Origin of the sequence: Lewinella sp. JB7 (genome assembly GCF_024297185.1) — a bacterium.
Classification (GTDB): domain Bacteria; phylum Bacteroidota; class Bacteroidia; order Chitinophagales; family Saprospiraceae; genus Neolewinella.
Genome location: NZ_JANCTD010000013.1, coordinates 1 through 57671, shown reverse-complemented (window position 1 = coordinate 57671; position 57671 = coordinate 1). Strand labels below are relative to the sequence as shown.

Sequence of the window (57671 nt, the reverse complement as noted above, 5' to 3'; positions counted from 1 at the left end):
AGCCTGGGATTTGGCCGTGAGTCAAGCGATTTAAGGTGGGGAAGTCAGCATACGGGGACGGGAACCTTCGAACCGGATTCTGCCCTCCCCCAAAGATTACGGGCCAGCTACAACTCTTGGTTCGTAGATGTGCCGATCATCGGTCGCCGTGAATTCGGATCAGGCCGGTGGACGCACTTCGTAGAGATCGGGCTACTGCCCTCCGTATATATTGCGACCCAAACCGGGCCCCACCGCTTTCACTTGGCGGGATTGGTATCCGTCGGTGCGCAGTATACCGTCTCCGAAACCTACCACCTATTCGGTCAGCCGGTTTTCCGGTACCACCTCACGCCAACGGCGGAAGGTCCTATTCGGGAACACTTGTACGGTGTGGGAATGGAAGTGGGGGTGCGGCGTAGCTTGCGGTAGCTTATCTACCGGCCAGCTTTTCCTAATTTTCACGGCACCCGCGACCCCGCATGATCCCGTCCTGTGGAAGACCTGGCTCCCCAGAGCGGCTGCTCGTCCCGTGGGGTATATATCTTCAGCCCCTCCCTCGTAAGCTCCCCGCTACTCGCCCAACATAATTCATCGGCCCCATGCCCCTACAAAATCTGATCGCACCTACTCTGCTCTGCTTTTTGGCCTTCAGTTGCACCCCCGTAGAGCAAGCCTCGACCACCGTCGACACGGCGGAACTAGGAAATTACTACGGTACCCCGGACGCCGCTCCCGCGGACTCCGCCCAATTAATTGTGGAAACCATCGCGGGGCCTGACCTCGTACCCAGTCCCGCCTGCCTGGCGGTGCTGCCCACCGGAGAGGTTTTCGTGGGCGTGGACAAGATGGGATCCCTCGGCAAGGAACCCGGCAAGGGCAGTATCGTGCGGCTGGTAGACCGCGACCACGACGGCAGCTACGAAACGCACACGGAATACGCGCTGGTCGATAATCCCCGCGGATTGATGCCGGTCGGGAATAAACTTTTCGTGCTGCACACGGCCTTCGGGGAGGGAGAAGCAGTGGCGGCCGGTATGGACCTGGTCGTATTTGAAGACCGGGACGGCGATGGAGTAGCCGACGGTCCTTCACAGCCGCTCATCACCAACATCAGCTCCCCCACCCCGCTGCGGGACCGCGGCACGGACCACGCCACCAACGGCATCCGCATGGGCATCGACGGCTGGATCTACATCGCGGTGGGCGACTTCGGCTTCCACAACGCCGAGGACCGGTCGGGCAAGAAAATGACCATGCTCGGCGGAGGGATCGTGCGCGTGCGACCCGACGGCACGGAAATGGAGGTCTACACTCACGGCACCCGCAACATTTACGACGTGGCCATCGACCCCTTCATGAACGTCTACACCCGCGGCAACACCAACGACGGCGGCGGCTGGAACGTCCGCTTCCTCCACCACCTGCAGAGCGGCGAGTACGGCTACCCTACCCTCTTCAAGCACTTTACGGAGGAAACCCTTCCCGCCCTGATCGACGTGGGCGGCGGCTCGGGCACCGGCAGCTACTTCATGGACGACGACCGCTGGCCGGCCCGCTACAACCACGTGCCCATGATGGCCGACTGGGGCAGAAATCAACTGTACATCCACCGGGTGGAGATGGACGGCCCGAGCTTCACCCAGCGGGACGAGGAATTCATCGAACTCCCCCAGATCACCGACATCGACCTCGACGGCTCCGGACGAATGCTCCTCGCTGCCTGGGACGGAGCCGGCTACCGGGGCAGTCCGGATAAGGGCTACGTGGTGCGGGTGGTGCCGGAAGGATGGACCTACGAAGCCTTTCCGGACCTGACGGCCGCCTCGGTGGAAGAGCTGGGCGAACTGCTTAAGGCCGGCAGTTCGGTGGCGCGTTTTCACGCCCAGCAGGAATTGCTCACCCGTCCCTCCGGGGAAGCGGCAGCGGTTGCATGGCGGGTAGCGCGGGAGCAAGGTGCGTCACTGGAAGCAAGGGTGGCCGGTATCTACACTTACGCTCAGCTCACCTGCAGCGAGGGGGTTGAGGAACTGGTGGAGCTGAGTAAGGAAGATAAGCTGCGCGAATTTGCCCTGCGGGCGCTGACGGACCGCAAGAGTTGTCTGGAAGCAGTTCCCCTGGATCCTTTCCTCACCGCGGTCGACGACGCCAATCCCCGCGTGCGGGCCGCCGCGATCGTCGGTCTGGGACGCCTGGGTAAGCCCGAAGCCGCGGAAACTCTCCTGACGGTCGCCGTCCCGGCATCCGCCCGGGCTCCGGAACCCGGCACCGAGGGACCGCACGCAACGCCGAATGCCGACATCGTGCTTCCCCACCTGGCGGTCCGTTCGCTCGTGGAGCTGGAAGCCGTGGAGGCGGCCGTCGGCGCGATTCAGGATAATCCAAAGCTTGCCCTGTGGACACTGCGGTACCTGCACGATCCCAGGACCGTGGACGGCCTGATCGCGGCCTACGGCTCTAGCAAAAAGACCGAAGTGAAGGAAGAAATACTGGCAACCCTCGCCCGTCTCTACACCCGCGAGGCCCCCTACGCCGGCGACTGGTGGTGGAGCACGCGCCCGGATACCCACGGACCGTACTATAAGGGTGAGACCTGGGAGTTTTCGGACAAGATCAAATACTTCCTTACCGAGGAAGCCCGGGCGGCCGGTCCCGAAAAACAGCGCTTCTTCGCCCTCCTGAATGAGCGCAACCGGATGGAAATAGCCGAACTTGGAGTAGTGACCGAGGAGGCCGTAGCCGCCGAAAACACGGTGGACCTGAACGCCATTTCCGGTAAGAAGGGCGAAGTGGGTAATGCGTCGATCGAGGACATTATCCTGGCCATGGCCGAAACGGAGGGCAACCCGGCCCGCGGCAAGGAATTGTTCGTCAGCCAGGGCTGCGTGGCGTGCCATGCCGTAAACAAAAGCGAGCCGATGAAGGGTCCGTTCATGGGACAAATCGGTTCCATCATGAACCGCGACCAGATCACCGAAAGCATCATTAAACCCGACGCGTCCATCTCCCAGGGGTTTTCGTCTTACCTCATCGAGACGAAGGACGGGGAAGCCTACGTGGGCTTCGTCACGGCCGAGTCCGCCGATGCCCTCACCCTGCGCGATATGGGCGGAAAGCAAACCGAGTTACGGAAGGCCGTCATCACGAACCGGGAAGAACTGGAAAACTCCATGATGCCTACCGGACTGGCCAACGCACTCTCCTTCGAGGAGCTGGCGTCGCTGGTCACTTATCTGGAGCAGCAGAAGTAGGCGGGCGTGAACAAATGGTAGTGAGTTGACCTGCTAAGGTGCACCGATCCTTCATCCAAACTGCCGCCGGCCATGACAGACTGCGCCTTCATCATCACCTTTCATCAGTCCACCGCCGAACTGATCGAGCGTACCCGCAAGGCCGTCTCCGCCAAGGGGGGAAACTTTGAGGGCGACGTAACGTCCGGTAAATTTTCCATTCCCGCGGCATCCGGCACCGTAGCCGGCACCTACCGGGTGGAGGACCATGTTTTCCACTTTTCCATCACGGAGATGCCGGAAGATACCACCTGCCATAAGGTGGAGAACACCTTTCGTAGCCTCATCGGATCGCCGCCAGATACATCGCTGGACTTCAGCTGAATTCAGGCTATAGGCTGTCCAGCGCCTCCCGCACGGCGAGTTGGAACGCGGTGGCATTGCCTATCCAGGCGCCATGGCCCGCGGAGGGGATAATCGTCAACTTTCCGTTCCGTAGTCGATTGGCGAGCCGTCGCCACACGGCCGCATCCGGGTCGACGTAATCGCAGGTACCCATCAGAATCCGCACCGGTCCTCCAAAAGTCTGGAGTGCCGGCCAGGCCGCGGCCAGCCGTTCGGTATAGAGGGAATCCGCAAGTATGGCGTTGGCCACCGACTGCTCGTAAAAGGCCATGCCCCCCTCCATTTCGCGCCAGCTCGAGGCATTGCAGGAGTTGATGGCGGTAAAGAAGATGCGCCAGGCACGAGTGTACTCCCGGTCGGTCAGATCCTGTAATAGTCGGTTGATGACCTGCCGTGCGGGGCGTTCGGTGAGGGAGTCCGGTACGAACCCCTCCTCGCGGAGCTCGGTTATGGCGCGCTCGTGCATACTGGTGAAGAAATCGTTCACGGCATCGGCCCGCTGCTGGCGTTCCATCCCCGGCCATACCTCGGCCAGAAAGGCGGAATCGGGAATACTGCCGGATATACCGGGCAACACGGCTCCCACCAGGACCAGTCCCTTCACCCGCTCGGGATAGCGTGCCAGGTAAGCGTAGGCCAGTTGCGTACCCATGGAGTGAGCCAGCAGCGTGAGGCGATCCACTCCGAGTGCCTGCCGTAAATCATCCAGATCCTCCACGAGGCGATCAATGGTGATGGTAGAGTCCGGAGCCGGGGATCGCAGGGAACCCCGCTGATCGTAAAAGACAAAGTACCGTTCGGCGAAGAGTGGCTCCAGGGGACTTACCAGGTAGCTATGCTCCGCCCCCCAGCCGCCGTGTAACACTACTACGGTGTCCCGGTCCTCCGTTCCGACCGCGTACACGAACTGCCGGTGGCCGTCGTCGGTAAAGTTGTACCACACCTCGCCGGTCCGGTCGGTAGACTGCGCGAACAGTCCCGCAGAAGAAATGAGAAACAGCAGGCAGTGAACCAGTAGGACCGGCGGTCTGTAGGAAAGGGGCAAATAAATGGTACTGGGGGCGTTCTGACTAACTAACATGCCCGAACGACGAACTCAGTTGCCAATCGTTGCAGTCATAAAGAAAAAAGGTCCGAAACACCTTCAGAGTAAACTTTGATTTTCAAAGTTCTTTTATACAGCTAAATTTACCGTTACCACTGCTCCGGTTACCCCCCCCCTCGCTATGAACACCTTTGTCTCCCCCTCCTCCATTGTACGCCGGATCTGGGGCAACGGCGATACCATTCTTTTCATCTTCGCGGGGGCGGCCGCGGAATTCGCTCTCAACAAGGCCGTGGACTGGCTGTACTTCACCGGCCGGCTGCCCGCCGATCCGCTGGGCCGCCTGTTTTCTACCGTTGACTATGCCCGGCGCATCGTCTTCTCCGACCGTGACGGGGCTTACCGGGCCATCGACGCCATGGCCGCCATTCACGCCGCGGTGGAGGATAAACGGGGTGCACGCATCCCCGACTGGGCCTATCGCGACGTGCTGTTCATGCTCATAGACTATTCCGTCCGCGCCTTCGAAGTCCTGGAACGCCGCCTGACCACTACGGAACGGGAGGAGGTATTCACCGTCTTCTACCGCGTCGGCCACCGGATGGGGGTACGGGATTTGCCCACCGATCTAGCATCCTGGGAAGCGATGCGTTCGGAACATTTGAAAGATAACTTGCGGTACAGCACCTACACCGCCGATCTGTTTCGCCAGTACCGTCGCCATCTCGGGCTGTTTCGGTATTTACTGTTGCGGGAAGCCCAGTTGCTGGTGGTCCCGGAGCGGGTGAACCGACTCCTGGGGTACCGCCGTGCTTCCCTACTCGGTCCGCTGCTGTTTTTGTACAAGGTGAGCCGGCGGTTGCGCCTCGATGAACTACTCAAGTCGCTCATTCTTCCCCCGGCCTACCGGGAAGAAATTCGTTCGCTGGATCGGGCGGGGACGCAGGAGCAATGAGTACCACCGAACTGCTCCACAACGGACGAGGTTGATGGAGTAAATACGCACCCATGCCCAACGAACAGATCACCGTACAAACGACCGTCGACGCCCCCTTGTCCGAGACCTGGCATTATTACACTGAATCCGAGCACGTCATCAACTGGAACTTCGCTTCCGCGGACTGGCACTGCCCGGCCGCCGTCAACGACCTGCGGGTCGGGGGCGAGTTCAAGATTACCATGGCCGCCAAGGACGGCAGCATGAGCTTTGACCTCGAAGGCACCTACGACGAGGTGGACCCCGAAACCCACATCGCCTATACCCTGGAGAACGGCCGTGAGGTCAGTGTTGATTTTAAGGAAGTAAAGGATGGCACCAAAGTCATCATTAAGTTCGACCCCGAGCAGGAGAACTCCGCGGAGCATCAGCGCGAGGGCTGGCAGTCAATCCTCGATAATTTCCGGAAGTACGCCGAAGACCAGGCGGCGAACAACGCCTAAGCAATGAGCAGCCACCGCACCACCGCCGACGTACTGGAAGATCACCGGGCCGCCGGTAAATTTGTCGATGTCGGAGGATTGAACACCTTCGTGCTCGATAAGGGCACGGGGGAAGCCGTACTGTGCCTCCACGGTGTACCGACCTCCTCCTTTCTGTACCGGAAGGTGATCGACGAGCTTGTCATGCGGGATCTCCGGGGCATTTCCTTCGACTTTCCGGGACTGGGATTATCGGACCGGCCGAAGGACTTTGACTACGGGTTCGCCAGCCTGGCCCGCTTCGCGGCGCGGGTGGCCGATACGCTGAAACTCGACCGCTACCATTTAGTGGTACACGATGTAGGCGGTCCGGTTGGTTTTGCCCTGGCGGCCGACCAGCGCGACCGGATCCGGTCGCTCACCATCCTGAACACCTGGATCGACGTCGTCAACTTCAAAAAGCCCTTGCCCATGCGGCCCTTCGAGCTACCCCTCGCGGGGGAAGCCGAGCTGGCCACGATCAATCACCTGACCTGGCAGCTCATGTGGAAGGGACTGGGCGTAGCCGATGCGGATCAGATACCTAAGGAAGAAAGTAATGCCTATGTGGATTTACTTAAGCGGGACGACGGAGGTAAAGCCTTCCTCAGGATCATGCGCAACTTCGCGGACACCGACGCATTCCGCGACCGTTGCTACCGGGCCGTGCGCAATGTCCCCTACCCCGTGCAGGCGATCTGGGGCAGCGAGGACCCCGCCCTGACCTACGAGCGCTACGGAGAGGAGATCAAGCGGATCGCCGGACTTTCCCACATCCACCAGGTTCCGGGAAAACACTTCCTGCAGGAAGACAACGCTCCGGCCATCGCCGCCCAGATTGCCGCCTTTACTAAACCCTAAAATCTCCCCATGCCTACTTCTCCCTCCGTCATTTTCTTTGATGTCAACGAAACCCTCCTCGACCTCCAGCCGGTAAAAAAGAGCGTGGCCCGGGCCCTCGGCGGGCGGGAGGAACTCGTCAGCGTGTGGTTCACGACCCTCCTGCAGTACTCGCTTGTCGCTACGGTGGGCGACCACTACACCGACTTCGGTTCCATCGGCGCCGCCACCCTACGCATGGTGGCCCGGCAGAACGGTATGGACCTGTCGGAAGCGGAGGCTAAGGAAGTACTAAAGCCGATCCGATCCCTACCCCCGCACGCTGACGTTTCGGATGGCCTGCACCGCCTGAAGGAGTCCGGCTTTCGCCTGTTCACGCTCACTAATTCAGCCACGGGAGCCCTGAACGACCAGATGACCAACTCGGGGCTAAAACCCTTTTTCGAAGACCTGTACAGCGTAGAATCGGTGGGCCGGTTCAAGCCCCACCGCGACGTGTACGCGTGGGCCAGTGAGCAGGTCGGCGAAGCTCCGGAAAATTGCATGCTGGTTGCGGCTCACGGCTGGGACATCGCCGGTGCCGGTTGGGCGGGTATGCGGACGGCCTTCATCGAGCGGCCCGGTCAGACGCTGTATCCCCTGGCGGAACGGCCGGACTACTCCGTCCCCACGCTGATTGAACTGGCGAAGCGCTTGGTGGCGGGAACTAACGATTGACCCACAGCTCAACGAAAGTGGCCTCGTGATCGGGGTAACGGAAAATATCGATGTCACCGTCGTAGTCGAAATCCGCGGCCTGACCGTTATAGATCCCGTCCGTGCCCAGTACCCGTGCCGTCCAGTTTTCCCGTCCGTCGTTCAGGTACAGGGTTACGTGGTAGTTGTCTACCCCCTCCGCGATATTGACCGCGCGCGCCCGGTTGATGCCCGATAGTACGTCCTGGTCGCCATCGCCGTCGAAGTCAAAGACCTGCAGGGTGTGGGCGGCGGGGATGTTTTCGGCGATGACGTGCTCTTCCCATTTTCCATCATCGGTGAGCCGGTAGAACACCAGGGGATAGCCGGCTCGTTCGCTGTGACTGACGAAGATCTCTACGGTACCGTCACCGTCCAGATCACGGGCGAAATGCTTGGTGCCATTGCGGCTCCAATTATCGTCGCGGCCTTCCTCCGTGGGTTGGTTGTTCCATTTTTCGGCAATGTTCGTGACCGTCCACGCTCCGTCGAGTCCACCGGCGGGCGGGGAGAATACGTAGCCGTTGGCGATCACGTCCGGGCGCCCGTCGCCGGTGACGTCCCCCGTAGCCATACCCTCGTGCAGGTTGCCGTAGTGGTCGTAAAAGGCAACGCGGGCAAACTGGCCATCCGCCTCCTGACGGAACACGCTCAGGGTGTTCTCCTCGAAGGTCAGTACGGCCAGGTCCGTGCGGCCGTCTTGGTCGAAGTCGGCAAAGTTGACGTCCTTAACCGCGTTGGGCACCCGACCGATGGCGTGGACCGCCCAGCCGGGGTTCTCGTACCAGAACAGCTCGGCGGGAGCGGCGGCGTCCATCCACTCCCCGGGATGTTTGACGGCGAAAATATCGGTATCACCGTCTCCGTCCATATCGGCGGCCTCCAGATCGCCGGCGGCAAACTCTCCGCCCCCCGGGGGGGCCGTAGCGACGGTAACCAACTCCCAGGCGCCGGTGTCGAGCTGGCCGCGTAAATACTGCAGGGGACCGCCGTTATTGTTGCCGTTGATGAGCACGAGATCCATAATGTCGTCGCCCGATACCTCAGCGGGCACGAAGGCCCACATGTATTCGATTTCGGTAGAGATGACCCGGGGCGTGAAGGACACTTCCGTGACGGGTGGCTGAGTAAAATCCTGCTCGCGGGGCGTGGTATCGGCACAGGTCAGCAGGAGTAGAAGGAGCAATAGAAGTGGGGCGTGGTTCATTTTCGGTGATTTCTGGCGGAAGCTATTTTCCGGTGCTTGGTCGGTGGGGTTGAAAGTCGATGTGGAAGGACTGGGGGCCGCGCAGGACGGCGGACGTACCCTCCGTGCGCCCGAAGCCGAAGACGACCATACCGTCAGGACTGCCGACACCGGTTTCGGTATTGCCGAGCAGACCGATCACGCTCTCGCTCGGCGTCTCCGTAAGGTGGGTGATGCGGAGCATATAGGGAAGCTCACGGTCACCGATACGTATCTGGCGCATGGGCGTAAAGCGGCTTTCTCCGCGATAAAAATCCGGGGTTTCGCCGACCGGATCGCGGTCGTCGATGGCGTATAAAAAATTCTCGGGATCATAGCTCCCGCCCGGGGTGCCTTCGTAGAGAAACCAGTACGTAGCGTCCGGCGGAACGGTGGTGACGTCGAGACGGGCACCCGTAGGGGTAAAGGACCACGTCCATTCCCACTGTCCGTCCGGCGTCGTGGAGATAATGCGGTCCGGTGCCGCAATCCGACTGGTCATCCGGTCGTGACCGGGGTGCCCCGCCCCCCCGTGCGGCCCGCCAAAGACGAGATTAGGCATTCCACGGTAGGCACCGGCCGCACTGGCGGGATACTGGTCCCAGGGCTCCGTCCGGTAGGCAATCCAATCGCTGCCACGGGGATCGATGAGCCGCGACAATCCGCCGCCGGCCCGGTCGTAGTAGTAGGTTGCCGCCGGGGTCGTAACGACGAAGTGGGGCCGATCTTCGTAGGTGGCCGTCGTGATGCGCACGGAATCGACGGGCTGCCGCCGGACGAGTAGGGCAAAGCCCGGATACTGGACCTCCATCCCGTGTACCATTTCTCCGTCGTGCAGGGGCGTCTGTAGGGTGGTGAGGGTGTTTTCGCCGGCCCGAAGGTGCGCCGGGGATACGCGCAGTTCTCGCCGGTCGGCCCGGTAGCATGGTCCGGGTGCTTCCGCGGAAACGTCCACCTGGTTGAGGGTGATTCCCGCACTGTAACAGGGGCTCCACGCATTCCAGGTGAGCCGGGCGTCGGTAACGGACGTAGGATCGAGAGGCAGGTGAAAGTTTTGTGAGTAGGCCCGGTTACGCGTTACCCAGAACGCCGGAACCCCGGCCGGGCGGGCAAAGTACACGGAGGCGTCGCGGTCGGCGTGGACCACCGAGCGGGGCTCAAGCAGCCGGATGGACCCATCACGGTAGTGTACTCGGGCGGATATCTCCACCGGCAACTCCTGATCCGGAAGCCATTCCGTGTTCCACCGAACCGAGAAGGGGGGGGTGGTCGCCGTACCGAGATGACCATCCACTCCCGGGCCGTGCAGGCGGTAGTGGAACCGGCGCGCCCTCCCGTGTCCGGCCGGATCCACGCCGGTGTACCGGCCCACGTACTCCACGCGACGGACGTCTTCCGTACCACCCTCCAGGCTCAAGTCGTAGGCCTCCGTTCCGGCCCGCTCTACGGTAAGGGCGGGGGCATCTACTGGCGGAACATTCCGCATATACGTACGTAGGGTCACGCCGTAAATGAGGTTCTGGGGCCAGCCCCAGCTTTGGACGTCGGCTACGCGCAGTTTGAAACGGTTGGCCCCGCCCAGCAGAGTGGACGGGGGGACCGGCACGCTCACGTTCGCGTGGAACATATAGTCCGTGGCCGGGTGAGGGATGGTGGCCGGTTCCGGGATATCGATCCAGGGTCCGTCGTTAAAACTGATCTGCAGTGATTTGGTGTCCTCATGACTCTGCACCCGTTGTACCACCACTTCGGCCTCCTTTACGGCCGACAGGGGTATATGGTCCGCGAGAAGTATGCTACCGTCGGGAAAGCGAGATGGGGTGTCACCCGTGGCGTTCCGATAATCCAGCTTACCGCCTACCCGCAGGAATTCCTCGGACAGTCCGGCCACCTCCGGAGACCAGGTGTATTCCCGGAAGACCGCTCCGGTACGCAGGTCGTTGTGCCGTTCGTCGTTCCGCCAGACGTGGACGAACTCGTAGCTGTCCCAGGCTCCGCCGAAGATGTCGAGGTCGCCGTCGTTGTCGAGATCGACCAGCTGGGTGCCCAGGTGATTTTCCTTTCCGGTGTCGACAACCCGCTTGGTAAAATTCCCCCGCCCGTCGTTCAGCCAGAACTGTAGCTCTAAGCGTGGGCCCTTGTGTTCGTTCGTGAGGATATCTACGTCGCCGTCGCCGTCGATGTCCGCGACGTCCAGATTATTCATGGAGTACTGGGTGACCACCCGGTGACGCTCCCAACTTTTTTCTCCTGCCGGCTGCTCGTACCACCAGAGGTTACCGTCGGGTTCCTCACCGGGATAGCGCTCTTCGGTGACGATGATGTCGGCGCGACCGTCGCCGTTCAGGTCGCTGACCGAGACGCGGTCGATGGGATGCTCGCTGGTGCCGACCTCGCGCGACGGCCAGGGCGTCGTACCGTCGCCGGGATTGAGGTAGCGGACCAGAATGGTGGGCTCGTCGGCGCCCTCCGGGCGGCGCCCGACGGCGAGATCGAGGTCGCCGTCCCCGTCCAGGTCTCCGACCCCGATTCCTTCATCGCTGGTGTTCGGGGCGATGAGTTCGGTGGGCCAGGGAGTGGTGGGGTCGTCCGGGATCCTGATCAGGTACACGTCACCGTTGCCGGCTAACAGCAACTCTTCCCGACCACCCGCGACGATCTGTGCCCGCTCGAAACCCTGGGAGTTGACGTGAGACGTGGCCGGCACCTGCGTAACCCTGGTACGCCTCCAGGCGGTGGCATCGGCATCCGTCGCTTCGTACCAGTATACGTCGGGAAGCGCCATGGCGATGAGGTCGGAGAAAGCATCGCCGTCGACATCGATCAGGAAGATGCCGTCGACGTTGTCGTCCAACACCTGGCGACGCCACTTCCCCTCCAGATTACCGCCCGGATTGAAGTAAAGGTAGCGGCCACTGAGGATGTCAAGATCTCCGTCGTGGTCAATGTCCGCCTCGTCCTGGCCAAAGTAGCGCAGCCACTCCGGTTCGGCCCAGTCTCCCCACTTTTGCTTAGTGGAATCAATCAGGATGTGGGTGAAGGAGGGGACCTCGCGGGGCGCGGCGGAGTCAGTCGGTTGGGAGACCCGCGTTGCGCACCCCAGCAGGAGACAGGCCAGTCCGCATACGCTAAGCAATCGTACCATACGGGAAAACTACGGTATTCCTGAATATTAGATCGACGACCGGTCGTGGAAGCTGGTACTGTTGGAATCCAGCTGATTATGGGGTGCCAGCTGGTCCGCACGGTGACGGAATCCCCGGTTAGCGAATAAATATGCGCACCATCATCGGTAACTTGAACTGTCCAAACGTTACGTCGGTCATGCGAACCATCCTCCTCCTCGCGCTGCTTTTATCCGGCACTTCGCTGGTGGCCCAAATGGACCTGCCGCCCCACTTTACCCGATTGCTCGACAGCCTGGACATTCGGTTCACCGCCCCGCTCGACAGTGATTACCGGGAGACGTTGCGCCACGACAACGACTACCTGATCGACGACTACGCCATGGCTTCCCGCCGGGAAAAGCTGGAACTTCGCTTCCACATCCGGCCGGAGACGGAGGGCGACCGCTACTACCAACTACCCCACTTGGCCGCCACAACGCTCGCCATGAATCTGAGCAGCAACGATGAGGACGCGGTCACGGCCGTGCACAGCTTCGGGGAGGAGGACCTCGAACTCTTCAATGCCGACTGGGCGCGGATGTACACTTTCCGCCCCAAACGCAGTTTCAGCGATAGGGAACAGGCTCAGATGGTGGCCCTGTACCGCGAGGGGAGGGGCATAGCGTATACCATACTGCTGTTCGACAAGGCGCCGGATACGCTGGAGGGGCGGCAACTTTCGCTGCGCTTCCGCTAGGCGACCGCCAGTACAGTCTGTTCGGCCAGCACGAATACCCGGTCGCCGGGGCGCACCTTGACCTCGGCGCAGCCCGTAAATTCGCCGAAGGCCGGCAGAATTCCTTCGGTCGCACCAAAATAAAAGCTGGGAAGCTTCATGCCGCCACCGGTGCGATCTACCAGTCGTACGCAGGGGTGAACGTGCCCGCAGAGGTTATACTTGCCGGCCACGCGCTGCTGCGGTTCGAGGGGGTGATGGCTAAGGGAAAAGGGGCCGATCGTGATAATCTCCTCGTGCATCCGCAACCTGGCTTCCGCGTAACACTGTGGCGGCAGGATATCGTGATTGCCGGGCACGAGCTCGAATGACAGTTCGGGGTAGGCGGCCGTGAAGGCGCAGAATCCCCCCCACACGTAGTTGTGATCGCTGTGGAAAAGATCACCGAGCAGGAGGACGCGCGCCGGACTCAGTTCCTCGATCAGCCCGCGAAGGCGGGCGAAGTTGACGTCGCTGACCAGGGGGGGGACGGCGATCCCCGCTCTGCGGAAATGAGCCCCCTTGCCCAGGTGAAGATCGGCCAGCAGCAGGATGCGGCGTGCCCGCCAGTACACGGCGCGGTCGGGATGCAGCTCCAGCAATTCGCCGGCAATAGTGATGGTCTCCATGCGGCCGCAAAGGTAACACCGCTCCCCGGGCTGGTAAACGGTCGGCCGGTAAACCAACGGACGGTCTGGCTATTTGGTAGGTATGCATTACTCGATTACGTGGCTGCTGATGTTGTACCTGCTCGCCGGGCCACTGCCTTACCCGTTAGGTGGCTCCCGCGTCCGCGCCCAAACGGAAGCTTCCCTACCCTACCGCCTGAATGAGCCCGAATTGCTGGTGACATTACCGGACGAACTCGAGGAAATTTCCGGTCTGGCCGTACGGGGCGAGGAAATACTGGCCATTGCCGACGAAAGGGGAATCATCTACCGCTTACGCCGCGCGGACGGGGCCATTCTGGAACGGATCAAGTTCTGGAAGAAGGGTGACTACGAAGGTATCGCGGTTGCTGGTGACGACATCTGGGTAACCAAGAGCAACGGACGTCTCTACCGGGTAAGACATGCCGGCACCGACAAACAGCAAGTAAAGGAATACAACACCTGGCTGAAGGGCGGAAACGACGTGGAAGGGTTGGTGTACGATGCCGCCAACGATCGCCTGCTGCTGGCCTGTAAGGCCGACGTGCGCGACGACGGACGGGATAAGGACAATCGCTACATCTTCGCCTTCGACCCGCAGAGCGGAAAGGCGAGTAAAAAGGCGGCGGTCGTCATACCACGCGACGATAAGTTTTCGCCCTCCGCCCTGGCGATCCACCCGATAAGCGGCGAACTATACCTCACCAGCAGCGTAGGCAAGCGACTGACGGTCACCACGGTCGGGGGCGACATCATATCCGTGCAGCGGCTGGATGAGGAGCTGTTTCCCCAGCCCGAGGGACTCGCCTTCGCGGCCGACGGGACGCTCTACCTCAGTACCGAAGCCAAGAACGGGGCGCCGGCGCGGATTTATAGGCTACCTTTGACGCCCTAAACAGCCGCCCCCTGATGGCCCAAGGCCTCGACGAGATAAAGCGCCCCATCGCGACCGAACTGGAGACCTTCGAACGGCGGTTTCGCGAGACCCTGCGTTCTCCCGTTCCGCTGATGGATCGCATCACCTACTACATCGTCCGGCGCAAGGGCAAGCAGATGCGCCCCATGTTCACCTTCTTCAGCGCGCTGGCCTGCGGGGGCATCAACGACGACACCTATACCGCCGCCAGTCTCATCGAGCTGGTGCATACCGCCAGCCTGGTCCACGACGACGTCGTAGACGAAAGCTACGAGCGGCGGGGCTTTTTCAGCATCAATGCCCTGTGGAAGAACAAGATCGCCGTACTGGTAGGCGACTACTTTCTGGCGCGGGGACTGTCCATCGCCCTGAAGTCCAAACAGTACCGTACGCTCGAGATCAGTTCGGACGCCGTGCAGGCCCTGGCGGAGGGGGAGCTGCTCCAGATCGAGAAGGCCCGCCGGCTCGACATCGACGAGGCCGTCTACTTCGAAGTGATCCGCCAGAAGACGGCCAGCCTGATCGCCGCATCCTGTGCCGCGGGGGCCGCCTCCTCTACCGGAGCGGACGAGACGGTGCGGCTCATGCATGCCTTCGGGGAGAAGATCGGCATCGCTTTTCAGATACGTGACGACCTGTTCGACTTCGGACTCGACGACGTGGGCAAGCCCCGCGGTATCGACATTAAGGAAAAGAAGATGACCCTGCCGCTGATCCACGCCCTGAATCAGGCATCCCGCGGTGAGCGACGACGCGTGATCCGGAACATCAAAAAGTACAGCGACGATCCGGAACGGGTCAGGGAAGTACTGGAATTCGTGCGGCGGAGCGCGGGAATCGCCTACGCCCAGGAAGCCATGTACCGCTACCGCGATGAAGCCTTCGCCCTCTTACGCCAACTGCCCGCAAGTGAGGCGCGCACCGGGTTGGAGCAACTGGTGAACTACGTGGTCGATCGTTCTTACTAAGTTTTACCCTCGCCGAACATCCGCGGGGCAATCGTACTTTTGTGGGGCGGACGCATCCCGCACAAGTTGTTATAACCCATATGAGCGATATAAGCTTACTCACGATCGTGCGGGGGCGGCGGGATCATCTGCACAACCTGCTGCGCGGCGTGGCCCAGCAAACCGCCCCGCCCCGGGAGATGATCATCGTGTTCATGAACGAGGCCATCCCCCGCGACCTGCCCGATCCGGGTTGTAAACTCTATCTCCACCGTCTCAACGACGAAGACCATCCACTCCCCCTGGCCGCCGCGCGCAACCGGGCGGCATCCGAAGCCGGGGGTACGATGCTTGCCTTTCTTGACGTAGACTGTATCCCCCACCCGGATTATCTACGCCAACTCGGGTCCGCCGTGGAACTCACCCGCTCCCTCGTCATGGGTGACGTACGTTACCTGCCGGCCGGTTCCACAGCCGGCGACTGGAACTTTGCCACGCTCGACCGCGTCGCTCAGCAGCACCCCCGCCGGCCCGCCCTTCCGGAGGAGCCCGACTCCCTGATCCCCCTTCCCTACCACCTGTTCTGGTCGCTTTCCTTCGGACTCCGGGCTACGGATTTCGCGCGTCTGGGTGGTTTTGACGAAGCATACTCCGGTTACGGGGGGGAAGACACGGACTTCGCCTTTACCGCCCGCCACGGTCGACTACCCCTTTACGCCTGCGGCGCCCGGGTATACCACCAGCATCACGATACCTACTCTCCACCCTACAATCATTTACGGGAAATCGTGACCAACGCGGTCCGCTTTCACCAGAAATGGCAGATCTGGCCGATGGACGGCTGGCTAAAACAGTTTGAGCGGGCAGGGTACATCCACTGGAATGCGGACGGCATCGAAATTATCCGGGACGTAGAACCCCAGATTGTCGAGGAGGCCCGCTCGGAATCCCCCTTTGCCTGATCAATCAGTAGATTCCTCCGGTATGCAAAACCACAATGGTTGCGCCCGGGGAGTATACGCCGGCACGGATACGATCGAGCACCCCGTGAAATAGCTTAGCGGTATACACCGGCTCCAGTTCGGGTAGCCCCTCCTCTCCGATGTCGGCGCGCTTAGCTACCGCACCCGGGGGAGTATACAACCGCCAGTCCGGCGAAAAGCGACCGTAGCCGCCAAAGTGGTACGCCGTGATCACCCGGTACCGCTCGTTGTAGGGGTAGCCCGCTAACCGTCGTGAAATCTCGTCGCCCATCCAGTCTCCCCGCAGGGCGGGAAAAACCTCTACCGTGCACGGGGTACCAGCGGCGGCGACAATCACTCCGGCGGCCGTTCCGCCCGTGCCCGCGCTAAGGCAAAAATGATCGGGGGGGCGGCCACCTAATTGATCGACCGTCTCGGAGAATGCCTTGCCCGCATACGTTAGGGATTCCGCGCCGCTGCCCCCTTCCGGAATGACGACATCCGACGCACGGACACCGAGATGTCGCAGAAATAGGGGGTCGTCCTTCCTGCGGTAGTCGGTGCGGGAGAGGAAGTGCAATTCGGCTCCGTGGTCGACGGCCGAACGGAGTGTAGGATTATCGACGGGTTCTCCGCGAATGAAGAGACGGGTGGAGAATCCTAAGCGGGCGCCGGCCGCCGCCAGTGCCGCGACGTGATTGCTGAATGCACCGCCGAAGGAAACGACCGAACGGCCCACGCCATCACCGCGCGACAGGAGGGGCCACAACTTTCTGACCTTATTGCCCTGGAGGGGGCTTCCGGGGTCCCAGGCGTACTGATCGTCGCGTTTGCAGTAGAGGGTTACCCCGGCACGGAGGGCGGCGGGATGGCGAAGCAGTTGGAGGGGACTCGGGGGAAGCAAGACTAATCCAGCGGACGGATTTCGTAACCGGCATCCCGGACGACGGTCATGATGGCGTCCGGGGAAGCGGTGCCCTCGACGGTCAGCAACTTGCGCTCGTCTTCGACGTCCACGCGCCAGATGGTTACGCCCTCCAGATCATCGAGAAAAGAGGTTACGCTGCGTACGCAACTTCCACAGTTGATGTTGGTGGCAAAGGTGTGCAGGGTGGCGGTCATGGGTCGCGGGTTACGAATTTGTGAGAGAACGCCCGAAACGAAAAAAGGGTCGCCCTCCCGGTGGGAAGACGACCCTTTCGGGGCATTTCGCTTTGCCGGTTTATCCGAGCGCTACGTGCTTGAAGTCGGTCACTTTCAGTCCTTTCTCGACGGAGTCGAGGTACTGGGCGACGCTCTGCTTATCGCTCTTCACGAAAGCCTGGGCTTCCAGGGTGTTTTCCTTGAAGAACTTATTGAGGCGACCCTGGCCGATCTTTTCGAGCATGGCTTCCGGCTTGCCCTCCTGGCGGGCGAGGTCCATGGCGATGTCCAGTTCCTGATCGATGGTGGCCTGGTCGATACCGCTTTTGTTTACGGCGACCGGCTTCATGGCCGCGACCTGCATGGCCACGTCACGACCGGCCTGGAAGGCGTTGTCGTTGTTCTTGGTCAGCGCGACGAGGACGCCGGCCCGGTAACCGCTGTGAATATAGGGGGCGACCAGGGGGGCGTCCAGTTGTTCGTAAGCCGTTACGCTGATCTTCTCGTTGATCTTGCCGACCATTTCGGTGACTTTTTCTCCGACGGTCAGTTTGCCTTCCATAGAGAGGCCGTTGAGGGCTTCCAGGTCCGCGGGGCGGTTTTCGAGGGCGATGTCGGCGATCTTCTGGGCGAAGGCTACGAAATCATCATTCTTGGCTACGAAGTCGGTTTCGCTGCTCAACCGTACGATCACGCCGTAGTCGTTGGCGTCGTTAACCTGAGCGATGACCACGCCTTCGTTGGCTTCGCGGTCGTCACGCTTGGCGGCTACCTTTTCGCCGCGCTTGCGCAGAATTTCGATGGCCTTGTCGAAATCGCCGTCCGCTTCCGCGAGGGCTTTCTTACAGTCCATCATACCGGAACCCGTCATGTCCCGTAGTTTCTTTACTTCTTGAGCACTAATTGCCATTGTAGGTATTTTGATTTTTGTTGGGGAGATAGTGGTAATGTGGTACGGAGGTACGTGGTACTTTACCACCATACCCCGCTACCACTATACTATTCCGCGGTAGCCACCTCTTCCCCGCTGCTTTCCTTCTGTTCCTTGTCTTCCCCGCGTTCGGCCAGTCCTTCCTTGATGCATTCGACCAGGTAGTTGGTGATGACACCGACGGCCTTGCTGGCGTCGTCGTTTCCGGGAATGGCGTAGTCGACGCTGGTGGGGTCGGCGTTGGTATCTACGATACCGAAGGTGCGCATACCCAGTTTTTTAGCCTCGGCGATAGCCAGGTGCTCGTGTACGATGTCGACGACGAAGATGGCATTGGGGATCCGCTGCATATCGGCGATACCACCAAGTACCTTGTTCATCTTTTCGTGCTCCCGGGTGAGGGTGAGACGCTCCTTCTTCGTGACGCTGTCGAGGGTACCGTCGCCGAGCATGCGCTCGATGTTCTGCATCTTACGGATGGAGCGGCGGATGGTGTTGAAGTTGGTGAGCATACCGCCCTGCCAGCGGTCGGTCACGTAGGGCATGTTGACCTCCTGGGCGGCGGCGGTGACGATGTCGCGGGCCTGCTTCTTGGTGGCAACGAAGAGAATCTTCTTTCCGGCCTTGGCGATCTGGCGCATGGCATTGCCGGCGCGGTCTACGTTCTCCAGGGTACGGTTGAGGTCGATGAGGTGGATGCCGTTCTTCTCGGTGAAGATGTAGGGCGACATCTTGGGGTTCCACTTGCGGCGCAGGTGGCCGAAGTGTACACCGGCCTCCAAAAGCTGCTGATGGGTTGGCTTTGCCATGGGTTGTTATATTGTTAATCCGGGAGGGGGGAAATTCCGGATGGTTGTTAAGGGATACCGGCGGGTAGACCACCGCAGCGAAACTATCGCTTGGAGAACTGGAAGCTCTTACGGGCCTTGGGCTTACCGTACTTCTTGCGCTCTACGACGCGGGCGTCGCGGGTGAGCAGTTTCTGGCTCTTCAGCGGGGTACGGAAGTCTTCGTTGAGCTTGACCAGGGCGCGGCTGATGGCCATCCGGATGGCCTCGGCCTGTCCTTTGTAGCCACCACCGTCAACGTTCACCTTCACGTCGTAGATGCCGTTGTCGACCTCGATGGCCTGGAAGGGCTGCACGATTTTGCCCTGCACGTGCGTCTGGGGGAAGTACGTCTTGTAGTCCTTACCGTTGACGGTAATATTGCCCTTTCCCTGCATGAGGTAGATGCGGGCGACGGCGGCTTTGCGGCGACCAATTGCGTTTATTTGTTCCATGATAATGGATTAAGATTTGGGGGGTAGTGGGCAAGCCCGACCCTTATTTGAGTTCCTGTGGTTTCTGCGCGGTGTGGGGATGCTCGGCACCGGCGTAGATGTGGAGTTTCTTGTACTGGGCGCGACCGAGTTTAGTCTTCGGCAGCATACCCTTGACGGCGTGCTCCAGGATGAGCTCCGGCTTCCGGGCCATGATCTGGCGGGGGGTAGCCTTCCGCTGTCCGCCGGGGTATCCGGTATGCCGCAGGTACTCTTTATTGTTGAACTTCAGACCGGTAAAGCGCACCTTATCGGCATTGATGACGATCACGTGGTCGCCGTTGTCGAAATGGGGCGTATAGTCCGGCTTATGCTTGCCGCGCAGCACACGGGCGATCTGGGTGGCCAGGCGGCCGACAATCTCGCCGTCCGCGTCGATGACGTGCCACTTACGGTCAACCGAAGCGGCGTTGGCCGACTGCGTCTTGTAGGAAAGGGTATTCAAGGGAACTTGATTTTTCTGATTCATCGCTCCCGCGTCCCCGCCCCGTACGGACGGCTTTACGAAAGCGGACGCAAAGGTAAGAAGGTTCCCCACCGTAAACAAGCTATCGATAAGTTATTTTTCGCTACCTACCTCCGTAACTCCCTGGAAAACAGTAAAAATATCGCACGGATTCCGGATTACCCTAGCGATGCTCGGGGATGACGAAGGTGAATTTGGCCCCCTCCCCTACCGTAGATTCCACCCGGATGCTGCCTCCGATCGCCTCGACCAGGTGCTTGACGATCGACAACCCGACGCCGTGGCTGCCCGTCTTACCCGTCCCCGCGCTGTGAAACAGACGGAAGATCGCCTGCTGGCTTTCCTGCTGGATGCCCGGACCATTATCCTCCACCGAAAAAACGTACTGCACGCCGGGCTCGTGGACACAGTCGATGGTGACCCGCCCCTGCTCCTTGTCGTTAAACTTTACGGCGTTGCCGATGAGGTTCTGAAAAGACTGCAGAAGGGCGATCGAAGAAGTATAGAGTCGGTCGACCTTGCCTACGTATTCGACGTGAAAATCTCCTACCGGATCGAGTTGCCGGACCGCCCGCTCGATGCACTGTTGAATATCGACACTCTCGTGGGCATCCTGCAAACTACGGGTCACCTGGCTGTACCGCAGTACTCCGTCGATCATCTGAGACGCATCCACGGCCCGCTCCTGAATCATGCGGAGCAGTTCGGCCCCGTCCTGCGGCAGGAGGCTGAGGTAGTCCTCCTCAAGCATCTCTCCGGCCTGGCGGATGTTGCGGAGCGGTGCCTTAAGGTCGTGGGCGATTACGTGACTGAAATCGCGCAGAATCCGGTAGGCGTGCTGCCGTTCCCGGGCATTCTGTTCGGCCTCAGCCAGTGCCCGTCGCAGTTCGAACAGTTTGATGACCTGCCGCCCCAGCCTTTCCAGCGCCCGCAGTTGACTATCCGACAACTCGCGCGGTACGTGGTCGATGACGCACAAACTGCCCAGAGCGTAACCCTCGCGGCTCACCAGGGGCACCCCCGCGTAGAAGATGACGTTCAGTTCGTTGTACACCAATTCGTTGTCCGTAAACCGGGGGTCCAGGCGGGCGTCGGGCACGATCATCGTTTCCCTCGGCTCCATGATATTGTACGCGCAGAAAGCCAGATCGCGCGACGTTTGCGGCGTATTGGGGGGCATTCCCTGACTTGACTTAAACCACTGCCGGTGTTCGTCGACCAGACTGATGAGCGACACCGGTGCACCGCAAATCTCAGCCGCAATGGCCGTCAGATCGTCGAATTCATCTTCAGGTAAGCTGTCAAGGATAGCGTACTCTCGTAGATTGGCAAGTCGGGCCGCTTCATTTGCCGGTTTTGGAGAACTCACGTTATAAAGGTAGTTTTTCAAAGAATCAACCCGGGAAATCTTAGTTGAAAATTCCGACGAAATAGCCCAAAAACAGGACGAAGCCGGAAATAGGTTCGTTAAAAATGAGAAATTCGGCTCCGGATCCCGCAGTGGACGGCAACCCGTGTGCCCCCCGCAAGATCATCCATATATCCCTATCGGGTCACGGCTGTGCTTTGTTGGCAAAGCCTTATTTTACGGAACCGCGATAGTGCTTCTTACCTCATCAACCCCCTACACGTATGCGCAACATCAACTGGTGGGCCATCCTGGGCGCCACCGCCGCCGGTATGTTTATCGGCTTCCTCTTCTACGGCCTGTTCTTCAATGTCGCCTGGACCGAGGCGGTCGGCCTGACCACCGAAGACAACGTAAACTTTCGTAAGCACGGGGAGGCGGTTACCCTCGATCCGGTAACGCCCATGCTCCTCAATGCCGTAATTATGGCGGCCTACGCTTTTTTCCTGGCCTGGCTCGTCATGCGATCCGGGATGGCAACGTTAGCCGGGGGGGCCACCCTGGGACTTATGATCGGGCTGCTGGTCGCGGCCGGCCACGGCATCGGCAACCTGTTCGCCTTCGACCCTCCCATGCTCAGCGTGATCGACGGTCTTTACCACATTGTTCTCTTCACGGTCATCGGCGCCATCGTCGGGCACTGGCATCCCGCCCGCCGGTAGACGGGCGGTCAACGAATAGAGAACACCAGCACGCCGGATACCTTATATTTAGTAGATCGGGCGGGGGCGGTGAAAAAAGTGCAACCATTCGCGGCGGTTTCCGTCGTTAAGGGTATCGTCTCCGACGTCTACCCACAAAGTCGCCCATGCAAAAACTCTTTACCCTCGTACTCCTCAGTCTGCTGCTCCCCGCCCTGACGGCCCAGGACAAGCCTACCCTGGACGCCGTACGGACCGACGCTTCCATTAAGATCGACGGTATCCTGGACGAGCCCGTCTGGCAAGATGTACCACCGGGAAAGGATTTTATCACCCTGCGCCCGACCCCCGGACTGCCCGCCAGCCAGGAAACGGAAGTACGCGTCATTTATGATAATCGCGGTCTTTACATCGGCGCCACCCTCTACGATACTCACCCCGACAGCATCCTGTCCGAACTAACGGAACGGGACGACCTGGGGAACACGGATTTTTTCGGCTTCGTTCTCGACCCTTACCGGAGCGGCATCAACGGCTTCACCTTCATCATCACTCCGGCAAACGTGCAGTTCGACGCCAAGCAGGAGGGCGGCCGCGAAGACTCCAACTGGGATGCCGTGTGGGTCAGTCAAACCTCCCAGACCGATGCGGGCTGGGCGGTCGAAGTATTCATCCCCTACTCCGCCCTACGCTTTCCTTCCACCGACGAACAGTCCTGGACGATAAACTTCGTCCGCATGCTACGCCGCCGGAACGAGCAAAGCTTCTGGGCCGAAATCGACCCCAACGTAGACGGATTCCTCAACCAGTCAGGCACTCTCACCGGTCTGTACAATATCAAGGCTCCACTGCGTCTGCAGGCGACTCCATTCGTCGCGGTGTACGGTCTGCAGGGCCGGGAACCAAACGAAAAGGCCACCTACGGCACCAGCATTACCGGAGGGATGGACGTAAAGCTGGGCCTCAACGATGCCTTTACCCTGGACATGACCCTGATCCCGGACTTCGGGGAGGCCCGCAGCGACGACCAGATCCTTAACCTGGGACCCTTCGAACAACGCTTCGACGAGCAGCGCGCGTTCTTCACCGAGGGTACGGAACTGTTCAATAAGGGCGGACTCTTCTATAGCCGACGGGTGGGCGGCCGCAATTTCTACCAAAATCGGGTATACGACGCGCTCAAGTATGGTGAAGAAATCATCAATAATCCCCAGCGCGCAAAACTCTACAACGCCACCAAAATCAGTGGGCGCACGGCCCAAGGCACCGGCGTCGGCATCTTCAACGCCGTCGAGCAGGAAAGCTACGCCACCATCCGCAGTACCGAGGGAGAGGAGCGTCAGATCCTGACCAACCCCCTCACCAACTACAGCGTCTGGACGGTCGATCAGAACCTCCCCAATAACTCCTCGGCCACCCTCATCAACACCAACGTTCTGCGGGAGGGCGCGGCCCGCGACGCCAACGTGACCGGACTGCTCTTCGACCTGCACAACAAACCCAACGAGTACGCCATCCGGGGGGAGCTCAAGCACAGCCGGCAGTATGAGCCGGGCAATAACCGCAGCGGCCACGCCCTCGAACTCGAAGTGGCCCGGATCTCCGGCCAGTGGACCTGGGAAGCCAGGTACGGAGAGGAGAGCGACACCTACGACGTGAATGATCTCGGCATCCTCTTCGCCAATAACTCCCGCTTTTGGAGTGCCGAGCTTAATTACAATCAACCCAAGCCCTTCTTCGGCGGCTATTTCCTCAACGGCGGCGGGGGCGTCGACCTGGACTACCGCCGGCTCTTCCATCCGAGCCGCTACGTCGGGACGAACCTCGAAGGCTACGTCTACGCCACCACCAAGGGCTTCTGGAACCTCAATCTCTGGACGGAACACGACATCGGCGATCAGTTCGACTTCTTCGAACCCCGGGTGAAGGGACGATTCTGGCGCGGCCCCGGCTACAGCAACATCGGAGGGTGGGTCGGCACCGACGGCCGCAAGAAGCTGCGCTTGAGTTCCAACTTCAACCTCAACCGTTGGTGGGACGACACCGACCGCCACTCCATCAGCTTCAACTTTAATGCCCGCTACCGCTTCAGCGACCGCTTCAGCCTCAGCGGCTTTGCCTGGCGCGGCAATTACTACAACGACGTCGGCTTCGTTAACCGCGAAACCATCGTCGGCGAGGATGATCGTGAGCGCACGGACATCTACTTCGGCACCCGAAACCGCAACAGCGTGGAGGCCGGGATCTTCGGCAAGTACAGCTTTTCCGCCAACATGACTCTCAACCTGCGCGTGCGACACTACTGGAGCGGCGTGGCCTACAACCGGTTCAACCTGCTCGCCGAGGACGGCCGCCTGGTGGAAACCGACTACGCCAGCAACCACGATCAGGACTTCGATGCCTTCAACGTCGACGTCATTTACCGCTGGCGGTTCGCTCCGGGCAGTGACGTGTTCGTCGTGTACAAAACCAACGTTTCCGACTTCGACGACCGGCAGGCGGACACCTACTTCGACAGCTTTTCCGGGCTGTGGAACAAGGACACCCCCCGCTCCGGCTCCGTCTCCATCAAGGTAGTTTACTGGCTGGATTACGCCAGTCTGTTCCCGGGATAGCAGCGGGGCGGGGACGCGGGTGCGAACTTTATCCGGAATAAGCAGTCCCCCCCCTGCCGGCTGGGTGGTTTATTTCGACTGGGAATCCGGCACGAAGACCCTCCGACATTTTCCGCCAGGCAACGGCTTCCGGAACAGAAGACTGTACTTGTGCGCCGCTGATGATCTAGCGATCCGGGAGTAGTAGGCCACCCCCAGCGACGATCATACTCGCTCGCGGGTGCTGATCCGCCGGTACGGGCTCGCCACGATCGGGCGGCTATGGACGTTTCCTTCCTCCGATACTGAGCGCGTCAAAAGTCTACGAAACGCTATTTTCACTCCGTCACTCACAATAGCCTACCATCAGACGGATTTCCCCCCTCCCCTTACTCGCCTTCTTTCTCTTTAGCGTATTCCTCGGATGTACCGACGAGGAGGCTACGCCCACCCCACCCCCCCGCAGGCCGAACGTGGTGTTCATCCTGGCCGACGACCTGGGGTACTCCGATCTCGGATGTATGGGGTCCGACTTTTACGAAACTCCCAACATCGATGCCCTCGCCGCGATGGGGGCCACCTTCGTGAACGGATACGCCAATTGTCAGGTGTGCAGTCCCAGTCGGGCGAGTCTGCTCACCGGCCAGTTCGCTACCGCCCACGGCATCACGGACTGGATCGGCGCCAGGGCCGGAACGGACTGGACCTCCGCCGGCCGCCACGATATGCTGCTGCCGGCGCAGTACGTACGCGCGCTACCGGATTCGCTGACGGTTCTGTCCGAAGCATTTCGGGGGGCCGGCTACCGGACCTTCTTCGCCGGCAAGTGGCACCTCGGCGGACAGGACTCGTGGCCGACCGACCACGGATTCGAAGTCAACGTCGGCGGATACGACAGCGGCTCCCCGCGGGGCGGCTTCTTCGACCCCTACGACAACCCCAACCTCCCCGACCGCCGCCCCGGTGAGAACCTGTCCCTCCGGCTGGCGCGGGAAACCGCGGACTTCATTACCCAGCACCGGGACACCAGTTTTTTCGCCTACCTATCTTTCTACGCCGTCCACGCTCCCATTCAGAGTACCCGGGAGAAGTGGGATAAATACCGCAAGAAGGCTATTGCCCGGGGCATCGAGGATCAGGGGTTTGCCATGGAGCGCGTCCTTCCCTATAAGCTGTACCAGGATCAGCCAGTTTACGGCGGTCTCGTAGAGCAAATGGACGATGCCGTCGGCATTGTACTCGATACTTTGCGGGCCCAGGGCCTACTGGAAAATACCATCATTGTATTCACCTCCGACAACGGGGGCGTGGTCAGTGGCGACGGATACGCAACGAATTTACGTCCCCTGCGCGGCGGCAAGGGTTACCAGTGGGAGGGCGGCATCAAGGTCCCTTACATCATCTACGCTCCCGGAACAACGGTCGGGGGCAGCCGCCCGGAGGCCACGGTCACCGGGGCCGACCTTTATCCCACCCTCCTCGATCTGGCGGGATTACCCCTACGGCCGGAGGTGCATCACGACGGGACAAGCCTAGCCGGCGTTATTGCCGGGGATAGCCTGCCACAGCGGGAACTGGTGTGGCACTACCCGCACTACGGCAATCAGGGGGGCGAACCCAGTTCCATTCTGCGCCGGGGCGAATGGAAACTGATTCACTACTACGAGGACGGGCGCAATGAATTATACCACCTGGCCTCCGACCCGGGGGAAGCCTCCGATCTGTCCGGCAAGGAGACCGAGCGAGCGGCCACGATGTACGCGAGTCTCCTGGACCACCTGAACCGTCGCCAGGCCCGCCTGCCCACGTCCGACCCGACCTACTCCGCCGCCGCCCGGCAACGGGTGCGGGACCGCTACCGCGACGAACTGATGCCGTGGCTCGAAGCCCAGAGGAAAGCCCGTTACGAGGCCGATTGGGAGCCCAACGCCGACTGGTGGGGCAGTCAACCCGATTGATCCACGAAAAAAGCGCCCGGCAGCATAGCTACCGGGCGCTTCGTGTTTCGCGCTTGTGCGTTTGACTTGACTAGTCGCGGTCGTTGCGGTCACGACGGCTACCCCGGTCGCGTCCACCTCCGCGGCGCTCACCGCGGTCACGGCCACCGCCCCGGCGCTCGCCGCGGTCGCGTGACTTACCGGCCTTACGCTCCTCCTCCAGCTCCTCATCCGTGGGGATGGTGCCGTCGGCGCGGGGCATGATGGCCTTGCGGCTCAGGCGCAGTTTTCCGGTGCGCTCGTCGACGTCGACGATCTTGAACTTCACCGTATCGCCCTCCTCGAACTCGTCCTCGACGCTCTCGATGCGGCTGTGGCTCATCTCGCTTACGTGCAGGAGACCGTCGCGGCCACCCTCGAAGCCGACGAACACGCCGTAGGGCATGATGGTCTTGACGGTACCTTCATACACGCCACCCACTTCGGGGGTAAAGGTGATCTTTTTGATCCGGGCCACGGCATCGTCGATGGCCGCCTTGTCGTTACTGGCGATGGAGACGTGTCCCTTGCCGTCGATCTCATCAATGTTGATGTTCGTACCGGTAAGTTCCTGCAGTTCCTGAATGATCTTACCGCCGGGTCCGATGACCGCGCCGATGAAGCTCTTCTCGATGATGAGCTTGACGATGCGGGGGGCGTGGGGCTTGAGATCCTCGCGGGGGGCACTGAGCGTCTTGTTCATCTCGCCGAGGATGTGCAAACGGCCTACGCGGGCCTGTTCCAGGGCCTGTTCGAGTTGCTCGTACGGCAGTCCGTCGATCTTGATGTCCATCTGGCAGGCGGTGATGCCCTTATCCGTACCGGTGAGCTTGAAGTCCATATCTCCGAGGGCATCCTCGTCACCGAGGATGTCGGACAGGATGGCGATCTTGCCGCCTTCCGCTACCATACCCATGGCGATACCGGCTACGGGGCGGGTGATCTGTACGCCGCCGTCCATCAGGGCCAGCGAACCGGCACAGACGGTAGCCATCGAGCTGGAGCCGTTCGATTCCAGAATGTCCGATACGATGCGGATGGTGTGGGTCATCTCCTCGGGCAGTACCTGGCGGATCGAGCGGGCGGCCAGGTTGGCGTGGCCTACTTCACGACGGCCGGGGCCGCGCATCGGCTTGGTCTCCCCTACCGAGAAGGCCGGGAAGTTGTAGTGCAGGATGAAGTTGGCGTAGCTGTTTTCGTGGGCCACGTCGATCATCTGCTGGTCCGTCTTGGTACCGAGGGTCAGACTGGTCAGGGCCTGGGTCTCACCCCGGTTGAAGATGGCCGATCCGTGGGCGCTGGGCAGGTAGTCTACCTCCGTCCAGATGGGACGCACTTCGTCGAAAGCGCGCCCGTCGAGGCGGACCTTGTCGTTGAGCATGAGGTTGCGGATGGTCTTCTTCTGCACCTTGTCGTAGGCGCTGCTGAGCTGCTCCTTGTTTTCGGTCTGCCATTCCTCGCCTTTCTCGGCCAGGACGGCTTCCTTGAAGTCGGCCTTGACCTGGCTGAAGGCTTCCTTGCGCTGTTGCTTGTTGAGGGCGCCGCGGGCTACTTTGGTGATGCCTTCCTTTACTTTGCTTTCGACGTAGCTGAGGATTTCCTCGTCCTGCTCGACGATCTCCACTTCGCGGGTCTTGGCCTTATCGCCGACCATTTCGCGGAGTTCGAGTTGGGCCTTGCACATCACCTTGATGGCTTCGTGTCCGGCCTTGAGGGCTCCGAGGATGGACTTTTCGTCCACTTCCTTGCCTTCTCCCTCGACCATCATGATGTTGTCGGCGTCGGCGGCCACGATCAGGTCGAGGTCGGCGTCGGCGAGGGCACTGCGGTCAGGGTTGATGACGTACTCCCCGTCAATACGGGCGACCCGGCACTCGGAGATGGGACCGGCAAAGGGAATGTCGGACACCATGAGGGCGGCCGAGGCGGCGAGGCCGGCGAGGGCATCGGGCATCACTTCGGGGTCGAGGCTGATCAGGTTGATGATCACCTGAGTGTCGAACATGTACCCCTTGGGAAAGAGCGGACGGATGGCACGATCGACGATGCGGCTGATGAGGACCTCGTAGTCGTTGAGGCGGGTCTCGCGGCGGAAGAAGTTACCGGGGATACGACCGGCGGCGGCGAACTTCTCCTGGTAATCGACGCTGAGGGGGAAGAAACTCTGGCCTTCGCGTACGCTGGTGCTGGAGACTACGGAACAGAAAAGCATGGTATTGCCACACTTCACGACGACCGAGCCGTCGGCCTGAGTGGCCAGCTTGCCGGTCTCGATGGTGATTTCGCGCCCGCTGGGCAGGGCGAAGTTCACCGACATTGGGGTCTTATTACCCATTATTGATTGGACTTTTAAATGATAATACGTGTTTCGCTGCGCTGCTTCGGGGGAAGCAGCCAGGACACAAAACATCCGCAAAAAGGGGAAGGGAGGGCGGGTCCGCGGGTCCAAAGAGGAAACGGTAAACTGCCGTGATCGACCGGTACAGCCGATCATGTCTCTTAATCCCGCCGGGGGTCGCTGGTGACCGACGGACGCCGCGCGTTTGCGGCCATGATCTTAGGTTATTTTGTATCGCGGCAAATATACACAAGTTTTCGCGGCATCGTCGCTCCGGCCAATCTGCCGGGCCGCCGGCGACCGTAGCTTACTTACATTCCTTACTTTTACCCCCGTTAGCCAGCCACCTTTCTTGAAACCCGCACCAACTCAATCCGCTCCCCGACAAAAGAGCTACCGACTATTCCGCGTGTTGTTCGCCGGTCTCAGTCTGCTCACCCTCGTCGTTCTCGCCTCCGTCGTGACGGAGCTGGCGGCCATCGACGTTCGTAAAAAACTGGATAACGCCGTACGGCTCGAGCGTGACCTGGGTCAGTTGTTGGCGACCCTGCAGGATGCCGAGATCGGACAGCGGGGTTTTCTGCTCACCCGCGATTCCACGGATTTGCAGTCGTACACCTATGCCCGGGATACGATCGGTTCGGTACTAGCCCGCATTGGGATGGAGGTCCTCGCGGACCCCGTACAGCAGTCGCGGGTAGAGCGGGTAAGGGAACTGACGCGACATCGCTTTAAGGAGCTCTCCCGGTCCATCAATCTGCGTGCCACCGGTGATTCGGTCGCCGTGGATCGCATCATGCGCAGCCGTTGGGGGCGGGAGTTGATGGAGGAAATTCGTAGTAAGATCGTTTTGCTGCGGCAGACGGAGATCAGCGACGTCGCCAAGCGGCAGGATCAGCTGCGCCGGCTTAGTAACGTGACCACCGTCCTCCGGCTCATCGGGGTTGCCGGTCTGGCCTTCGTTTTCTACTACATTTACGCGCAGGTGCAGCCGCTATTCGCGGAGATCACGGAATCCCACGACGAGACCCGGGAAGCCAACCGACGGCTCAGTTCCGCTAATCACGCGTTGAGCACAAAGAACCGGGAACTCGATCAATTCGCCTATATAGCCTCCCACGACCTGCGTGAGCCGCTGCGCACGGTGGCCAATTTCGTGGAGGTCATCCAGGAGGACCACGCCCACCAACTAGACGAAGAAGGTATGACCCACCTTTCCTTCATCTCCCGGGCTACGAATCGCATGAGCGGGCTCATCGACAGTCTGCTACAGTACAGTCGCGTCGGACGCTCCGAGCAGGCTACCCGCGTGGATCTGGATAAAGTGCTCAGCGAAGTCCGGGAAAACCTGTCCCTACGCATTCAGGAATCGGAGGCTCAGCTGACCAACGGACCGCTCCCCGTCATCGAAGGGTACCCGGTAGCGTTGGGACAGCTGTTTCAGAATCTCATCGCTAATGCGCTCAAATTTCATAAACCCGGCGAGCCGCCCCGGATTCGGGTGGAAGCAACAATACTGGGTGATCAGTGCCGGATTACCGTGGAAGACCACGGAATCGGAATGTCCGCCTGCGACCAGACCAAAATATTTGAGCTCTTTACGCGTCTTAATAGCAAGGATACCCACGAAGGGCAGGGCATTGGCCTGGCCTTTTGTCAAAAAATAGTACAATTGCACCGGGGTACCATCAAAGTGAAAAGCAAGCCGAATCAGGGTAGTATTTTCACGATCACCATTCCGCGGACTATAGATAATGAGCAAACTGGGGAGCATACTCCTGATCGATGATTCGGATGCGGATAACTTTATCCACTGCCGCCGCCTGGACAAAATGGGCGTAGCCGGTGAGGTCGTGGTCCGTAAGAATGGTAAGGAAGGGCTTGACTACCTCACGACGCCGGGGGCGGAAGGCCGCTACCCCTGTCCCGACCTCCTGTTTCTCGACATCAATATGCCGGTCATGGACGGTTGGGAATTCCTGGATGCTTATTACCACGTCCCGGAAGAATGCCGGGCGGCGGTCATGGTCGTCATGCTCACCAGTTCCGTCGGCGACCTGGACTACGCCCGTGCCCGCGAGTACACCACCATCGATGCGCACGAGTCCAAGCCCCTGACCAAGGAAAAAATCAACTCCCTGCTAGATCGCTACTTCGCCGCCCCCCGGTAGCGCTACAGTACCTTTCGCAGGGCCAGCATCGTACCCAGGTGCATAGCCTCGTGCATATTGTTGAACTCAATGGCTTCGGCAACCGTAGACAGCGTTACGCCGTAGCTGGTGGGATACGCCTGGTACTCCGACCAGTCCAGATCTCCAACCGCCTCCTTAAGTCGACGATTACCCTCGAGCAGTTCGGCGCGGATGTAGGCAAGTTCCTCGGTATCCGCGGGCCCTTCCGGGCGGCTGCCCTTACGGTAGCGGTCAATGAAATCCCTCCCGCTCGGCGTCCGGTGCCCGCCCAGGGCAAAGACCAGCAACTCCTGGGTAGCGATCACGTGGCCGGCATTCCACACCAGGTTGTTGTTGAAGCCCTCGGGAATGCGGTTGAGCTGCTCGGTGGTGTGGGCATCCAGCAGCGCAAGAATATTTTGCCGGGTCTGCTGGTGGAGGACGAAGGTATTTTCGGAAACGGAAGGCATCGAGCTTAATTTAGGGGAAGGTACGGTACCACCCAACGTCGGTGGCTGTTCAGTGCGGTGAGTGCCAAAAGCGTCCGCTGGAGCGGGGCACTTCCTCCGGTACAGTAGAAGTCGTAGATCGTTCGCACATCCCGATTTTCGGTGAGGCCCCGCTCCTCCAGTAGACGTTGGACCTGCCGCGCCGCCGCCCCTGATGGATCGATCACCCGCACATCGGGCCCCAGTACGGCCGTGATGTCGGAGGCGATGAGCGGGTAATGGGTGCAGCCCAGCACTACCGCGTCGGGCTGATCGGTGGTCGCGAAAAGCTCCGTCAAGTATTCGCGAATCACCGGGGAGCCGCTGGGGTGGGTTTCGATGAGGTCGACTAATCCGGGACAGGCGCTTTCCCACACCGGCCGATCAGCTAAGTAAGTTTCCCGCAGCGTGCGGTAGCGGGTACTGCGCAGCGTAACGGCGGTGGCCAGCACGGCTACCGACCGGCTCCGGGCGGCGGGTTTTACGGCGGGTTCCAGTCCTACGAAGGGAACGGCCGGAAAGGTCTCCCGCAAATCGTCAATGGCAACGCTGGTGGCGGTATTGCAGGCGACGACGATCAGTTTGGCCCCGGCCCGGAGGAGGAATTCCGTAAGCCGGCGACTGTAGGCGCGAACCTCGTCGTCCGTGCGTGCCCCATAGGGCGCGTGGGCGTTATCGGATACGTAGAGCAAACTTTCCGCCGGCAGTAGTCCGGAAACAGCATTGGCGACCGAGAGGCCGCCAATGCCGGAGTCAAACACTCCAATGGAGCCCGTGTGATCGGGCAGGTAAATGTGCTGCGACATGGTTGCCGCAAGGTAAGTCTACAGGCCGAGTTTAGCCTTAACCATCCCGCTGACGTCCTGGCTTTCCTCTCCGTAGAGAAGTACCTGCTGGTCGAAGATGAACTGGAAGCCGTTCTCCTTAGCTACTTCCTCGATCGCTTTGTTGATGGAGTCGTAGATGGGTTCCAGCAGCTCGGCCCGCTTCTTCTGCAGATCGGCCATCATGCTCTGTTCGAACTTACCGATTTCTTCTTCGCGAGCCTGCAGTTTTGCGGCGGCCTCCTGCTGCTGCTTGGGGCTCATGGTGCCTTCCTGGGCCTGGGCCTGCAGCGCCTGATAGTCGGTCTGAAAAGTTTGTACCATCGACTGACCTTTCTTCTGCAGCTGCTTCTGCAGTCCTTCCAGGTTCGATTCGGCCGCCTTCATGGCCGGTAGTTCGGCGAGAATCTCCGCGGAGTTCACGTAGCCGAACTTTTGGGCGGTGGTGGTTGCCGTAGCGGCGAGGAAAAGAATCGCGACAAAGGCGAGTTGAATAAATCGTTTCATCATTGTTAAGGTTACGGCGCAATTGTTGCGCCTGTACGTGGGGAAAATTTAGTTCTTTAGGGCACGGAGGATAGCATCCGTCTTGTCGTACTGGTCGCTGGCGAAGATGATTCCCGCGGCACCGGCACGGTCGAAAATGAAGTCGTAGTTATTCTGGTTGGCGTAGGTTTCGATGGCCTCGTAGATGGCGTCCTGGATGGGCTTCACGAGTTCCTGACGGCGCTGAAAGAGGGATCCTTCGGGACCGAAGCGCTCGCGTTGCATGTTACGCACGCGAGTTTCCCGGTCGTAGATGGCCTCCTCCTGTTGCTTGCGTTGATCGTCGCTCATGAGCACCTGTTCGGCCTGGTACTTATTGTACATTCCCTTGATGGCATCGAATTCCTGGTTGATCTCCTGCTGCCACTTGGCGGCCAGCTGATCGAGTTGTTCCTGGGCGTCCTGATATTCCGTGATGCTGCTCATGATCTTCTCCATATCCACGGAGGCGATTTTCTGGGCGGACAGGGAAGCACCGAAGCCGGCGAAGGCCAGTACGGCGATCAGGAATAAATTGCGGAGGCGCATAGGATTCAATTTTAGTGCACAAAAGTACAAGCAGCCGGGCTACTTGACTGTACTATAGACGTTTGGGGAAACTCTAAGTTACCCCAGTAAGGAAGGTTTAACCTCTCGCCTTATCGCATAAACGCCTGTATATCAATTGAATACCTACCAAAAATCGAGCCGGACGCCCCGGGGCTTTAACGGAAAATTAACGGAGCCCTGGCGGCGGGGTCACTCCTTGTCCTTACGGCGACGCGACTTGCGCCGTCCGCCCCCGTCTTTCTTCCGTTCCGGATCACCGTGCACCTTCAGTACCTCCACCAGCGACATGTCGATGCGGCGGCGCTCGAGGTCAACGTCCTCGATCCTGACCCGGACGAGGTCGCCCATTTTGAGTTTTTTGCCCGATTTACGGCCGGTGATGAAAAGCTTGCCAGCGCTGAGGTCGTAGTTTTCGTCCATCTTATCGTAGGGGATCATTCCCTCCACGAAGTTTTCCACGAGTTCGATGAATACGCCGAAGTCGGCCAGTCCGTTGATGACGCCATCGAACTCCTCGCCGACGTTGTCGAGCATGTATTCCGTCTGCTTGTACTTGATGCTTTCGCGTTCGGCGGTAACGGCTTTGCGCTCCTGACTACTGATGTGTTTGCAGAGTTCTTCGAGCTTCTCGGCGTTGGCCTTGAAGAGGCTGCCCTTTTCGAGGTTCTTGGCCAACAGACGGTGGACCAGTACGTCGGCGTAGCGGCGGATGGGGGAGGTGAAGTGACTGTAATTCTCGAAGCCCAGTCCGTAGTGACCGATGTTCTCGGTCGTGTAGACGGCCTTGGCCATGGTACGGATGGCAATGGGGGAGAGCATTTTGACCATGGGGTCCTCGTCGGCCTTCGCGAGCAGCTTATTGTAGCTCTTGGTAACGGACTTGGGGGAACTGAGGTCCATATCGTATCCGAGGGCCGCGGCGAATTTGGCGAGTTCGGCTACTTTATCCATATCGGGCTCGTCGTGGACGCGGTATACAAAGGGGATGTTTTGCTTGAGCCGCTCCTCCTTCTTTTTGATGAAACCGGCCACCTCCCGGTTGGCCAGAAGCATAAAGTCCTCGATCAGCATATTCGTGTCGATGCGATCTTTGATGTACACGGAGAGGGGTTTGCCGTTGTCGTCGAGCTTAAAGCGCACCTCATTGGTATTGAAGTCGATCGACCCTTCCTTGAAGCGGCGTTTGCGCAGCTTATCGGCAATTCGGTCGAGCAGGTCGAGCTCATCAACGAAGTCGCCTTCTCCCGTATCGAGTACCTCCTGGGCTTCTTCGTAGGTGAAGCGGCGGTCGGAATGGATGACCGTGCGGCCGAACCAACGGTCGGTGACCTTGAAGCTTTTGGGGTCGAATTCGAAGACGGCGCTGAAGGTCAGCTTATCCTCGTGCGGCCGTAAGGAGCACAACTCGTTACTGATGCGCTCGGGGAGCATCGGGCAAACCCGGTCGACGAGGTATACGCTCGTGGTGCGGTCGGCGGCCTCCTGATCCAGGGCGCTGCCGGGCTTTACGTAGTGACTGACGTCGGCGATGTGAACGCCTACTTCGATCTTACCGTTTTCCAGGTGCTGAATGGACAGGGCGTCGTCGAAATCCTTAGCGGTGAGGGGGTCGATGGTGAAGGTCGTGACCTCCCGCATGTCGCGGCGGATATTGATCTCCTGAGGAGTGATCTCACCGGGCAGCGCCTCGCTTTCGGCGAGCACCTCATCCGGAAAAGTGATCTGGAAGCCGTTGTTGATGAGGATTGCCTGCATCTCGATGTCGCTCGAACCCGGCTCGCCGAGTACGGCGGTAATCTGGCCGCTGATCTGGCCGTAGCGGTTCTCTTCCCAGTCGAGAATCTTGACGACTACCTTTTCCTTGTCTTTTCCGCCGATTAATTCCGCGCGATGCACGGCCACGCTCAGGATCTTGCCGCCGGGTCCATCCACGACGACTTCCGCGTATTTCTCGTGGATATTTAAGGTCCCGACGAAGTGAGTGACGCTGCGTTCGAGTACTTCGCTGACTTCCCCTTCGGGCTTGCGGCGACCACCCGGCGTCCAGTAACGCACCCTGACCTTGTCGCCGTCCTGGGCGTTGCCGAGGCGTCCCTGGGGTACGAATATGTCGCTGGCCTCTCCATCCATGATGATGTACGCGGCCCCGCTGCGGGTCATGTCTACCCGCCCCTCGGCGAACGTGCTGGAACGCTTCTGCGCGGAAGATCCGTTGAGTTGGTAACGGTAGTTATCGCTCACCTTTACCTTACCGGTGGCGACCAGCTTATCGAGGGCGGCCTGAACGCTGTCCTTGCTGTTCTTGACCTTTAATTTTCGTAGTAGTTGCTTGGGGTTGAGTTGTTTGCGGGCATTAGCCTTAAACTCCTGGTAAATGGCGCGCTCCAAATCGCGGGCCTTGAGCTTTCCGCTCTTTGTGATATTCTTAGGCATGTAGAGTAAAAACTGCAACCGCCCCCCTTGGGCGGTCGGTGCGCGGATCGTGGCGCAACGAATCGTGGGTATGTTTCTTTCGTCAGGGAAACACCGCAACTACCGAGAAGTTTGTTGGTACACGGCATTGCGGTCCGACGACCCGGCGAATGTAAATCACCCGCCGCACATCGCCGAGGCCGGCCCAGCGGGAAGGTTTGCTTGGCCTCCTGCATTACCTTGCACCTGCGTACCCGCCCCCCCTTAAGCGGTCGGCAATCCCTCACCCGTACCCGGTTCCCCCTATGGCTTCTACTTTTACTCCCATTCTGATCATTGGCGCCGGGCCGGCCGGAGCGGCTACCGCCCTGCGACTTTCCTACCTGGGAATACCAAGCGTGCTGCTGGACAAGGCCACCTTCCCGCGCGATAAAGTCTGTGGAGACGCGATCAGCGGTAAGGTCCCTACCCTGCTCAACCGCCTCGATCCGGCCATCATGGACCGCTTCCGCCAACGGTTCACGCCGGCGGACGTGTGGGGTATTCGCTTTTACCCGCCCAGCAAAAAACTGATCGAGCTGCCCTTTAAGGTGGGCTACCGGCGCGTCCCGGACGAAGCACCTGGCTACGTGAGCAAACGGATCGATTTCGACACCTTTCTGATCGAGGAGGTACGCCGTCGCGACGACATCGACCTACGTCTGCGCACCGAAGTGTTAGCCACCGACCGCGACGAAACCGGCTACACGGTACGGACGAAAACCGGGGAAGAATGGACCTGTAGCCTTCTGATCGACGCCAGTGGAGCCCACAGCAAGTTCAGTCGCGGGGAGGCCGGGCAGCAGATCGACAAGAATCACTACGCCGCGGCGGTGCGGGGATACTTCCGGGGCGTGACGGGTTTTCATCCGGACAATTTCATCGAACTCCACTTCCTGGACGACTATAATCCGGGATACTTCTGGATTTTTCCCCTGCCCAACGGGGAGGCCAACGTGGGGCTCGGGATGCGCTCCGACATCGTCAAGAAACGGGGGCTGAATTTGCGCAAGGAGATGGACAAGATCGTAGCGTCGGAGGCATTCCGGGAACGGTTCCGGGATGCTGTGCAAATTGATCCCACGGTGGGCTACGGCCTTCCTTTAGGATCGAAGGACCGCACCCTATCCGGCGACCATTATCTCCTCACGGGCGATGCCGGTCACCTCATCGACCCCCTGACCGGCGAGGGCATCGGCAACGCGACCTACTCCGGTTTCATCGCCGCCGAACTGGCCGAGCAGTGCCTGCGGGAAAACCGATTCGACGCAGCTTTTCTGGCGGCATACGACGTGCGCATCGAGCGGGTACTGCGCACGGAACTTCGGCTGAGTTACCGCTTGCAGCAAATTATGCAGCACAAGTGGATCACAAATTTTCTCACGGGCATCGTTGCAGCCAACCCTAAGCTCGTAGAACTGCTCTGTAGAATGTACACCGATTTCGAATTGCGCAAGCAGTTGGTGCGTCCCGGGTTCTGGTGGAAACTTTTCCGCGCCAAATCCGGCAAGTTGCCGGCGGTCGCCGAAGATTGAAAGAAAATGTTAAAACCTTGAACAAACAGGGAATTGCCCATAACTTTTCGGGCATTCCGTAGTTACATGATCAGTTGATTAAGTTTCATATATACTAGTGAGTGTAAAGTGAGCCTCCGACCCAATTTTGTGGGTACGGAGGTTCTTTATTTGGGGAGGTGTTGAATGGGGGTGCGCCGCGGTCGCCACCGAAACGGAGTTACCCCAGTTGCACCCAGTCATCCGGCGAAATGCCCTCCACGCCCATTCCGAACAGGGCGAAGTCAAACCGCGTTGGATCCTCCGCGTCGTATTCCTTCAGTTTATCCGTCAGTTCCACCACCGCCCGCCAGTCGCACTGTTTACGAGTGAGTAGGCCGAGGGATCGCCCCACCCGTTCGACGTGGACGTCAAGCGGCATGCAGAGCTGATCGGGACGTATGCGCCGCCACTGACCGAAATCGACGCCGCGGTCGTCAGTACGTACCATCCAGCGCAGAAACATACATAGCCGCTTGCACCGTGAATTGCGGGCGGGAGTGGCCACGTGCTTACGGGTGCGGTGGGGGGCGTCGGGGAGGCTGAAGAACAATTCGTGGAAGCCCCGCAGGGCGGGTTCGATCGTGGGATCCTTGGCTGAGAGGTGACGGGCGAAGGCATCTTCCAGGCTCTCGTGTCGTCGGTAGTACCACCGTAGCCACTGGATGAAGTAGCAAGTATCGGCGAAGGTGAAGGTGCGGTGCTTCCAGTCGCCCAGCTCCCGGATGATCGTAGCGGAGCAGTGGCCACGCTCCGTAATGAAGCGGTAGGGTTCGCCGCCCATGGCTTCAATGAGCTGGTGCCCCTTGTCGATTATGGTGGCGCGGCGCCCCCAGGCGAGCATGGCGATCCAAAACCCAACAATTTCCCGATCGCGGGGATCCGAAAACGCATGGACCAGTCCGATGGGGTCGTCGGGGACGAAGGCCGGTCGATTAAAGCGGTCGTGGTAGTGGTCGAGCAGCTGGCGGACGCGATCGGGGGAAGGAGAAGAAGATGGCACGCGGTTAAGTACACCCGGCGGGGGCGGGTGGTTGGGTGAGGTGGGTGGGCGCGGTCGGACGGCTATAGCGGTTGGACCGCTATAGCCGTCCGACCGCTGTAGTCCCCCACACCGACAATCGCAAGCTTAGAGATGTTTAGAGTTACTAATGGCATTGATTGGACTACATAACGGCTATTTATGCATTCATAATGTATAGTTATCAGTTATAACTCGCTAAATCCGCTCAGCGGCAGTGATCACTTCCCCACCAGCCGCAAATAATCTTCCACCACCTCCAGGGCGGCGGAACGGTCGCCGCGACGCAGGGAATCCCGCAGCTCCCGAATTTGCGGAAGGGGGATCGGAAGTCCCTTCCAGACCAGTTCGGCCCGGTCCTCCAGCCAGCGATCCACGATGACCGGCCCGTCGCCGGAAGTCAGTTCGTCGTGGCGGTACACATCGGTACCCTCCGCCACGGTTTCGGAGTGGTAGTCCCGGCTCCGAATGTTCAAAAAATACAGGTGATCGGGGTCGCTGACGAAGTCCTGCCCCCGGGCCGCGCGCCGGTCGCGGGTGCTGCCGTCGCACGCAAAAAAAGAACGCAAAGGAAAAGGAGTGACAAAGCGCGCATTATTGGGGTAGTGATGAACGGGTATAATGTCGGTCGCCGCGTTTGGTTCGTTCCCTATTCCCGGGCGGCCCCCTTACCTTGGCCCCTGACTATATACACGCTATGCGCTGGACGCTTCCCATCATCTCGGCCCTTCTCCTCGCCGCCTGGCTACTCCTGGGGAGTGCGGCGGGCATTTTTGGTCTGCCGCTCCCGGCCCTGGGCCCCTTTCTCGACCCGGCCCGGGGATTCTGGCAGAATACGGGCGAGGGGGATCGCGTACGGGAACTGAATTTCCACCTGGCCAATCCCCACGCGCGGGGCGAGATACACTTCGACGACCGCGGCGTGCCGCACATCATCGCCGAAGACCTGGAAAGTGCCTGCTTTCTCCAGGGCTACGCGAACGCCTACGACCGCATGTGGCAGATGGACATCAGTACGCGTTCCACGGAGGGCGGCTTAGCGCAGGTGCTGGGTCCATCCGTAAAGCAACGGGATCTGGCACAGATCCGCAAGGGCTTTCGGGAAATAGCCCGGCGCGCGGTGGACACCATGGCGCTCCACTTTCCGGATGATTACCGGGCCGTACAGGCCTACGCGGACGGGGTCAATGCCTACCTCGACCAGCTCCGCCCCGAGGACTATCCGGTGGAATACAAACTGCTGGGTCACGAACCGCTGCGCTGGTCCCCCTACCGCACCGCGCTGCTGATGAAGGGCATGTCCGCCGGACTGAGCGGCCACTACCAGGACGCCCAGGCTACCCGCACCCGGAGCGAACTGGGGAGGGAACGCTTCGACGCCCTCTTCCCGGAGCGCTTTCCGGCCGAGAGTCCCGTGGTTCCCGATGCCGACCGGCCCGTCGCCCAGAGCCAGTTCTCCCTGCTTCCCTTCGCAAACACGGCACCCGCGGCCCCGCCCGAAGCTCCCCGCCCCGCCCGACCGAAGACCGAAGGATACAGCTGGTTGGGACTGGATCCGGACAACGGCAGCAACAACTGGGCGGTGGGTCCCCGAAGGTCGAATACCGGCGCGCCCATCCTGGCCAACGATCCCCACCTACAACTGAGCTACCCCAGCGTATGGTACGAGGCACAGATTACTTTTCCCGGCTGCAATGCCCGCGGTGTAGGTTTGGTGGGTGCGCCCGGACTAATGATGGGCTTTAACGACTACGTAGCCTGGGGAGAAACGAACGTCGGCCACGACGTCACCGATTGGTACCGCATTCACTGGACCGACACCGCCCACACCGCTTATCTCCTAGACGGGGAGGAAGTAGCTACTCAGTTTATCACGGATACCCTGCGCAGCAAGGGTGAACCCGACGAAGTGGTCCGGACGCCCTGGACGGTCTTCGGACCGGTACCGGACACCGAGGGCCCCTACGCCGGAATGGCCATGCGGTGGCGGGCGCAGGACGAACCGGGGAGTGACGTCCGCCCCCATACCATGGTGGCTACCTTCCTGCAATTGATGCAAGCCCGCAATTACGCGGACTACGTGGAGGCGCTCCGAGGTTACGTGGATCCGGCCCAGAATTTCATCTTCGCGGCCCGGGACGGTGACATCGCGATCCGGCCCAACGGCTTCTTTCCCCTCCGCAAGTCGGGAGAGGGCCGTTTCATCCGCGAGGGAGACAGCACCCGGAACAACTGGCAGGGGGCCATTCCCTTCGACCGGCGGCCGGTGCACTACAATCCGGGGCGGGGTTTCGTAAGTTCGGCCAATCAGGAGACGACGGGGCCGAACTACCCTTACTACTACCTCGGCCGCTTCGACGAATACCGGGGACGCTACATCAACCGGGTCCTGTCGCGGCAGCCGACCATGAATCAGCGGCGGATGAAAGAACTGCAGCTCGACGACTACTCCCTGTTTGCCGAGGAGCTTGCTCCCCTACTCATTGCCCGCATCGATCGGCGAAGCCTGAATGAGGAGGGTCAGCGCCTGTTGCGGGTACTCTCGGAGTGGGATTACCACTACGCCGGAGACAGCCGGGGCGCCACGCTATTCCATGAATTCGCCGACCGGCTGTACGCGCTGACCTTCGACGAATTTCCCGCCGATGCAGGTACTCTCCAGCCCGAGCGCTGGAAGTGGAATGAGCTGTTGCGTGACCGCCCGGACCACGAGATCTTCGACGTGGTAGCCACCCCCACCTTCCGGGAAACCGCCCCGATGCTCACGCAGCGCGCCTTTGACGAGATCCTGGAGTCGCTGGAAGGAGATCTACCGGAAACGTGGGCCGTGTACCGCAATGCCTTCATCGATCACCTCGGAAAAATTCCGGGATTCGGGTCGCCGCTCATCACTACGGGGGGTGCGCGTACGACGCCGCGGGTGGTCGACGACAATTTCGGCGGAAGCTGGCGGATGGTCATCGAACTGGGGGCGGAACCCCGGGGCTGGGGAGCGCTGCCGGGCGGCGCCTCGGGTAATCCGGGAAGCCGCTTCTACGACAATGGGTTCGAGGAGTGGGAACAGGGGCGCTACCACGAACTCACGCGCTGGAAAAAACCCCGTAACCCGATCGGGAGCTGGATCTTCGAATAAACGACTATGTACCGATTCTTTCTCCTGCTGGGTGTTCTATTCCTGAGTGTCGCCTGCCTCTACACGGGGGCAAGCTGGTACGCGCTGGCCATCGGGGCGGCGGCGCTGGGTTTTTTGTTGCCGGTATGGCGACGCAGCGCGTTCTACTTCTCCTTTCTGGCCGTGGTGATGGTGTGGGGGTGTTACACCGGCTACCTGCACCTCGTTTCCGAGGGGCGCCTCGGGGACCGACTGGCGGTCACCTTTAACGTGCCGACCGGTTGGGTCCTGGTAGTCGTCACGGCCCTGTGGGGGGGCATCACGGCGGGACTGGGGGGTATGTTCGGAGCTTCCCTGCGGATCGCGCTGGCGGGAGGTAAGCGGTAATTTTGTTTCTTTGGTGCTATCGCTCACCCGGTACGCCCATTCTTTGGGACACGGATTAACCACGACTTTGCAGTCCCGACCCAGCGGGGAGGCTGCCTCTACCAAACCATAACCAAGCTTAATGAATACCACGACCGTACGGCACCCGGAAGACGGGGGCAGCATTTTCGGCCACCGCCCCGGACTCTTCGTTCTCTTTTTCACCGAAATGTGGGAACGCTTCAGTTACTACGGCATGCGGGTGTTGCTGGTGGTCTTCCTGGTCGACGTTGCCTTCGGGGATACGCCCTGGGAGCGGGCTGACGCCCTGGCGCTGTACGGAATCTACACGGGCCTGGTATACTTCACGCCAATGATAGGTGGTATCCTGGCCGACCGCTTACTGGGTTACCGACGGGCCGTCGTGCTGGGGGCATTGATCATGACGGCCGGTCACGCGGCCATGGCCTTCGAGACATCGGGGCTGTTCTATACCGGCCTGGGCCTGCTGATCATCGGCAACGGTCTGTTCAAGCCGAATATCTCCTCCATCGTCGGCCAACTTTACGCCGACGACACCGAGCGCAAGGACGGCGCCTATACCATTTTCTATATGGGGATCAACGCGGGAGCCTTTCTGGGCATCCTGTTGTGCAGCTATTACGGGGAGAGTGAAGCGTATGGTTACGGATACGGATTCGGACTGGCGGGCATCTTCATGTTCATCGGTCTCGTTCAGTTCTGGTTTGCCCAGGACATCTTCGGCAACATCGGTCTGTCCCCGAAGCAGGCCCAGGCGCTGGAGGACAAGAAATCAGCCCGCACCGAATCCGCCGCCGTGGAGCCGGAAGGGTACACCGTGGATGCATCCCTGGAGCCCCTGAGTGCCGACGACGACCTGACGCCGTCCGTAGGCGGTGACGACGACGGCAAACGGGCCGTAAGCTGGGGAGCCATCGGGCTGGCGATCGCCGCCGTCTTCTACTTCCTCATCACCACCTTCTCCGATCCGCAGGCCAACTTCCTGCAAACGGTAAGCCGGGAGTTTATGCCGCCCATCATCCTGGGTTCGGTCGTAGGCTTCGTGGGGTGGATCGTATCGGATAAATCGCTGAAAAAAGTGGAGCGTGACCGGGTATGGTCGATCATCGTGTTCAGTTTCTTCATCATCTTCTTCTGGTGGGCCTTCGAGCAGGCCGGGGGGTCGATGACCATCTTCGCCCTCGACTATACGGAGCGGACGCTGAGCGGTGAGGGGGCTACCTGGTTCCGGCTCGCCAATACGGCCATTACGGTAATCCCGGTCATCGTGCTGACCTGGGTACTCCTGAAACTGTTCAGCATCACCTTCAAAAACTACAGCGTCTCGAACCTGGTGCTCGCGCTGGCTTTCGTGATCATCTGGCTGCTCATCGGCAACATGCTGTACGAGCAATTTACCGAAGACGCCCCGGAGGTACCCGCCGGCTGGTTCCAGATCTTCAACAGCCTGTTCATCATCTGCTTTGCGCCGGCCTTCGCCAAATTGTGGGAGAAGAAGATCTCCTTCCTTCGCCGCGGACCGATCAAGTTTGCCCTCGGACTTACGCTACTGGGACTCGGATTCGCCATTCTGGCCATCGGTTCGCTCAGCATACCGGACGGCGCCAAGACGGCGAGCGTGAGTATGTTCTGGCTCATCGCTGCCTACCTCTTCCACACGCTCGGGGAGCTCTGCATCTCACCGGTGGGGCTGAGCTACGTATCCAAGCTGGCGCCCGTGCGCCTGGTGGGTCTCATGTTCGGCGTTTTCTTCGTGGCCAACTTCATCGCCAACTTTGCCGCCGGACTGACGGGTTCCTACATCGACCCCATCGCCGAACAGATCGGCCTGAGCGGCTTCTTCGCCATCTTTGCCGCCGTACCCATTACGGCCGCCATCATCTTCGTCGCCATCAGCGGCTGGATGAAAAAGATGATGCATGGCATCGAATAGGTGGTTTCAGCAACTGCAGACCATTTTCTACGCCGTACTCATGGCGCAACTGGTCTTTGCCCTGATCGTGTGGTTCATGATCCGGGGACAACCCGTACGCTACTTCATGAGCGAGGAGACGGACCTGCTCGTCGTAGCCGGATACGCGGTGTGCATGGTGGGCGGGGCGTGGTTCATCGACTCCTTCCGGGCGCGTACCGTGGCCAAGCAGCGGGGCATCCGGGAGCGGGCGGCCAGCAGTTACCGCGCGACGGTCTTCATCCGCCTGGCCATCATCGAAAGTGCCACCCTACTGCTGACCGTGATCGCACTGCTGACTTACAACTTCCAACCCCTGGCCCTGGTGGTCCTGATGCTCGGCGTATTCTACTATTTCCGTCCTACGGTGGAACAGTTCGCGGAGCGGTACGCGGGCGAAGGGTTCTGAACCCCTTGCCTAAGCCTCCGGGGCTCGCGGAGCGTCATTATTCCGCCCGGATCATTTCCCGGTGCACGGGCGTACCCTCTACGTCGTGGTGAGTGAAGGTGATGATCGGCGTACCCCCTTCCCGGCGTACGCTGACTGAGAGAAATCCGCCGTTCACCCGCAAGAATTTGTGCTCCGGTCGGCGATCGTCGGGAGTCCAACCCTGGGCGTGAGAATCGCTCGAGGGGCCCTGACTGAATTCCCTGAGGCCCGTGCGCGGATCGACGGATACGTACTGCCAGTGACGGTCGCCGTTGATGACGAACATACCAGCATCCGCCAGGAAACGGCGCAGCCACTCTCCTTCCGTACGGTGGGAATCGTTGGCGTGGTTATCCGTCTTACGGTCGCGGTCGGGCCCGACTACCGGGGTGGAGGATACCAGGACCTTGAAGGTGGCGTCGGAATCCCGTACGGTCGACTTTAGCCACTCGATCTGTTCGCGGCCCAGGATGGTCTTGTCCGGTCCATCGGCATCCGTATTGTCGCTCCGGAAATCGCGGCCCTCGGTGATCCATACCTGCAGGTCTTTTCCCCAGCGGACGGTCCGGTAAGCCCCGTTGCCGATCGGCGTTTGTTCCTCCCAGATGCGCTGTCCGTCCCCGAAGGTCAATTCCCCGTAGGTCGCGGCGGAATCGGATACGTCGTCCTTTAGCAGATCGTGGTCATCCTTCTGAATGTACAGGGGAGTATGGTTATAGAACTCCACCAATGCGGGCCAGCCGTTGATCGCGTTCCACTTGTGGCGGGCGAGGGGCAGGTTTACGGCCAGGGGTCCGGGCTTGTCGTAATAGACGTAATCGCCGGTCTGGCAGTGAAAGGCGGGTTCCAGCGCGAGCATACTGTCGTACATACGAAAGCCCCGGATGGGGTCGTCGTGGGACCAGAAGTACTGACAGGTCGAAGCGGTGAAGGTCACCGGTACGATTGCCTCCGGCCGCGGGGCCGTGCGAAACTTGCCCGTCAACCTGGATACGGGGCCACCATCAGCCTTCCGCCCCTCCACGACGACGGTATAGCTGGTCGCGGGACGTAGCCCACCGATGCCGGTCTTGAAGGTGTAGTCGCGGTAAGGGGAAACGGGATGCCACTGCCGTACGATGCTCGTATCCGCCGACGTCAATTTGATGCGGACTTCACCGAAGGTGCCCGGTACCGCTCCGTCCATTCGGGCCACCGGCATACTATTGTCGAAGCCGATCGGATGGCGGAAGGTGGATTCCTGACGTGCGTGACTGACCGGCACCGGTTTAGCGGATAGGCAAAGTCGGGTCCAAACGACGATGGACGAATCCGTCACCTCACCGATCTTGAATCCGTTTGTGAGAAACACGGAATCGAGCGTCTGTGCCCGAACCGACACGCCGGCACACAGCGTCAAAAGAACAATCAGGTGCCGCCAGGATGGGTACCCCGTCCGGGAGCCGAAGGGGTGTCTGTCGGCGGCTTCCATAGTTTACACGAACTTCTCTCCGTACTCTTCCTCGGCCTTCGCGCGCAGGGCCTTGATTTCCTGTTCGCGGTTGCGGGGGTAGACGAGCAGCACGTCCTCTTCGTCGATGACCAACAGATCGTCGACACCACCGACGACGATGAGTTTCCCCTTCGGTCCGCGGATGTAGCTGTTGTGGGTGTCCTCGATGATAACCTGTCCGGACAGGACATTGCCGTCGCGATCCTTCTCGCTTTCGTGGTAGAGGGCTCCCCAGGCTCCGAGATCCGACCAGCCGAACTGAGCCGGAATGGTGAAGATGTTCTTCGCGTTCTCCATGATCGCGTAGTCGACGGAGATGCTGGGGGTTTGGGGATAAAATTCGTCGATGAAAGACTGCTCCTCCTCGGTGTTGTAGTACTGAAGCCCCTGGGAGAGCAGCGCGTAGATCTCGGGGGCGTAATTCTCGTAAGCCTCCAGGATGGTCTTTGCGCGCCAGATAAAAATGCCGGCGTTCCAGAGGTAATCGCCACTCTGCAGAAAGGACTTGGCGGTACTCAGGTCGGGCTTCTCGGTGAAGCGTTTGACGCGGTAGACGTCCTCGGCGTCGGTTCCTTCCTCCAGGAACTGAATGTAGCCGTAGCCGGTGTGGGGGGCGTCCGGCGAAATGCCCAGGGTCACGAGGGCATCGTGCTCGGCGGTAAAGCGAAGGGCCTTATTGATGTTGGCGGTGAACAGCGTGTCGTTGACAATCAGGGCATCACTGGGCGCGATCACGAAGTTGGCCTCCGGATCAAGGGTGTGCAGTTTGAAGGCCGTATAGGCCACGCAGGGCGCGGTATTGTTGCGGCTCGGTTCGCAGAGGATCTGCTGGGGACCGATCTCCGGCAGATGTTCCTGGACCAGGTCCTTATACTTGCCGTTGGTGACGATGTAGATCTTATCGGCCGAGGTGAGCTTCAGGAAGCGCTCGAAGGTCATACGGAGCAGACTGCGCCCGTCGCCGGCGATGTCGAGAAACTGCTTCGGCTTATCCTCCCGGCTGGCGGGCCAGAAGCGGGAGCCAACGCCACCGGCCATTATGGCTACGTAGGTATGTTCGTTCATATGGGGTTATTCTTGACGCCGAAAGGTACGACGCGGTTTCCGACCGCGAAGTGCAAGGCGGTTTCCAACCGCGGCACCACCCCACCCTAAGCCACCCGTGATTCAATAAACCCTTCCCGCAACTCCGGCGCCCACCAATTACCGAACCAGCTCACCGCATCGTCCGTCAGCCCCGCCTTGACCGGATTATTCAGCACGTACCACAACACCTGTCCGAACTTTCCTCTCCGAACGATCCGGCTGTACTGCTTTTCCGCCCATACGCGCCGGCCGGGGGTTCGGTGCAGCTTATTCAATTGGTTGCCGGTAAACCTTTTATGATCACGCAGGAGGGCATCCAGATAAAAGGGGGAAGCGTCATCCTTACTGGCTAGAATGACGTGCACGTGGTTACTCATCACACTGATGGCGTGGATATGCAGACCCCGCAACCGTGCCAGTGTATGCCAGGACTCTATGATCAAATTCTTAGCCTCCGAAGTGGCCAAAAAGGTAGGACCGACCAGCGCACCATCCAGCAGAGCGTCGTAACCGTGGTAAAAGCGGATGGCCTCATCATCTGTACGCGTCCGCAAGTCCCGTTTGGCTCCGGGGTCTTCCAGTAACCGATGGGGAGAGAAGGACCGCTTGAGCTGAGCCAGTTTAAGGCGGTGGCTGTCGTGCAGTCGCTGCAGCGGTAAATTGGGGATGCTCCCGTAGAGTCGGTAGGTGATGTGTACCGGGGTAGAGGGAATTTTTTCGGCTCGCATGGGTGTGTGTGTTTCGTCGTGCTAACATAATGTTTGCTTTATATATTTTACAAACATTTACCGTTATTTTCTTTGGATGGGTTTGTTGCTGTTTGATTAGCGCAGTTGGAAACTGCTTCCAACTTCGCGGTCGGAAACCGCATCGCATAGGTGCAGTTGGAAACTGCTTCCAACTTCGCGGTCGGAAACCGCATCGCATAGGTGCAGTTGGAAACTGCTTCCAACTTCGCGGTCGGAAACCGCATCGTACGGGCGCGGTCAGAGACCGCTTTGTACTTTGAGGCGTGACCGATCGTGAGCTCATCGACCAGTTCCGGCGCACCCGCAGACCGGGCGACCTACTACCCCTCTACGGGCGGTACGCGGAACTGATGTACGGTTGGTGCCTGCGCTATTTAGGGACGCCGCAGCGGGCGGAGGACGCGGGAGCCGAACTCTTTCCCGTGTTGCTGACCAAGTTGGCCTCCCACGACGTCACCAACTACCGGGCGTGGTTGCAGACCCTGGTCCGCAATCACTGTCTGATGCAACTGCGACGCGAAAAACGCGACCCGCTCCGTCAGACACGCGGATCGCTTATGCATTCCGATGAATTACTGCATCTACGGGAGGAGGCCGCCGAAGCGCCGGATACCCGGGCGCTCCACCGGTGTCTCCGGCGGCTCGCCGCGGAACAACAGCGCTGCATCCGGCTGTTTTATCTGCAGGAGGGGCTGAGCTACCGGGACATCGCGGAGCAACTGGCGCTCTCCGTTGGGCAAGTACGTTCCCACCTGCAAAACGGCCGCCGCAACCTGAAGACCTGTCTAGAATCCCAGTACCCGCTGGACAAAACCGACTCCCCGTGAACCCCGAGCAGTACCGCGACGACGAACTGTTACGCCGCTGGATCAGCGGCGCGATCACCGCCCCCGAGGAGGCCGAACTCGAACGTCGGGCGGCCGGGGACGACGGGCTCCGGGAAGCCTTCGACGCCCTGCGTAACGATGCGGACCACGATCACCAGCACCGCATCGCCGCTCTCCTTGATCGCGCCCGGCCCGCCACTTCCCGCCGTACGCTGCTCCCGCGCTACGCCGCCGCCGCCGCCATTTTGCTATTACTCGGCGTCGCCACCCTACTCCTCCCCCACTACTACGCGGAGGAAGACGCCGCGGCCATTGCAATGGATTCATCCAAGGAACCTCCGGCTCCCGCGCCCCGCCGCCCCCTACCCCCACCTCCGCCGCCCGCGCCGGAAACAACTGCGGAAGCGGTAGCCCCCGCACCCGAAGTTTACGAATCCGAGGAGCCCCGCCCCCAGCCACAATCAGCCGCCAAGGATCCAGCGCTACCCGCGGAACCGGCAGCCTCCGTCATGGCCCGGGACGCTCCGGTACCCGCCCGGATGGAACAATCCTTCCGCACAACGGCGGTTCCCCCAATAGACTCCACCGACAATTACCGGACCCTCCGTACCCGCATCGAGCGCGAACGCCCCGCCGACCTGTCCCCCGCCACGGTGGAGGTTAATTTCCTGCGCCACCCCGACGGTTCGCTGAGCGATTTTCGCTTCCCCCCGGCAACCGCTCCGGCGATCGAACGGTATATACGCCGTGCGTTGGTCGATTCGCCGTGGGAACCGACGGACCGAACGGCTCCCGTACGCGTTTACCTTAAATTGCGGTTTGAATAAAGAATAGCTTACGTGCCGGCTCCCCGCACCGACCGATCGCGCAAAGCCCGTATCCCTGACATATGACCTACGAGAATTTTACGACCAAAGCCCAGGAAGCCATCATACAGGCGCAGAAGATCGCCAAGGAAATGGATCAGCAACAGGTGGATACCCCCCATCTGCTGGCGGGCATCATGACGGTCGACGAAAGCGTAGCCGACTTCATCCTTAAAAAAGTAGGGGTCGGCTTAGCGGATGTCCGTCGCGAACTCAAGCAGATTTTGCAGGACTACCCCCGGGTCAAGGGTTCTTCCAAGCAGTACCTCACGGGCGACGCCAACCGGGCGCTGAGCCGGGCCAAGAAGATGCTCGTCGATTTCGGCGATCAGTACATCAGCATCGAACTCATGATGCTGGGCATCATCCAGGGGGCCAGCGATAAGGGTGCCCGCATCCTGAAGGATCTCGGTGCTACCAACGACGGTATCCGCGGCGCCATCGAGGAACTGCGGAAGGGACGCACCGTGGAAGAACCCTCCGGCGACGACACCTACAACCTGCTCGAGAAGTACACCGTCAACCTCAACGAACGGGCCGAAAACGGCAAGCTCGATCCCATCGTGGGCCGCGACGAGGAGATCCGCCGGCTGCTCCAGATCCTGAGCCGGCGCAAGAAGAACAACCCCCTCCTCATCGGAGAACCCGGCGTCGGTAAGACGGCCATCGTGGAGGGCATCGCCTGGCGGATCGTGAAGGGCGACGTCCCCGAGAGTCTGCGGGAGAAACGAATCTTCGTGCTCGACATCGCCGGCATGCTCGCCGGAGCCAAGTACAAGGGCGACTTCGAGGAGCGGCTCAAGGGCGTGATCAAGGAAGTGACGAACAGCGACGGCCGCTTCATCCTCTTTGTCGATGAGATCCACACCCTCATCGGCGCCGGCGGGGGCAACGGGGCCATGGATGCCGCCAATATCCTGAAGCCGGCCCTGGCCCGGGGCGACCTGCGCACCATCGGCGCCACCACCCTGGACGAATACCAGAAGTACTTCGAGAAGGACAAGGCTCTGGTGCGCCGTTTCCAGACCGTCCGCATCGAGGAACCCAGCGTGGAGGACACCATCTCCATTCTGCGCGGTCTGCAGGAGCGCTACGAGGTCTACCACAAGATCGAAATCCTGGACGAGGCCCTCGTAGCTGCCGCCGAACTGAGCAACCGCTACGTCAGCGACCGCTTCCTGCCGGACAAGGCCATCGACCTCATCGACGAAAGCGCCGCCCGCCTCCGCCTGGAACTCGACAGCGTACCCGAAGAGATCGACGAGTGGGACCGCCGCGTGCGCCAGCTTGAGATCGAACGGGAAGCCATCAAACGCGAAGGCAGCGCCCCTAAGCTGCAGATCATCGAGGAGCAGATCGCCAACGCCCGGGAAAAACGCGACAGCTTGCGCGCCCGCTGGCACAACGAAAAGGAGCTCGTCGACAACAGTCAGAATATCAAGAAGACCATCGAGGAGTTGGAGCACGAGGCGGCCAAGGCCGAGCGCAACAGCGACTTCGAGACCGTGGCCAAGATCCGCTACGGCCAGCTGCAGGACCTGAAGCGACAACTCGCCGCCGCCGACAAGGAACTCGAGAACCTGCCCGATGAAAATCGCTTCACCAACGAGGAAGTTACGGCCAACGACATCGCCGAAGTCGTCGGGCGCTGGACGGGCATTCCCGTGCAACGTATGCTGCAGAGCGAACGGGAAAAGCTCCTGCTGCTCGAGGACGAGCTCCACAAACGGCTCATCGGGCAGGAGGAAGCCGTACGCGCCGTCTCCGATGCCGTACGCCGCAGCCGGGCCGGACTGCAGGACGAAAACCGTCCCATCGGCAGCTTTATCTTCCTCGGCCCCACCGGAGTCGGCAAAACGGAACTCGCCAAGGCCCTCGCCGAGGTCCTCTTCAACGACGAACGCGCCATCACCCGCATCGACATGAGCGAGTACCAGGAGCGCCACACCGTGAGCCGTTTGGTGGGGGCGCCTCCCGGCTACGTGGGCTACGACGAGGGTGGCCAGCTTACCGAGGCCGTTCGCCAGCGCCCCTACTCCATCGTGCTGCTCGACGAGATCGAGAAGGCGCACCCGGACACCTTCAACATCCTGTTGCAGGTGCTCGACGACGGGCGCCTGACCGACAACCGCGGCCGGGTCGCCAACTTCAAGAACACCATCATCATCATGACGTCCAACATGGGCTCGGATACCATCCTCGAAAACTTCGAGGACCTGGCAAATCTGGACGAAAAGCACCGCGCGGACATAATCCAGACCACCCGCGAGGAGGTATTCCAGACGCTGCAGGACAACCTGCGCCCCGAATTCCTCAACCGCATCGACGAGCGCATTATGTTCCAGCCGCTGACCCGTGCGGAGATCAAACAGATCGCGCGCCTGCTGCTGCGGAGGACCGAAAAGATGCTGGCGCGCCAGGGAATGGTCATCAAGATCAGCGACCGGGCCCTGGGCTGGCTCGCCGAACGCGGCTACGACCCCCAGTACGGCGCTAGGCCGATGAAACGGGTTCTGCAGGCCGATCTGGCCGATGAGTTGTCCAAGGATCTCATCGCCGGAAATTTCGTGGCGGGCGATACCATCTATACCGATTTAGGTAAGGATCGTCTGGTATTCGGCAAGGACCCGTTCCCGGTGGAGCCGGCGGCGGAGAGCAGTCCGGAAGCCGCGGCCGAAGCCGAAGCCGTAGCCCGGGAACTTTCCGGCGAATCGGAAGCCAACAAGAAACGAAGCCGTCGGGGTAAGAAGAAATCGGGTGGGGAGTCGGACGAGCCGGAGGGCAACGTGGCGGAGCTCAAAAAGGCCACCCAGGATTTACTGGACGCTACGGAACAGGCCAAAAAAGAGTAGTAAGCGGGCCACGCGGGCGGCGGCGCGCGGGTGCCGTGTCTCAACCGAGGGTATAATCGTGTCAATTTTACCCTAAGTCACTCCCCGGAAGTCGACCGGGGTGGAAAGTCGGAGGTGACAAGCTATCTTTAGCAGTCGTTAACCATCGATTATGCACCGACTTTTACCTCTACTCCTGGGTCTAGTAACCCTGGCCTACTGCGCTCAGCAACCTGAGAATACCGCCGGCACGACCTACCCCGACCGTGCCATCGAATTGGAACCCGGGCAGGCCGCCGACCTGGCCCGGAAGATCCGTGCCGAAAGCAACATCCAACTGGACGGCGACCTGGAACTCTCCCTCTGGGCCAGCGACTCCCTCGTAACCGACCCGATCGCCATCAGCGTCGCGCCGGACGGCAGGATCTTCTATACCAGCGCCACCCGGCAGGAGCACTCCGAGTTCGACATCCGGGGACACCGCGACTGGATGACCGCCTCCATCGCCTTTCAGACCGTCGAGGACCGCCGCGAATTTCTGCGCAAGACCTTCGAGGAGGGCAGCGAACAGTCCGAGCGTCACCTCAAGGACCTCAACGGCGACGGTAAACGCGACTGGCGCGACCTCACCTTCGAGAAGGAGCAGGTGTGGTTCGTCGAGGACCGCGACGGCGACGCCGTAGCCGACCGCGCGAAACTCTACATCGAAGACTTCGGCGACGAGATTACCGACGTCGCCAACGGCGTGGAGTACGCCAACGGCGAGGTTTACATTTCCGTAGGCCCGGATCTCTGGAAGACGAAGGATACGGACGGCGACGGCGTAGCCGACGAGACCACTTCTCTCAGTCACGGCTGGATCGTGCACGTCGGCTTCAGCGGCCACGGTATGTCGGGCGTCACCGTCGGCCCCCAGGGCCGCATTTGGTGGGGTGCCGGCGACGTGGGTATGAACGTCGTCGATAAGGACGGCAACGAGCACAAGTACCCCAACCGCGGCACCGTCGTACGCTGCGACCCGGACGGCAGCAACTTCGAAGTGTACTCGATGGGTGTCCGCAATACCCACGAATTTGTATTCGACGACTACGGCAACCTCATTTCGGTCGACAACGACGGCGACCACAGCGGCGAAAGCGAGCGCCTGGTCTACCTCATCGACGGCTCCGATACCGGCTGGCGGATCAACTGGCAGTTCGGCAAGTACACCGACCCCGACAACAACGACTACAAAGTGTGGATGGACGAGCGGATGTACCAGCCCCGCTGGGAGGGACAGGCCGCCTACTTCCTGCCCCCCATCCAGAATTACGTAAACGGTCCCACGGGCATGGTTTATAACCCCGGCACCGCCCTCGGCCCGGAGTACTACAAGCATTTCTTTGTCGCCGAATTCCGCGGCAACCCCGCCAACTCCCCCATCCATGCTTTCACCCTCGAGCCGGAGGGCGCGGGCTTTAAGCTGGGATCGACGAAGGAAGTAGTAAGCGGGCTCCTGCCCACCGGACTCGACTTCGGTGCCGACGGCGCGCTCTACTTCGCCGACTGGATTAACGGCTGGAACATCAAGGAAGAGGGCCGCATCTGGAAGCTGGACGTACCCGGTGGTGCTGCCTCACCCATCCGCCAGGAGGTGAAGCGGCTGCTGAATACGGACCAGTCCGTCCTCTCCGCCGACACCTTGTCCCTACTGCTGGCGCACCAGGACCAGCGCGTTCGCCGAAATGCTCAGTTCGAACTCGCCAAGCGCGACGACGAGGGGTACCAGGTACTGCTGACCGCCGCCCAGTCGAACCCCAACCAACTGGCCCGCATTCACGGCATTTGGGGGATTGCTCAGATGGCGCGGGAAAACATCGACCGGGCTAACGAGCTCGTCGGACTGCTCGGCGACAACGATCCCGAGATCATTGCCCAGGCCGCTAAGATGATCGGCGACGTGAAGTTCGACGATGCCGGCAGCGAACTGATCGCGCTGCTCCGCCATCCCCAACCGCGCGTCCGTTTCATGGCTACCGAAGCCCTCGGCCGCACCAAGAACGGTCAGGCCGTACAGCCCATTCTGACGATGCTGGAGGAGAACAACGACCAGGACACCTACCTGCGCATGGGCGGCATGATCGCGCTCGGGCGCATCGGTGACGTGGAGGCACTCGTAGCACTGAAGGACAGTCCTTCCCGCGCCCTGCGTACGGCGGCCGTGGTAGCCCTGCGGCGGCTCGACTCGCCGGAAATCGCCCAGTTCCTGGAGGATAAGGATGAATACATCGTGGCCGAAGCCGCCCGGGGTATCAACGACGATTTCTCGATCGAGGAGGCACTTCCCCAGCTGGCCGCTACCCTCGACGACCCGCGTTTTACTTCCGAGCCCCTGATCCGGCGCGCCATCAACGCCAACCTCCGGGTCGGTGGTGATGAGAGCGTACAGCGGCTGGTTCGCTACGTGCAGCGCGCGAATGCTCCCTCGGAACTGCGGGCGGAAGCGCTTTCGACCCTGGCGACCTGGGGCCACCCTTCCGTGCTTGACCGGGTAGACGGCCGGTACCGGGGAGAACTCGAGCGCGATTCCACCGTTGCCCGTCAGGCAATCGCACCCGCCATCGCCGACCTGATGGCGCGGGGCGACGAACAGGTGCGCATGGCAGCCATCCAGGCCGCCGGACGCCTGGGGCTGGAGGAAACGATTTCACAGGTCACGAAGCTCCTCGAAGGCGATCGCTCACCCCAGGTACGCCTGGCCGCCCTGAACGCCCTGAACGACCTCCAGGCTCCCGAACTGGACCGCAACCTCGAAACCGCCCTGGCCGACCGCGACGGCAATGTTCGGGCCCGCGCGCTGGAGGTACTTCCGAGTTCCGGGATTGCCGAAGAACGGTCGATGCAACTCTACGATAAGGTGATGCAGGGCGGCACGATCGTCGAACAGCAGGCTGCCCTGATGGGACTGTCGGAGATGAAGGGCCAGGCTTCCGCCGACCTCTTCGCCCGCTTACTGGAACGCCTCGAACAGGATAATATCCCCACCGAAGTACGCCTCGACCTCGCCGAAGCCGTCGAACAGCACGGCGATCCCAAACTCAACGCCCTGCTGACCGATTACGCGGGCAAGCTGGATGGTGACCTCGGCCTGTATGCCCTCGCGCTGGAGGGAGGAGACGCTCGTCGCGGTCAGAACATCTTCTACCGTAATGAGGCGGCGCAGTGCGTGCGCTGTCACGCCGTATTTGAGTACGGCGGTAACGTCGGCCCCGGAATGGAAGGCATCGCGGAGCGTCTGTCTCACCGGCAAATGCTGGAGGCCCTCATCCGCCCCAGTGCCCGCCTCGCCCCCGGCTACGAAACCCTATACCTTACGCTGAAGGATGGTAGCTCGACGGCCGGCATCGTAATGGAGCGGACCGACGAGGCCATCAAGCTCAAGGTAGGTAAGGAGGACATTCAGACGATCGCGCGCAGCGAAATCGCCGAGGAGGAAACCCTGCCCTCCAGTATGCCGACCATGGAAGACAAACTCAGCCGCCGGGAAATCCGGGACCTGGTCGCCTTCCTGGCCAGTCTCGACGGGCACGAGTCATAGTCCTTCCCCCGCCTCTACTCTGTCCGTAGAACTCCCCCGCCGCGCATCCGTTCCAACGAAGGATGCGCGGCGGGCCTTTTTATGGTCGTTTGGCCAGGGCAAATTCGTGCAGCCGATTTTCGAACGATCAATCATTCATATGTCTTCCTCCAAAAGCAATACCGCCGCCGAATCGGGCACCTTCACCCTGGGCGGAGACCTGACCATTCACCGCATGGGCTACGGCGCCATGCGCCTTACGGGAGAAGGAATCTGGGGGCCTCCGAAGGATAAATCCGAGGCCATCCGGGTACTAAAAGCCACTCAGGACCTGGGGATCAATTTCATCGATACGGCCGACAGCTACGGACCGAACGTTTCCGAGGAACTCATTGCCAAAGCGCTCCACCCCTACCCGGACGGCCTTCTCATCGCTACCAAGGGCGGCCTGGAGCGTACCGGTCCCAACCAGTGGCCCGTCAATGGTCGCCCCGAACACCTGGAAAAGGCCCTGAAGGGTAGCCTAAAGCGGCTCAAGCTCGAGCGCATTGATCTGTACCAACTTCACCGTTTCGATGACAAGGTCCCCGCCGACGAATACCTTGGCAAGCTCGCCGAACTGCAACAGCAGGGCTACATCCGCCACCTCGGCGTGTCCGAAGTGAGCATCGACCAAATTAAGCAGGCGCAGGAGCACTTCGAAGTCGTCAGCGTACAGAACAAGTTCAGTTTTTCCGACCGTAAGTGGGAAGACGAACTCCACTGGACCCGCGAAAACGACATCGCTTTTATTCCCTGGTACCCCCTCGATGCCGGTGCCGTCGACAATAAGAATCTGCAGCAAATCGCCAGCAAATACGACAGCAGCACCCACCAGATCGCCCTCGCCTGGTTGCTTGCCTACAGCCCCAATATTCTGGCCATCCCCGGTACCAGCTCGGTTGAACACTTGAAGGAGAATACGCGGGCTGCCACTATCCAACTGGATAATGAGGATTTAGATGCACTTAATAAAATAGGTGAGTAAGCTGTTGCCCTGACAATTAAGACTGTTTGCTCACCACGGATGGGCACAGATTCAACACGGATTTCGCTGCCGCACGGCTCGGAACTGAGGTCGAGGCGTTGCACGCCGAGTCTTAATTTCTCAGGTCGAGCGGCTTCCGGTCCGAGACAAGTTCACCACGGATAGGCACAGATTAAACACGGATTTCGCTACCGCACGGCTCGGAACTAAGGTCGAGGCGTTGCATGCCGAGCAGAGCAATAGGTCGAGCGGCCTCCGGTCCGAGACGATTTCACCACGGAAGGGCACGGATTGAGCACGGATTTCGCTGCCGCACAGCTCGGAACTGAGGTCGAGGCGTTGCACGTCGAGGCTTAATTTCTCAGGTCGAGTGGCCTCCGGTCCGAGACGATTACACCACTGATGGGCACGGATTGGGCACGGATTGCGCTGCCGCACGGCTCCGGTCGAGGCGTTGCACGCCGAGCAGAGGCAATAGGTCGAGCGGCCTCCAGTCCGAGACGCTTCACCACGGATGAGCCTTTAGACTTGCCTTAAAGAGAAACATACATATATGACCATCATCATTATGTGTAATTTCTTTTTGGCTTCTTTTTTCTTTGTGGATTTCACACCCAAAGTGTGGAAAACTCCTGCCCTTG

48 protein-coding genes (1 of these 48 running past the window's edge) are annotated in these 57671 nt (G+C 60.4%); 26 read left to right on the top strand and 22 right to left on the bottom strand.

Features of this window, described 5'->3' with window-relative positions:
* The 3 genes from NMA52_RS17955 to NMA52_RS17945 form a co-directional block, all read left to right on the top strand.
* Positions 1–411: the 3' portion of a hypothetical protein gene (locus NMA52_RS17955; RefSeq protein ID WP_254829092.1), read on the top strand. Its footprint begins 258 nt before the window's first position; only the last 411 of its 669 coding nucleotides appear in the window; its start codon lies beyond the left edge, outside the window; the stop codon is at positions 409–411.
* Positions 412–581: 170 nt separating this feature from the next.
* The gene (locus tag NMA52_RS17950) at positions 582–3230 is read left to right on the top strand and encodes a HEAT repeat domain-containing protein (protein ID WP_254829091.1); all 2649 of its coding nucleotides are present in this window, start codon (positions 582–584) and stop codon (positions 3228–3230) included.
* A gap of 72 nt (positions 3231–3302) precedes the next feature.
* Positions 3303–3593 (top strand): hypothetical protein, encoded by a 291-nt coding sequence (locus NMA52_RS17945; RefSeq protein WP_254829090.1) that lies wholly within the window; start codon positions 3303–3305, stop codon positions 3591–3593.
* A gap of 7 nt (positions 3594–3600) precedes the next feature.
* Here NMA52_RS17945 and NMA52_RS17940 read toward each other — a convergent pair whose 3' ends face one another.
* Positions 3601–4695 carry an alpha/beta fold hydrolase gene (locus NMA52_RS17940; protein WP_254829089.1) on the bottom strand — a complete coding sequence of 365 codons (1095 nt, stop codon included), beginning with the start codon at positions 4693–4695 and terminating at the stop codon, positions 3601–3603.
* 145 nt (positions 4696–4840) lie between these two features.
* On the opposite strand from NMA52_RS17940, the gene NMA52_RS17935 reads away from it, so the two are divergent.
* Genes NMA52_RS17935 through NMA52_RS17920 form a run of 4 tightly spaced genes read left to right on the top strand, consistent with a single transcriptional unit; the run spans position 4841 to position 7674 of the window.
* On the top strand, positions 4841–5614 hold the full coding sequence (locus tag NMA52_RS17935; RefSeq protein WP_254829088.1) for an oxygenase MpaB family protein: 774 nt from the start codon (positions 4841–4843) through the stop codon (positions 5612–5614).
* Positions 5615–5667: 53 nt separating this feature from the next.
* Positions 5668–6099, top strand: coding sequence for an SRPBCC domain-containing protein (locus NMA52_RS17930; RefSeq protein WP_254829087.1), 432 nt, complete (start codon positions 5668–5670; stop codon positions 6097–6099).
* A gap of 3 nt (positions 6100–6102) precedes the next feature.
* Positions 6103–6978, top strand: a complete 876-nt coding sequence (locus NMA52_RS17925; protein WP_254829086.1) for an alpha/beta fold hydrolase — start codon at positions 6103–6105, stop codon at positions 6976–6978.
* 9 nt (positions 6979–6987) lie between these two features.
* Positions 6988–7674, top strand: a complete 687-nt coding sequence (locus NMA52_RS17920) for a haloacid dehalogenase type II (protein WP_254829085.1) — start codon at positions 6988–6990, stop codon at positions 7672–7674.
* Here the strand turns inward: NMA52_RS17920 and NMA52_RS17915 are convergent.
* The gene (locus tag NMA52_RS17915; RefSeq protein WP_254829084.1) at positions 7664–8899 is read right to left on the bottom strand and encodes a VCBS repeat-containing protein; all 1236 of its coding nucleotides are present in this window, start codon (positions 8897–8899) and stop codon (positions 7664–7666) included. The two genes, NMA52_RS17920 and NMA52_RS17915, sit on opposite strands and share 11 nt — an antisense overlap.
* Before the next feature lie 22 nt (positions 8900–8921).
* Positions 8922–12062, bottom strand: coding sequence for a VCBS repeat-containing protein (locus NMA52_RS17910; protein WP_254829083.1), 3141 nt, complete (start codon positions 12060–12062; stop codon positions 8922–8924).
* 179 nt (positions 12063–12241) lie between these two features.
* On the opposite strand from NMA52_RS17910, the gene NMA52_RS17905 reads away from it, so the two are divergent.
* The gene (locus NMA52_RS17905) at positions 12242–12781 is read left to right on the top strand and encodes a hypothetical protein (RefSeq protein WP_254829082.1); all 540 of its coding nucleotides are present in this window, start codon (positions 12242–12244) and stop codon (positions 12779–12781) included.
* Here the strand turns inward: NMA52_RS17905 and pdeM are convergent.
* Positions 12778–13428 carry a ligase-associated DNA damage response endonuclease PdeM gene (gene pdeM / locus NMA52_RS17900; RefSeq protein WP_254829081.1) on the bottom strand — a complete coding sequence of 217 codons (651 nt, stop codon included), beginning with the start codon at positions 13426–13428 and terminating at the stop codon, positions 12778–12780. The genes NMA52_RS17905 and pdeM overlap by 4 nt on opposite strands.
* A gap of 82 nt (positions 13429–13510) precedes the next feature.
* On the opposite strand from pdeM, the gene NMA52_RS17895 reads away from it, so the two are divergent.
* The 3 genes from NMA52_RS17895 (at position 13511) to NMA52_RS17885 (ending at position 16274) form a co-directional block, all read left to right on the top strand.
* A complete protein-coding gene (locus NMA52_RS17895) occupies positions 13511–14344 on the top strand; it encodes an SdiA-regulated domain-containing protein (RefSeq protein ID WP_254829080.1) in 834 nt (277 codons plus the stop codon).
* A 14-nt stretch (positions 14345–14358) separates the two neighbouring features.
* Entirely contained in the window at positions 14359–15333 is a 975-nt protein-coding gene (locus tag NMA52_RS17890) for a polyprenyl synthetase family protein (RefSeq protein ID WP_254829079.1), read from the top strand.
* Between the two features lie 80 nt (positions 15334–15413).
* Complete coding sequence (locus tag NMA52_RS17885) at positions 15414–16274, top strand: glycosyltransferase family 2 protein (protein ID WP_254829078.1); 861 nt, start codon at positions 15414–15416, stop codon at positions 16272–16274.
* A gap of 4 nt (positions 16275–16278) precedes the next feature.
* Here the strand turns inward: NMA52_RS17885 and NMA52_RS17880 are convergent, their stop codons facing one another.
* The 7 genes from NMA52_RS17880 to NMA52_RS17850 all read right to left on the bottom strand — a co-directional run bounded on the left by NMA52_RS17880 (position 16279) and on the right by NMA52_RS17850 (position 21504).
* Complete coding sequence (locus tag NMA52_RS17880) at positions 16279–17178, bottom strand: 1-aminocyclopropane-1-carboxylate deaminase/D-cysteine desulfhydrase (protein ID WP_254829077.1); 900 nt, start codon at positions 17176–17178, stop codon at positions 16279–16281.
* A gap of 2 nt (positions 17179–17180) precedes the next feature.
* The gene (locus NMA52_RS17875) at positions 17181–17396 is read right to left on the bottom strand and encodes a heavy-metal-associated domain-containing protein (protein WP_254829076.1); all 216 of its coding nucleotides are present in this window, start codon (positions 17394–17396) and stop codon (positions 17181–17183) included.
* Between the two features lie 100 nt (positions 17397–17496).
* Positions 17497–18327 carry a translation elongation factor Ts gene (gene tsf / locus NMA52_RS17870; RefSeq protein WP_254829075.1) on the bottom strand — a complete coding sequence of 277 codons (831 nt, stop codon included), beginning with the start codon at positions 18325–18327 and terminating at the stop codon, positions 17497–17499.
* A gap of 89 nt (positions 18328–18416) precedes the next feature.
* Complete coding sequence (gene rpsB, locus NMA52_RS17865) at positions 18417–19157, bottom strand: 30S ribosomal protein S2 (RefSeq protein ID WP_254829074.1); 741 nt, start codon at positions 19155–19157, stop codon at positions 18417–18419.
* A gap of 83 nt (positions 19158–19240) precedes the next feature.
* On the bottom strand, positions 19241–19630 hold the full coding sequence (gene rpsI / locus NMA52_RS17860) for a 30S ribosomal protein S9 (RefSeq protein ID WP_254829073.1): 390 nt from the start codon (positions 19628–19630) through the stop codon (positions 19241–19243).
* A 43-nt stretch (positions 19631–19673) separates the two neighbouring features.
* A complete protein-coding gene (gene rplM, locus NMA52_RS17855) occupies positions 19674–20114 on the bottom strand; it encodes a 50S ribosomal protein L13 (RefSeq protein WP_254829072.1) in 441 nt (146 codons plus the stop codon).
* Between the two features lie 184 nt (positions 20115–20298).
* On the bottom strand, positions 20299–21504 hold the full coding sequence (locus tag NMA52_RS17850) for an ATP-binding protein (protein WP_254829071.1): 1206 nt from the start codon (positions 21502–21504) through the stop codon (positions 20299–20301).
* Between the two features lie 263 nt (positions 21505–21767).
* On the opposite strand from NMA52_RS17850, the gene NMA52_RS17845 reads away from it, so the two are divergent.
* The 3 genes from NMA52_RS17845 to NMA52_RS17835 all read left to right on the top strand — a co-directional run bounded on the left by NMA52_RS17845 (position 21768) and on the right by NMA52_RS17835 (position 26736).
* On the top strand, positions 21768–22205 hold the full coding sequence (locus NMA52_RS17845; RefSeq protein WP_254829070.1) for a DUF1761 domain-containing protein: 438 nt from the start codon (positions 21768–21770) through the stop codon (positions 22203–22205).
* Between the two features lie 146 nt (positions 22206–22351).
* Positions 22352–24799 carry a DUF5916 domain-containing protein gene (locus tag NMA52_RS17840; RefSeq protein WP_254829069.1) on the top strand — a complete coding sequence of 816 codons (2448 nt, stop codon included), beginning with the start codon at positions 22352–22354 and terminating at the stop codon, positions 24797–24799.
* A gap of 344 nt (positions 24800–25143) precedes the next feature.
* Positions 25144–26736 (top strand): sulfatase, encoded by a 1593-nt coding sequence (locus NMA52_RS17835; protein WP_371930988.1) that lies wholly within the window; start codon positions 25144–25146, stop codon positions 26734–26736.
* 70 nt (positions 26737–26806) lie between these two features.
* On the opposite strand, the gene pnp is transcribed toward NMA52_RS17835, so the two are convergent.
* Positions 26807–29089: a polyribonucleotide nucleotidyltransferase gene (gene pnp / locus NMA52_RS17830; protein WP_254829067.1), complete on the bottom strand. Its 2283-nt coding sequence runs from the start codon at positions 29087–29089 to the stop codon at positions 26807–26809.
* 355 nt (positions 29090–29444) lie between these two features.
* Here pnp and NMA52_RS17825 point away from each other — a divergent pair, with 355 nt between their 5' ends.
* Positions 29445–30881 (top strand): ATP-binding protein, encoded by a 1437-nt coding sequence (locus tag NMA52_RS17825; RefSeq protein WP_254829066.1) that lies wholly within the window; start codon positions 29445–29447, stop codon positions 30879–30881.
* Positions 30847–31263: a response regulator gene (locus NMA52_RS17820; protein ID WP_254829065.1), complete on the top strand. Its 417-nt coding sequence runs from the start codon at positions 30847–30849 to the stop codon at positions 31261–31263. Before NMA52_RS17825 ends, NMA52_RS17820 begins: the two co-directional genes overlap by 35 nt.
* A gap of 2 nt (positions 31264–31265) precedes the next feature.
* Here NMA52_RS17820 and NMA52_RS17815 read toward each other — a convergent pair whose 3' ends face one another.
* The 5 genes from NMA52_RS17815 to rnr form a co-directional block, all read right to left on the bottom strand.
* A complete protein-coding gene (locus NMA52_RS17815) occupies positions 31266–31733 on the bottom strand; it encodes a DinB family protein (RefSeq protein ID WP_254829064.1) in 468 nt (155 codons plus the stop codon).
* Between the two features lie 5 nt (positions 31734–31738).
* The gene (murI, locus tag NMA52_RS17810) at positions 31739–32557 is read right to left on the bottom strand and encodes a glutamate racemase (RefSeq protein ID WP_254829063.1); all 819 of its coding nucleotides are present in this window, start codon (positions 32555–32557) and stop codon (positions 31739–31741) included.
* Between the two features lie 18 nt (positions 32558–32575).
* Positions 32576–33082, bottom strand: a complete 507-nt coding sequence (locus tag NMA52_RS17805; RefSeq protein ID WP_254829062.1) for an OmpH family outer membrane protein — start codon at positions 33080–33082, stop codon at positions 32576–32578.
* Between the two features lie 48 nt (positions 33083–33130).
* Entirely contained in the window at positions 33131–33649 is a 519-nt protein-coding gene (locus tag NMA52_RS17800; RefSeq protein WP_254829061.1) for an OmpH family outer membrane protein, read from the bottom strand.
* Between the two features lie 210 nt (positions 33650–33859).
* Entirely contained in the window at positions 33860–36103 is a 2244-nt protein-coding gene (rnr, locus tag NMA52_RS17795; RefSeq protein WP_254829060.1) for a ribonuclease R, read from the bottom strand.
* A 284-nt stretch (positions 36104–36387) separates the two neighbouring features.
* Here rnr and NMA52_RS17790 point away from each other — a divergent pair, with 284 nt between their 5' ends.
* A complete protein-coding gene (locus NMA52_RS17790) occupies positions 36388–37656 on the top strand; it encodes an NAD(P)/FAD-dependent oxidoreductase (RefSeq protein WP_254829059.1) in 1269 nt (422 codons plus the stop codon).
* Between the two features lie 199 nt (positions 37657–37855).
* Here NMA52_RS17790 and NMA52_RS17785 read toward each other — a convergent pair whose 3' ends face one another.
* Together NMA52_RS17785 and NMA52_RS17780 are read right to left on the bottom strand one after the other, a co-directional pair.
* On the bottom strand, positions 37856–38677 hold the full coding sequence (locus tag NMA52_RS17785; protein WP_254829058.1) for a TIGR02757 family protein: 822 nt from the start codon (positions 38675–38677) through the stop codon (positions 37856–37858).
* Positions 38678–38916: 239 nt separating this feature from the next.
* Positions 38917–39264, bottom strand: coding sequence for a hypothetical protein (locus NMA52_RS17780; protein ID WP_254829057.1), 348 nt, complete (start codon positions 39262–39264; stop codon positions 38917–38919).
* 128 nt (positions 39265–39392) lie between these two features.
* Here NMA52_RS17780 and NMA52_RS17775 point away from each other — a divergent pair, with 128 nt between their 5' ends.
* The 4 genes from NMA52_RS17775 (at position 39393) to NMA52_RS17760 (ending at position 44575) form a co-directional block, all read left to right on the top strand.
* Positions 39393–41828, top strand: a complete 2436-nt coding sequence (locus NMA52_RS17775) for a penicillin acylase family protein (RefSeq protein ID WP_254829056.1) — start codon at positions 39393–39395, stop codon at positions 41826–41828.
* 6 nt (positions 41829–41834) lie between these two features.
* A complete protein-coding gene (locus NMA52_RS17770; protein ID WP_254829055.1) occupies positions 41835–42194 on the top strand; it encodes a hypothetical protein in 360 nt (119 codons plus the stop codon).
* 121 nt (positions 42195–42315) lie between these two features.
* The gene (locus tag NMA52_RS17765) at positions 42316–44148 is read left to right on the top strand and encodes a peptide MFS transporter (RefSeq protein ID WP_254829054.1); all 1833 of its coding nucleotides are present in this window, start codon (positions 42316–42318) and stop codon (positions 44146–44148) included.
* Positions 44135–44575 carry a hypothetical protein gene (locus tag NMA52_RS17760; protein ID WP_254829053.1) on the top strand — a complete coding sequence of 147 codons (441 nt, stop codon included), beginning with the start codon at positions 44135–44137 and terminating at the stop codon, positions 44573–44575. The genes NMA52_RS17765 and NMA52_RS17760 overlap by 14 nt, the downstream gene beginning before the upstream one ends.
* Before the next feature lie 37 nt (positions 44576–44612).
* Here the strand turns inward: NMA52_RS17760 and NMA52_RS17755 are convergent, their stop codons facing one another.
* The 3 genes from NMA52_RS17755 to NMA52_RS17745 all read right to left on the bottom strand — a co-directional run bounded on the left by NMA52_RS17755 (position 44613) and on the right by NMA52_RS17745 (position 47902).
* The gene (locus tag NMA52_RS17755) at positions 44613–46067 is read right to left on the bottom strand and encodes an alkaline phosphatase (RefSeq protein WP_254829052.1); all 1455 of its coding nucleotides are present in this window, start codon (positions 46065–46067) and stop codon (positions 44613–44615) included.
* A 3-nt stretch (positions 46068–46070) separates the two neighbouring features.
* Entirely contained in the window at positions 46071–47153 is a 1083-nt protein-coding gene (locus tag NMA52_RS17750) for a mannose-1-phosphate guanylyltransferase (protein ID WP_254829051.1), read from the bottom strand.
* 86 nt (positions 47154–47239) lie between these two features.
* Positions 47240–47902, bottom strand: a complete 663-nt coding sequence (locus tag NMA52_RS17745; protein ID WP_254829050.1) for a hypothetical protein — start codon at positions 47900–47902, stop codon at positions 47240–47242.
* 284 nt (positions 47903–48186) lie between these two features.
* On the opposite strand from NMA52_RS17745, the gene NMA52_RS17740 reads away from it, so the two are divergent.
* The 5 genes from NMA52_RS17740 (at position 48187) to NMA52_RS17720 (ending at position 57030) form a co-directional block, all read left to right on the top strand.
* Positions 48187–48750: a sigma-70 family RNA polymerase sigma factor gene (locus tag NMA52_RS17740; protein ID WP_254829049.1), complete on the top strand. Its 564-nt coding sequence runs from the start codon at positions 48187–48189 to the stop codon at positions 48748–48750.
* The gene (locus NMA52_RS17735) at positions 48747–49577 is read left to right on the top strand and encodes a hypothetical protein (RefSeq protein ID WP_254829048.1); all 831 of its coding nucleotides are present in this window, start codon (positions 48747–48749) and stop codon (positions 49575–49577) included. Before NMA52_RS17740 ends, NMA52_RS17735 begins: the two co-directional genes overlap by 4 nt.
* A 62-nt stretch (positions 49578–49639) precedes the next feature.
* A complete protein-coding gene (locus NMA52_RS17730) occupies positions 49640–52468 on the top strand; it encodes an ATP-dependent Clp protease ATP-binding subunit (RefSeq protein WP_254829047.1) in 2829 nt (942 codons plus the stop codon).
* Positions 52469–52619: 151 nt separating this feature from the next.
* Entirely contained in the window at positions 52620–56024 is a 3405-nt protein-coding gene (locus NMA52_RS17725) for a HEAT repeat domain-containing protein (RefSeq protein ID WP_254829046.1), read from the top strand.
* A 139-nt stretch (positions 56025–56163) separates the two neighbouring features.
* Positions 56164–57030, top strand: a complete 867-nt coding sequence (locus tag NMA52_RS17720; RefSeq protein WP_254829045.1) for an aldo/keto reductase — start codon at positions 56164–56166, stop codon at positions 57028–57030.
* The last annotated feature ends 641 nt before the right edge of the window (positions 57031–57671 follow it).

Bases quoted from the DNA above. Each gene is read 5' to 3' on its own strand.
- NMA52_RS17910 (WP_254829083.1), bottom strand. From the start codon at position 12,062: ATGGTACGATTGCTTAGCGTATGCGGACTGGCCTGTCTCCTGCTGGGG.
- NMA52_RS17925 (WP_254829086.1), top strand. From the start codon at position 6,103: ATGAGCAGCCACCGCACCACCGCCGACGTACTGGAAGATCACCGGGCC.
- NMA52_RS17760 (WP_254829053.1), top strand. From the start codon at position 44,135: ATGGCATCGAATAGGTGGTTTCAGCAACTGCAGACCATTTTCTACGCC.
- NMA52_RS17890 (WP_254829079.1), top strand. From the start codon at position 14,359: ATGGCCCAAGGCCTCGACGAGATAAAGCGCCCCATCGCGACCGAACTG.
- tsf (WP_254829075.1), bottom strand. From the start codon at position 18,327: ATGGCAATTAGTGCTCAAGAAGTAAAGAAACTACGGGACATGACGGGT.
- NMA52_RS17945 (WP_254829090.1), top strand. From the start codon at position 3,303: ATGACAGACTGCGCCTTCATCATCACCTTTCATCAGTCCACCGCCGAA.
- NMA52_RS17805 (WP_254829062.1), bottom strand. From the start codon at position 33,082: ATGAAACGATTTATTCAACTCGCCTTTGTCGCGATTCTTTTCCTCGCC.
- NMA52_RS17815 (WP_254829064.1), bottom strand. From the start codon at position 31,733: ATGCCTTCCGTTTCCGAAAATACCTTCGTCCTCCACCAGCAGACCCGG.
- NMA52_RS17720 (WP_254829045.1), top strand. From the start codon at position 56,164: ATGTCTTCCTCCAAAAGCAATACCGCCGCCGAATCGGGCACCTTCACC.
- pdeM (WP_254829081.1), bottom strand. From the start codon at position 13,428: ATGGAGACCATCACTATTGCCGGCGAATTGCTGGAGCTGCATCCCGAC.
- NMA52_RS17820 (WP_254829065.1), top strand. From the start codon at position 30,847: ATGAGCAAACTGGGGAGCATACTCCTGATCGATGATTCGGATGCGGAT.
- NMA52_RS17885 (WP_254829078.1), top strand. From the start codon at position 15,414: ATGAGCGATATAAGCTTACTCACGATCGTGCGGGGGCGGCGGGATCAT.
- rnr (WP_254829060.1), bottom strand. From the start codon at position 36,103: ATGCCTAAGAATATCACAAAGAGCGGAAAGCTCAAGGCCCGCGATTTG.
- NMA52_RS17755 (WP_254829052.1), bottom strand. From the start codon at position 46,067: ATGGAAGCCGCCGACAGACACCCCTTCGGCTCCCGGACGGGGTACCCA.
- NMA52_RS17790 (WP_254829059.1), top strand. From the start codon at position 36,388: ATGGCTTCTACTTTTACTCCCATTCTGATCATTGGCGCCGGGCCGGCC.
- pnp (WP_254829067.1), bottom strand. From the start codon at position 29,089: ATGGGTAATAAGACCCCAATGTCGGTGAACTTCGCCCTGCCCAGCGGG.
- rpsB (WP_254829074.1), bottom strand. From the start codon at position 19,157: ATGGCAAAGCCAACCCATCAGCAGCTTTTGGAGGCCGGTGTACACTTC.
- NMA52_RS17920 (WP_254829085.1), top strand. From the start codon at position 6,988: ATGCCTACTTCTCCCTCCGTCATTTTCTTTGATGTCAACGAAACCCTC.
- NMA52_RS17765 (WP_254829054.1), top strand. From the start codon at position 42,316: ATGAATACCACGACCGTACGGCACCCGGAAGACGGGGGCAGCATTTTC.
- NMA52_RS17800 (WP_254829061.1), bottom strand. From the start codon at position 33,649: ATGCGCCTCCGCAATTTATTCCTGATCGCCGTACTGGCCTTCGCCGGC.
- murI (WP_254829063.1), bottom strand. From the start codon at position 32,557: ATGTCGCAGCACATTTACCTGCCCGATCACACGGGCTCCATTGGAGTG.
- NMA52_RS17745 (WP_254829050.1), bottom strand. From the start codon at position 47,902: ATGCGAGCCGAAAAAATTCCCTCTACCCCGGTACACATCACCTACCGA.
- NMA52_RS17730 (WP_254829047.1), top strand. From the start codon at position 49,640: ATGACCTACGAGAATTTTACGACCAAAGCCCAGGAAGCCATCATACAG.
- NMA52_RS17770 (WP_254829055.1), top strand. From the start codon at position 41,835: ATGTACCGATTCTTTCTCCTGCTGGGTGTTCTATTCCTGAGTGTCGCC.
- NMA52_RS17750 (WP_254829051.1), bottom strand. From the start codon at position 47,153: ATGAACGAACATACCTACGTAGCCATAATGGCCGGTGGCGTTGGCTCC.
- NMA52_RS17930 (WP_254829087.1), top strand. From the start codon at position 5,668: ATGCCCAACGAACAGATCACCGTACAAACGACCGTCGACGCCCCCTTG.
- NMA52_RS17845 (WP_254829070.1), top strand. From the start codon at position 21,768: ATGCGCAACATCAACTGGTGGGCCATCCTGGGCGCCACCGCCGCCGGT.
- rpsI (WP_254829073.1), bottom strand. From the start codon at position 19,630: ATGGAACAAATAAACGCAATTGGTCGCCGCAAAGCCGCCGTCGCCCGC.
- NMA52_RS17840 (WP_254829069.1), top strand. From the start codon at position 22,352: ATGCAAAAACTCTTTACCCTCGTACTCCTCAGTCTGCTGCTCCCCGCC.
- NMA52_RS17905 (WP_254829082.1), top strand. From the start codon at position 12,242: ATGCGAACCATCCTCCTCCTCGCGCTGCTTTTATCCGGCACTTCGCTG.
- NMA52_RS17950 (WP_254829091.1), top strand. From the start codon at position 582: ATGCCCCTACAAAATCTGATCGCACCTACTCTGCTCTGCTTTTTGGCC.
- NMA52_RS17895 (WP_254829080.1), top strand. From the start codon at position 13,511: ATGCATTACTCGATTACGTGGCTGCTGATGTTGTACCTGCTCGCCGGG.
- NMA52_RS17915 (WP_254829084.1), bottom strand. From the start codon at position 8,899: ATGAACCACGCCCCACTTCTATTGCTCCTTCTACTCCTGCTGACCTGT.
- NMA52_RS17935 (WP_254829088.1), top strand. From the start codon at position 4,841: ATGAACACCTTTGTCTCCCCCTCCTCCATTGTACGCCGGATCTGGGGC.
- NMA52_RS17940 (WP_254829089.1), bottom strand. From the start codon at position 4,695: ATGTTAGTTAGTCAGAACGCCCCCAGTACCATTTATTTGCCCCTTTCC.
- NMA52_RS17775 (WP_254829056.1), top strand. From the start codon at position 39,393: ATGCGCTGGACGCTTCCCATCATCTCGGCCCTTCTCCTCGCCGCCTGG.
- NMA52_RS17875 (WP_254829076.1), bottom strand. From the start codon at position 17,396: ATGACCGCCACCCTGCACACCTTTGCCACCAACATCAACTGTGGAAGT.
- NMA52_RS17725 (WP_254829046.1), top strand. From the start codon at position 52,620: ATGCACCGACTTTTACCTCTACTCCTGGGTCTAGTAACCCTGGCCTAC.